Here is a 56,159-nt window from a genome sequence, read left to right as displayed (position 1 = left end):
CCACGCGCCGGCGGTGAGCGCCTGGACGGGGCGCAGCACGACGTGTTCGGGGCGCAGCGCGCTCGCGTCGGTCCAGGAGTGCTCCAGCGCCTCGAAGACCGCCCCCACCCGGGCGGCGTCGTCGTCGCCCTTGCCCATGCCGAGCCCGCTGGGGACGGGGGTGCGGTCGGCGTGGGCGAGCCGGCAGCGCCACGCGCCGCCGAGGTCGGTCAGGTGCACCCGGTAGCCCAGGTGCCGGGTGGTGCGGCGGGCGCGGTGCCAGGCATCGGCGAGGCCGAACGCGCGTTCGCCTCCGTGGGCGGGCGGCCCCTGCGGGTCGGGAGGGTGCGCGGTGGTGTCGGGGTGGCCGACGGCGGGGTTCGGCCGGCCCGCGGCGGGCCGGCCGAACCCCCCGTGGAGGTCAGCGCTCACCGCTGCCCTGGGTGTCCTGCTGCTTCTGCTCGATCTCGTGGAGCCACTGCTGTTCGCGCGGCGTGAGTTCGCCGCATTCGGCCTCGTCGGTCTCGGCGTAGCCCCAGTGCGCCCCGAAGAAACCCATGGCAATCCTCCCGTTACTCATCGTGATGTTCCGCCGTGGGGCGTATACCCGGGGGCGCGCCGGGACAACCGCGCACGGGAAACCGGGCCACCCGGTTTCTCCCGGCCGGCTGCCGGCCGCTACCGGTGGCCCGTGCGCAGCTCTGAGAGCCCTTCCCGAATGAGCGTGGCCGTGCGGTGGAAGGCCGCACGGCGTGCCGGCGGACCGGCGGACCGAAAAGGTGTCGGCGCCTTCACGGCCGGAGGCGGCGGACGGCTCTCAGCGGTGCCGTCGGGGTGCGCCCGGCGCGACAGATGTGTCGCGGGCATAGGGCCCACCCGAATGTACCGAGCGCAACGATCACTCCGCTGATCCGGAGCGTTTGCGCTGGTTGGCATTGAAGCGCGCCTTCTTCTGCCGATTCCCGCACGTGTTCATGTCACACCATTTGCGGGTGCGGCTTTGGCTGGTGTCGAAGAAGGCGGCCCGGCAGGTCGGTGATGCGCACAAGGCCAGTTTTCCGTCTCGTTCGCCTGCGATGATGCTGATCGCATCGGCGGCGATCACGCTGAGGGCGTCTTCCACGCAGGAAGCCGAACCGAGCCGCCATTGCCGCTTACCCTCGGGCGTCAGGATCGCAGCGGCCCGACCCTCAGCGCTGCGGTCGTTGATGACGTGGACGGCAGATGCGGGGAGAGCGTCCTGGATCGCGGCCGCGGTCGCGGCGACGTGGATCGACTCCCTCAGTTCCCGGGCGAGGTCGAGCTGGGCAGCGGTGCAGGAGTCCACGGCTAGGCCGTTGACCGCCAGCCAGTCGACGAGTCGGTGCGGCGTGGGAATGCGCTCCACAGCGTTGCCGCGACGCTCCGTCAGGGTCGCCGTGAAGCTGGTCGCCAGCACGCTACCGAGGCGGAAGTCGGGGAACCCAGCACGCATGGAACCACCTTAGCCGGTTGCACGCTGACATGATGACGTGCTTTGCTAGAACTGCCTTAGCCGGTTCCTGACGGTTCGTGGCCGGCTCCGCGATGGCCAGGAGGTCTCATGCCCCGTCCACCCAGCGACGTGCGAGCGTTCGAAGCCCACGCGACCGACGCCGACCTCGACGATCTGCGCGCGCGACTGGCCGCGGCGCGACTGCCGGAGCCCGAGACGGTCCATCGCGCCGCGCCCGGCCCCCGCCGATGGCAACAGGGCGTTCCTCTCGCCGACCTCGTCGATGTCGTGAACCACTGGCGCACCGGTTACGACTGGCGGTCGTTCGAAGCGCGCCTTGACCGGATCGGCCAGTTCCGCACGACCATCGACGATCTGGGAATCCACTTCCTGCACCGCCGATCCGCGCGCGCGGATGCCACTCCTCTGATCCTGACGCACGGCTGGCCGGGCAGCATCGCCGAGTTCACCGATGTAGTGGACGAGCTTGCGGATCCGAAGGATGCGGGCGCGCCGGCGTTCCACGTCGTGGTCCCGTCGCTACCGGGCTTCGGTTTCAGCGACAAGCCGGCCGCCACCGGGTGGGGAACCGAGAAGATCGCGGCCGCATGGGTGGAACTGATGGGAAGGCTCGGCTACCGCAGGTTCGTAGCCCACGGAGGGGACTGGGGAGGCAATATCACCACGGTGCTCGGCGGCAGGTTCCCGGCGCACGTTATCGGGATCCACACGACGTTCGCCGAGGCACCGCCCGGGCTGGCAACGGACGGGCTGACGGCGGTCGAGCGCGGGTGGACCGAGGAGACCCGCGATTTCTGGCGCCACCGCGCGGCGTACGCGAAGCAGCAGGCGACCCGACCGCAGACCATCGGCTACTCGCTCGTCGACTCACCGGTCGGGCTTCTCGCCTGGATCCTCGACAAGTTCGCCGAGTGGTCGGACACCGAGGACAGCCCGTTCGAGACGATGTCCAGAGACCGCATCCTCGACGACGTCACCCTCTATTGGCTGACGCGGACCGGCGCGTCGGCGGCCCGCATCTACTACGAAAGCCACAACTCGCTCGATCCCGAACTTCGGGTCGACGTCCCGTCGGCGATCACCATGTATCCCCGCGACATCGAGAAGTCTCCGCGCCCCTGGGCACAGGAGCGGTACCGGCAGATCGTCCGCTGGAGGTCGCCCGAACGCGGGGGACATTTCCCGTCGCTGGAGGTTCCCGAGTATTTCGTCGAAGATCTGCAAGACGGCCTCGCGGCGGTGCTGGCCGCTCATCGGTGAACGCGGCTCGGCGACCCGGCACTCGATGACCGGCGACCGAGATCGTCGTTCGGATCCTCGCCGGCATACCGACCCCGCCACTGACGCGCGCACGGAACGTGGGACGGCGGGTCTTACGGGCCTTACGTCCCCGTCGATCCGCCCGGTGCGCGGCCCTGGTCCGCGGGTGCGAGGCGGCTGCGAAGCGCCGGCTTGTCGACCTTGCCGACCCCGTTGCGCGGAAGCTCGTCGGTGAACGCGATGGTCGCGGGGAGTTTGTACCGGGCCAGCCGCTGAGCCAGGAACGCGTACAGTTCGCCGGTGCCGGGCCGCCGGCCGGCAGCGGGCGCGACCAGCGCCGCGCCGACCTCCCCCCAGGCCGCGTCCGGCACGCCGACCACGGCGCACTCGCGCACGGCGGGGTGGCCGGACAAGGCGGCCTCGACTTCGGACGGGTAGACGTTCTCACCGCCGGTGACGTACATGTCCTTCAACCGGTCGACGATGCGGAAGTAGCCGTCCCCGTCGACCTCGGCGGCGTCGCCCGTGTGCAGCCAGCCCCCGCGCAACGCCGCCGCCGTCTCCTCAGGCCGGTTCCAGTAGCCCGGGGTGACGTTGGGGCCCTCCACCAGGACCTCGGCCGGGCCCGGACCGGAACCCGCGATGCGTACATCGGTGAAGAACGCCGCCACTCCGGCGCTGCCGGCCTTGCGCCGGCAGTCGGCCGCGGGCAGCAGCAGGGCGCCCGGGGCGGACTCGGTCATGCCGTATCCCTGCACGAACACCAGCCCGCGGCCGGTGTAGCGCTCGATGAGCGCCGGAGGAACGGGGGCACCGCCGCACAGCAGCAGCCGCAGGCCGGAGAGGTCGGCGGACGCCCAGCGCGGAGAGTCGGCGATCCGGTCGTACATGGTGGGGACGCCGAACATCACGGTCACGCCGCCGTGCTCCACGAGGTCCAGGGTGCGCTCGGGGTCGAAGCGCTCCTCCAGGATCAGCCGCCCGCCCTTGAGCAGGGTGGGCAGGCACAGCATGTTCAGCGCCGCTGTGTGGAACATCGGCGCGCTGACCAGTGCGGTGTCGGTACTGGCCAGGTCGGTGTCGACCAGCGTGTTCAGGCAGTTCCAGGTGACGTTGCCGTGGGTGAGCACGACGCCCTTGGGGCGGCCGGTGGAGCCGGAGGTGTAGAGCAGCAGGAAGGGGTCGGCGTGCCCGACGGGCCGGTCCATCGGCTCGGGCCGGGCGGCGGCGACCGCGCGGTCCAGGTCGTCGTCGGCGCCGCCACCGCCGGCGATGAGGAGCCCGCCCACCAGGCCGGCGTCGCGCAGGGCGGTGGCGTCGGCGGCACGACGGGCGTCGGCGACGAGGACGGCGGGCGAGCTGTCGCGCGCGAGGGCCTCCAGCTCGGCCGGCGCGAGGCGGGTGTTGAATGGGGCGAACACCGCGCCCAGCAGCGCGGCGGCGAACATGGCCTCAAGGAATTCGGGCCGGTTCGGGCCCAGGTAGGCGACGCGGTCGCCGCGTGCCACCCCGCGCTCCGCCAAGGCGTGGGCCAGCCGGTGGGAGCGCTGGTCGAGCTCCCGGTAGGTGGCGGCGCGTCCCGCGTGTACGAGGGCGGTGAGCGCGCCGGACGCGCGGCTCCTGCGGCCGGGCCATGATCCGATGCCGTGGTTGCGCATGGCGGTCCCTTCGACCCGATGTCAGATGGTCCGCAGGTCGCGTGCTGAGGTTTCCGGGGTGAGGAGGACGGCCAGTGTGGCCAGCAGCGCCATCCCGGCGAGGTAGACGCCCACGGCGCCCGAGCCGCCCGCGGTGGCGAAGAGCGCGGTGGCGGCGATGGGCGCGAGTCCGCCGCCGATCACGTTGCCGACCTGGTAGCCGACGGAGATGCCGCTGTAGCGCACACGGGTGGGGAACAGCTCCGCCAGCAGCGCGGGCAGCGGACCGTACTGGGCGGAGACGACGGTGACCGCCAGACAGCACGCCAGCAGCGCCCAGCCGAACGCGCCGCGGTCGAACATCGGGAAGAACAGCAGCCCGATCGCGATCTGGGCGAGGCCGCCCACGATGAACACGCGGCGCCGTCCCAGCACGTCGGTCAGCGCCGACCAGCCCAGGACGGCTCCGAGCTGCACCGCGCTGGCGAGCGTGACGACCACCAGGAGGGTGTCGCGGGAGTACGACAGCTCCGTTGTCCCGTAGGACAGGGTGTAGGTGAGGACGATGTAGCCGAGCCCGGTGCAGGCGGCCGTGGCGAACACGGCGCGCAGGACGTCGAGCGGATGGCCGCGCAGGACCTCGACGAGCGGGGCGGAGCGCAGGGCGCCGGGGGTGCGCCGGCTCTCCTCGAACAGCGGACTCTCGCTGACGCGGCGGCGGATCACGTAGCCGACGCCGATGAGGACGATGCTGGCGACGAAGCCGAGCCGCCATCCCCACGCGGCGAACGCCTCGGCCGTGGTGGTGGAGGCGGCCAGCATGACGAGGTTCGCCGCGATCGCCCCGGCGGGCACGCCGAGCTGTGGGGCGGCGCCGTACAGCCCGCGGCGCCCCTCGGGCGCGTGTTCGACGGCCATGAGGGCGGCCCCGCCCCACTCCGCGCCCACGCCGAGCCCTTGGGCCAGCCGCAGGAGCACGAGCAGGATCGGCGCGGCGACGCCGATCTGGGCGTAGGTCGGCAGCAGCCCCACCAGGACCGTCGCCCCGCCCATGACGAGCAGCGACACCACCAGCATGTGCTTGCGTCCGATGCGGTCGCCCAGGTGGCCGGCGACGATGCCGCCGAGCGGGCGGGCGGCGAATCCGACGGCGAACGTGGACAGGGCGGCCAACTGGCTGGCGAGCGCGCTTTCGGAGGGGAAGAACTGGGGACCGAAGACGAGCGCCGCCGCGGCGCCGTAGAGGAAGAAGTCGTACCACTCGATGCTGGTACCGATGAAGGCGGCGACGGCGACCTTGCGGGCCTCGCGGTGGGCGGCGGTGGTCGGGGGTCGGGAAGGGCTGGCCACGGTGTTCTCCGTTCCGGGGGTGCCCCTGAGCGGTGGAGGGATGCCCGGTGCCGCGCCGTCCGGGCCGTGCGCGCGCCTGCTCAGCCGCGCGTGTAGTGGCCGAGGCCGGGGCGGAAGCTCTTGTCGTCGAGGAACTGCCGCATGCCGCGGCTGCGCCCCTGCTCCGGATCGCGGAACTGCGACTGCTCGAGCTTGGCGTAGAGGTAGTCCTCGGCCTGGTCCCAGGGCATCGCGGCGGCGACCTTGTAGCCGGTCTTGGCGGCCCGCAGCACAACGGGGTTCATGCCGGCGAGGCGGAGGGCGAGTTCCCGGGTCCGCGCGCGCAGGGCGTCGGCGGGAACGGCCTCGTTGACCAGGCGCATCCGGGCGGCGGCGCGACCGTCGAAGGTCTCGCCCGTCATGATGTGGTACAGGGCGTCGCGCTGGGGCACGACGGCGGCCAGCGCCCGGCTGACGACCCCGCCGGGCGGGATCCCCCAGTTGATCTCGGACAGGCCGAAGCGGGCGTCCTCGTCGGCGATGGCGAGGTCGCAGGCGATCAGCGGGGTGAAGGCTCCGCCGAAGCACCAGCCGTTGACCATGGCGATCGTGGGCTTGTGGTACGCGGCCAGCCGTCGCCACTGCCAGTCCGCGGCGGCGCGGCGGACCCGGTTCTGCAGCGCCGGGTCGTCGGCCGCGTCGACGTCGCGGAAGTACTCCTGGAGGTCCATGCCCGCCGTCCAGGCATCGCCTGCCCCGGTGAGGACGAGCACGCGGCAGCGCTCGTCGCCCTCCAGGGCGTCCAGGGTGCGGACCATTTCGTCGTTCAGTTCGGGGTTCATCGCGTTGCGCTTGTGGGGGCGGTTGAGCGCGACCCAGGCGATGCCCTCGTCGAACGTGACGAGGACCGTCCTTCCCCAAGGGCCGGGCGCGTCGCCCGACGTGGCTTCGGCACCAGGGGCCATAGCAAACTCCTTTATATAAAGGACTTTGATAAGATGTAACAAGGACCTTGATAACCTGTCAACCATGACGGATCCCGCCCGTGCGGCCGACGACCCGGGACACGCCCCGCAGAACCCCGGCCCGCGCATCATCTACCTGGTCAAGCGCGTCGAACTCATCGCACGCGCGCAGCTGGACCAGATCACCCGCGAGCACGGGCTGACCACGTTGCAATACACCGCCCTGAGCGTCCTGCGGGCCCAGCCGGGGCTGTCAGCCGCCCAGCTGTCCCGCCGCTCCTTCGTGAGCCCGCAGGCCGCGACCGAGATGGTCGGCGCCCTGGAGGCCAAAGGGATGATCATGCGCGAGCCCGACGCCGCCAACCGCCGCGTCCTGCGGGCGCACCTGACCGACGCCGGACACACCGCCCTGAACGCCTGCGACCGCGGCGCCGACCGGATCGAACAGCAGATGCTCCGCGACGTCGCCCCGGACGACGCCGCGGCGCTGCGCCGCGCACTCACCGCCTGCGCCTCCGGCCTGGGCTCCGCCGACGGAACCGACGCCCTACGCGCCTGACCTCCCGGCCCACCGCCGCGTCCGCAGAGCAGACGAATCCACCCGGTGATCCACGATCGACCGCCACCGTTCCCGCGCCCCGGCTCCCGGGGCCGGCGGTCTGCTTCAGGGGCGCCGCGGGGGTCGAGGCCCGGGCGGGCCGGGCTGCTCCGCCCGGTCAGGAGGGCGGCAGGGGGCGCAGCGGAGGCGGGCCCTCGGGAAAGAGGTCGCGGAGCGGGTCGGACAGGCGGACACCGTTGAGGGCGGCCGTCGCGCGGGCCAGTTCGGGGGTGTTGAGATGGCCGCCCACCGCGCGCACGATCCGCCGCAGCGCCTCCACCACCGGGACACCGCAGGTCTGGGCGGCGTAGTGGGCGGCCACCGCCGGGGTGCGCGACTGTCCTGCCGCGCAGTGCAGGAGCACCCGCTTGCCCTCGGCGCGCAGGGCCGCCACCGCTCCGGCCGCGTCGTCGAGCACGAAGTGCAGGTTGGGGTTGACCTTCTCGCGGTCGGCGAGCCACACCTCCACGCGGTCGCGCCCGGGGATGCGCGCGGGGGCGTCGCCGGCGCTGACGCGGTTGAGGGTGACGACCGCGTCGACGTCGGGGTCGGCGCGCAGGTGGGCGAGGTTGCCCAGGACCACCCCGGGGTCGTAGGGGTGGGCGGTGTGGAAGGCGGTGTCGATGTAGACGGAGGCGCCCGTGTGGTACCCCTCGCCCTCGGGCCAGTCGGACGGCTCGCTGCCGCGCGCCAGGACCACTCCGCGGGTGACCAGCGACCGGGGCGACACTGTGTCGGCCAGCCGGCGCTGGGCCTCCAACGGGACCCCGGAGACACCCCAGCGCGCACCGGCGAGCGCCCCCGCGCACATCGCGGCCGCGTCGCCGCCGGAGTCCGAGGCCCGCCACACGGCCTCGACAAGGTGCGAGCAGGGGAAGACGCGCCTGCCGGGGTCGAGTTCGGGGACGTCGGTGGACACCACCGCCCGCCAGGCCGCGCCCATGGGCGACTCCGCGGGCACGGCACCGTCGACGGGCGGGACCACCCCGGTGACGGCCGTGCGGCGCAGGGCCGACGCCCACGCACGCCCGGCGGGGCCCGCGGACACCGGCGGGCCGGCGGGGCCCATGGTTCCTGGTGTGCCGGCGGGGTGGGAGGCGTCGAGGCCGCGCAGCGCCGCGTCCAGCACCCGGCCCAGGCGCGCCGCCGCGGTGTCGGCGCCGGCGGGTTCGGCGAGCTGCGCGGCCATCCCGGGCTGCGCGCCGACGATGCAGGCCGCGGCCGCGGCGCCCACCCAGGCCCCGGCCACGCGGTCGTACCGGGGGTCGTCGGCCTCCCATTTCCGAGCGGCGGACCTGGTCGATTCGGCGGCGGTCATGCCTCTCCCCCATCGGGCTCGGAGCCGGTCCCTGTGGATATGCCCTCTAGAGAGGCTGCGCCCCGGCGTTTTCCGGTTCCGGCCACCCGGCCCCGGTTCCCGTGCGCCCCACGTACCCACCGTACGCACACCAGGCGCCCCGCACCCCGCGGCGGGTCCGCCATGACCGGCTCCGGACACGGAGGATCCGTCGGCGCGTCGGTATCGGTACACCGGGCCGGACGGCGTTCCCGTCGCGCCCGCTGGTGCGGCCGGGTGCCGGCGGCCTACCGGGCGGACCGGTACGCCGTCCGGCGGGGCCGGCCGAGCCGATACCGCCGTGCTCACCCCCACACCGAACGCCCCGAGTGTCCCGCTGCCGGGGCCCGCTCCCTCCAGGGCGGACCGACCTCCCGGTCACGTCGCCCGCGTCCCCGGGCCGGGCGGACCTCCGGGTGAACGCCCCTCCCGCCCCGGCCGGCAGGGGTCAGGCCGGCGCCACGGCCGCCACCGCCGCGGAGTGGTAGCGGGCGGCGATGGCGGCGACCACGCCGTCGTCGGGGCACAGGGGGGCGGCGACCAGGTCGGCCCCCGCCTCGGCGAGGCGCCGGTGGAACAGGCCGGGTGCCAGGAGCCAGGCGGCGATCGCGACCCGCTGCCGGGGACGCCGGCGGGCGCGGGCGACCGCGTCGGGCACGGACGGCGTCGCCGTGGTGACGTAGCCGGTCGTGACCCGGGTGCCCAGGACCCCGCTCAGCCGGTCCGCCGCGTCGGCGACCTGGTCGAGGGCATTGGGGTCGGAGGACCCGGCGGCGGCCAGGACGACGGCGTCGCCCGGGTGCCATCCGGCCTGGTGCAGGCGGTGCGCGGCCGCGGCGACGAGCCGGGCGTCCCCGCCCAGGGCGGGGGTGAGCCGGGCGTCGGCGCGGCCGGCCCGTTGGAGCTGGGCGGGGATGTCGACGCCGACGTGGTATCCGGCGGCGAGGAAGGCCGGGACCACGACGATCGGTCCGTCGACGGCCGCGGCGGCCTCTCCGACGTCGGGGCCGCGCACATCGGCGAACCCCAGGCGCACCGGCGCACCGGTGCGGTGCGCGACCCGGCGGGCCAGTGCCCGCGCCGCCGCGGTACCGCGCGGGTCGCGGGTGCCGTGGACGGCCAGCAGCAGAGTGGGCGTCATCTCATCCCCTCGTGGATACCGCGCCCCTCACGGTCCAGGGGCGCCGATTCGTGAGCACGGCTCGTGCGGGCGAAGCGGCACGGCCGGGGCCCGGCCGTGCCCGTGGGGTCACGCCTCCGCCGGCCCCTCCTCCGGCGGGCAGTCGCCGTTGTCGAGGGCGAGCCGGTAGCCGCGCTTGACGACCGTCTGGATGATCTTGGGGTCGCCCAAGGCCGTGCGCAGCCGCGCCACCGCGGTCTCCACCGCGTGGGCGTCGGCGTCGCCGCCCAGACAGGCCAGCAGATCGGCGCGGTCGCGCACCCGCCCGGGGCGGCGGGACAGCTCGCGCAGCACCCGCATGAGCGCCGGGGATACGGGCCGGACCGCACCGTCGAGCAGCACCGCCTGGCCGCGCAGGCGCATCCGGTGGCCCGCGACGGGCAGGGTGGGAAAGCGCTCGGGCAGCTCCTCCGACAGCCGCTTGACCAGGGCGCCGATGCGGGCGCGCGCCGGCCACACGGTCGGGATGTCCAGGCTCATCAGCGGGCCCGCGGTCACCGGCCCCACGCACATGGCGACCACGCCGCCGCTGAGCGCCCCCACCAGCCCCTCGCGGACGCCGGTGACCGCGGCGCGGTCCAGCAGCCCTGCGGCGGCCGGGGCGCTGGTGAAGGTGACGGCGTCGACGCCGCCGCCGATCACGGTGTCGATGAGCCGGTCGAGCGCTGCGACGTCCTCCGGCGCGGTCCACCGGTAGACGGGGACCTCCACCACCTCGGCGCCGGCCATCCGCAGCGCCGCGGTGAAGTCGGGCAGCGGTTCGCCGTGCAGCTGGACGGCCACCCGCAACCCGTCGACCCCCGCTGCCAGCAGGTGGTCCAGGACCTCGGCGGAGGACTCCGACGGCGGCGACCACTCCTCGGTGAGCCCGGCGGCGCGGATGGCGCCCTTGGCCTTGGGCCCGCGCGCCATGAGCCGGGCGCCCTGGAGCGAGGCCAGCAGGGGTTCGGCCAGCCCCCAGGTCTCGCACGCCTCCACCCAGCCGCGGAAGCCGATGCCGGTGGTGGCCACGACGATGTCGGCGGGCCGGGCGATGAGGTCGCGCGAGACCCACGCCAGGCGCTGGTCGTCGCTGAGCGGCACGATCCGCAGCGCCGGCGCGCACGTCACCGCCGCACCCTTGCGCCGCAGGAGCGCGGCGAGCTCGTCGGCGCGGCGGGCGGCGGTGACCGCCACGGTGAACCCGGCCAGCGGCGCCACGGGCCCGGCGGGGCCCGCGGCGCGTGCGGCGGGAACGGCGGCTGCGGCGGTCATGCCGATGTCTCGTCGGCTTCGACCCGCACCTCGACGGCACCGTCGCGCAGCCGGGCCGCGTAGATGGGCAGGCGGACCGCCGGGTCGTCCAGGCAGGCCCCGGTGCGCAGCGAGAACACCTGCTTGAGCATGGGCGATGCGACCGTGGGCTCGCCCGCGCGGTCGCCCACGATCCCGCGGGACATGACGGCGGCGCCGCTGAACGGGTCGATGTTGCCGACGGCGTGCAGCGCGCCGTCGTGGGTGCGGAACAGCGCGACCTGGCCGCCGTCGGGCAGCAGGACGGCGACGCCGCGCTCGGCGGTGAGCCGGGCCGCGGGGCAGGCGGTGATCCAGCCGGTGGAGGCGGCGCGGGGCGGCAGCGTGCGTACGGTCACGGTCACGATCAGACCTCCAGGGTGTCGGGCCGGCGGACGGGCAGTCCGAGGGCGACGGGACCGGCCGGTACCGGCTGGTCGCGTTCGACCTCGAAGCTGATGGTGGGGTCGGGCGCCTCGGGGGCATTGGCGAACGACACGAACCGGGCGAGCTTGTGGGGGTCCTCCAGGACGCCGCGCCATTCGTCGCTGTAGTCGGCGACGTGGCGCCGCATGGCGGCCTCCAGCTCCGCGGCGATGCCCAGGGAGTCGTCGACGACGACGGCGCGCAGGTGGTCCAGGCCGCCGTCCAGCGCCTCGATCCAGGCGGCGGTGCGCTGGAGCCGGTCGGCGGTGCGGACGTAGAACATCAGGAACCGGTCGATGTAGCGGACGAGGGTGGGGCCGTCGAGGTCGGAGGCGAGCAGTTGGGCGTGGCGCGGGGTGAACCCGCCGTTGCCGCCGACGTAGAGGTTCCAGCCGTTGTCGGTCGCGATGATCCCGAAGTCCTTGCCGCGGGCCTCGGCGCACTCGCGGGCGCACCCGGAGACCCCGGCCTTGAGCTTGTGCGGGGAGCGCAGGCCGCGGTAGCGCAGCTCCAGCTCGATCGCCATGCCCACCGAGTCCTGCACGCCGTAGCGGCACCAGGTGGTGCCCACGCACGACTTCACCGTGCGCAGCGCCTTGCCGTAGGCGTGGCCGGACTCGAAGCCGGCGTCGACCAGCCGCCCCCAGATCTCGGGCAGCTGCTCGACGCGGGCGCCGAACAGGTCGATCCGCTGCCCGCCGGTGATCTTGGTGTAGAGGCCGAAGTCGCGGGCGACCTCGCCGATGACGATGAGCCTCTCGGGCGTGATCTCGCCGCCGGGTATCCGGGGCACGACGGAGTAGGTGCCGTTGCGCTGGATGTTGGCGAGGAAGTGGTCGTTGGTGTCCTGGAGGGCGGCCTGCTCGCCGTCGAGGATGTGGCCGCCCCCCAGGGAGGCCAGGACGGAGGCGACCGCGGGCTTGCAGATGTCGCAGCCGCGCCCGGTCCCGTGCCGGGCGATGAGCTCGGAGAAGGTGGAGACGCCGGTGGCGAGCACGATCTCGACGAGTTCGGCGCGGGAGTGGGTGAAGTGCTCGCACAGCGCCGACGACTGCTCGACCCCGGCCTCGGCCAGCAGCGTCTTGAGCATCGGCACGCACGATCCGCAGCTGGTGCCGGCGCGGGTGCAGGACTTGACGGCGGGGACGTCGGCCGCGCCGTCGCCGATGGCCTCCAGGATGGCGCCCTTGGTGACGGCGTTGCACGAGCAGATCTGGGCGTCGGCGGGCAGCGCCGCGACGCCCGCCCCTCCCCCGCCCTCGCCGCGGGCGGGGGCGATGAGGTCGAGCGGGTCGCCGGGCAGCTCGCGGCCGACCAGCGGGCGCAGCCCGGCGTAGGCGGTCGCGTCGCCGACCAGGACGCCGCCGAGCAGCGTCGTGGCGTCGTCGGAGACGACGAGCTTGGCGTAGCGGCGGCCGGGGGCGTCGTTGACGACGACCTCCAGGGCGCCCTCGGCGGTGGCGGCGGCGTCGCCGAAGCTGGCGACGTCCACGCCGAGGAGCTTGAGCTTGGTGGAGGTGTCGGCGCCGGTGAACTCGGCGTCGCCGCCGGCCAGGCGGTCGGCGACGACTTCTGCCATGGCGTTGCCGGGGGCGACGAGGCCGTAGACCGTGCCGTCGGTGCTGGCGCACTCGCCGACGGCGTGGATGCGGGGATCGCTGGTGCGGCAGGCGGTGTCGACGGCGACCCCGCCGCGCGGGCCCAGCTCCAGCCCGGCGGAGCGGGCGAGCTCGTCGCGGGGGCGCACGCCGACGGAGAACACGACGATCCCGGCGTCGATGTGGCGGTCGTCGCCGAGGCGGACGCGCAGCATGCCCGGTGTCCCGCCGGGTTCGATGGCGGTGAGGCCGGCCTCGGTGTGCACCGTCACGCCGGTCTCGTCGATGAGGCGGCCCAGGAGCGCGCCGCCGCCTTCGTCGACCTGCCGGGGCATGAGCCAGGGCGCCATCTCCACGACATGGGTGCGCACGCCGAGCAGGCGCAGGGCGTTGGCGGCCTCCAGTCCGAGGAGCCCGCCGCCGATCACGACCCCGGTTCCGGTGCCCTCGGCGGTGCGGGTGATGGCGTCGAGGTCGTCGATGGTGCGGTAGACGTGGCAGCCGGGCAGGTCGCGGCCTGGCACGGGGGGCACGAAGGGGGTCGACCCGGTGGCCAGGACCAGGGTGTCGTAGCCCAGGACGGCGCCGCTCGCGGTGGTGACGGTGCCGGCGTCGCGGTCGATGGCGGTCGCGGTCTCGCCCAGGCGCACGTCCACGTGGGGGTGCACGCCGAGGTCGGGCAGGCTCAGGTCGTCCGCCGTCGCGCCGTCGAAGTAGGAGGACAGGGCCACCCGGTCGTAGGCGGGGCGGGGCTCCTCACCGAGGACGGTGATGTGCCAGGCGCCCGCGCCGTCGCGAGCGCGCACCGCCTCGACGAGGCGGTGGCCCACCATGCCGTTACCGATGACGACGAGCTGTCTCATACCTCGTGCTCCTCCTCGCTGCCCTTCCGATACCGCGCGGAAGCGGAACGGGCACTGGGGCGGCGGCCTATGTGGGAACCAGGCAACCCGGAGGGTGTTTCCACTCCGTCAGCCGGACATGAAGGCGGTGTTTCGTTGTGCTGTCACCGCAGGTGAGAAGCGCGTGAAACGCTCCGGCCAGGGATAAGGCCCGCGGCTGGGCGCCCCCGGCGGTGTGTGCGAGGGGATGGCGCCGCTCACGGTGGGCGCGCCGGCACGCGTCCGGACGGATCGCGGCGAGTCCGGAAAAGGGAATGTCGGGAACGGGACCGCGTGGGAGACTTCGGGCATGGGCAAGACCTACGAATCGATCGACGCCGGGCTCGCCGGATTCCTGCTCTCCCAGCCGGTGTTCTTCGTCGGCACGGCGCCCTTGGCCGGTGAGGGCCACGTCAACGTGTCCCCCAAGGGCATGGCGGGGACGTTCGCCGTGGTCGACGGATCCACCGTGGCCTACCTCGACTACTCGGGCTCCGGCACCGAGACCATCGCCCATCTGCGGGAGAACGGCCGGATCGTGGTGATGTTCTGCGCCTTCGACGGCCCGCCCAAGATCGTCCGCCTCCACGGCCGGGGCCGCGTCGTCCGCCCCGCCGACGACGGGTTCGCGGGGTTGCGCGCGCTGTTCCCCAAGGAGCGGACGCTGGGCCAGCGGTCGATCATCGTGGTCGACGTCGTGCGCATCGCCGACTCCTGCGGGTTCTCGGTCCCGCTGATGGAGCAGCGGGGCGACCGCGACCTCCTCGACCGCCAGCACGGGCGCAGGGACGAGGCCCACTTCGAGAACTACTGGCGCACCCGCAACGCCGAGAGCATCGACGGCCTCCCGGGTGTGCCCGTGGCCGCGGCGACGCCCACGCCGGCCGCCGCCCGTGACCGGCGCACGCAGGGCTCACCCCACGGCTCGTAGCCGGCTCCCCTGTCGCCGGGCCCATCGCGCCGCGCATCGGCCCGGGGCGTGTCCCTGGCCGACCACGCCATAGTGCGGTCAGCGGCCCTCGCGCGCTTCGCGTTCCCGGGCCGCCCTTGCCGCGGCCCTGGCCCCCCGGCGGCGCAGCTCGGCGCGGTGCAGCCATTCGTAGACCGCGTCATAACCGGCCATGCCGACCGCCACCAGGCCCAGGATGCCCGCGATCACCCCGACCGGTACCAGGTCCAGCACCACGCAGAGCACGGAGACGACCAGGAGCCCCGCCCCGATGCCGAGACTCCACTTCCCCAAACCGCTCACGTCACCACACCAGCTTTCAGGGCGGCGCAGGCAGCCCGTTCGTCCCGACTACCCGGAGTCTAGACGGCGCCGGGCGCGGGCCGGCACCCGGCCGGGCGGCGACGGCCGTGCACCGCGGCGCCGGAACCCGCGCCGACGCGCACCCCTCCTCACTCCGGCGCGGCCCGGTACCGGTGCCCCGCGCCCGCCGCGCCGACCGCACGCCGGCGTTCCCCGTTCCAGGACGCCGGGTCACGGCACCTTGGCCGGGGTGGTCGACGCCCACTGCGACAGAAGAGCGTCCACGTCGCGGGTGCAGCCCCCGCAGCCCGTCGTGGCCCGGGTCGCCGACGCGATCGCCTCCCGGGTGCGGTCGCCGTCGAGCCAGGCCGACTCGATGGTGCTGCGGGCGACCGCGTTGCAGCGGCAGATCAAGGGGTCGGCCGTCTCCGGCGTCGCCGGGGTGTCGGCCGCGGGTCGCCCCAGGAGCAGGGCGAGCCGGTCGTCGGGGACCGGGGCGTCGCCGTCGTAGATCTGGGCGATGGACGACGCCGATTCGGGGAACCCGAGCAGGACGGCTCCGGCGATACGGCCCTGCCTCACCGACAGCTTGGCGTAGCGCCCGCCGTGGGGGTCGGCGATCGTGACGGTCTCGGCGGTGTCCTCCGCTTCGGCGTCGCCGAGGGCGGTCAGGTCGATCCCCTCGGCCTTGAGCCGGGTGACCGGCCGGGCTCCGCGGTAGCGGGCGCCCACGTCGGTGCCGGTGAGCAGGTCGGCGAGGACGGCGGCCTGCTCCCATCCGGGCTGGACCAGGCCCGCGCAGCCGCCGCTGTGCTGGGCGCAGTCGCCGATCGCGTGCACGCGCGGGTCGCCGCTGGTGAGCCGGTCGTCCACGAGGATCCCGCGGTCGACGGGGATGCCCGCCCGCTCCGCCAGCCCGGTCTCGGCGCGGACCCCGGCGGTGACGACGAGGGCGTCGCCGGCCAGGACCCGGCCGTCGTCCAGTTCCAGCCCCGTGCCGGGGATCCAGCGCGCGGCCACCCGCCAGGAGTGCACGTCGACCCCGATGGCGGCGTAGCGGCCGGCGAGGATCTCGGCGGCCGGGCGGTCGATCTGGCGGCGCATGATCCACGGCGAGGATTCGACGAGCGACACGCGGGCCCCGCGTTCGACCAGCGCGCGTGCCGCCTCCAGGCCGAGCACGCCGCCGCCGAGGACGACCACGGGGGCGCCGGGCCGGGTGAGGGCGAGGACGCGCCGGGTGTCGGCCATGTCGCGCAGGGCGCTGACGCCCTCGGCGGGGGCGCCGTCGAGCGCGATGACGCCGTCGAGCGGGGGCAGGGCGGCTCGGGCGCCGGTGGCCAGGACGAGGTCGTCGTAGTCCACCGTGGTGCCGTCGTCCAGGGTGACGCGGCGCGCGGCGGTGTCCAGGCCGGTGGCGGCGGTGCCGGTGCGCAGGGTGATGGCGGGGCCGTCGGGGAAGGGCAGCCGGATGTCGTCGAAGGTGTGGGTGCCCGCGACGAGCCCCGGCAGCAGGACCCGGTTGTAGGCGGGGTCGGCCTCGGCTCCCGCGACGGTGAGCCGGACGCGCTCCCCGGCGGGGTCGCGGCGGGCGACTTCGTCGGCGAACCGGGAGCCGACCATCCCGTTGCCGATCAGAACGACGTGGCGGGGCGCGGGGTTCACGCGGTACCTCCCTGGCGGTCGGGGCCGTCCGGCTCCAGGCGGACGGCGCTGACCTTGAACTCGGGCATGCGGCTGGTGGGGTCGAGCGCCGGGTTGGTGATGTTGTTGGCGGCCTGGTCGCCGCCGTAGTGGAACGGCAGGAAGACGGTGTCGCGGCGGGCGTCGGCGCGGTGGCGGACCCGGGCGCGGGTCGTGCCGCGGCGGGAGGTGACCAGGGCCGGGTCGCCGTGGGCGAGGCCGGCGCGCGCGGCGGTGTCGGGGTGGACTTCGACGTAGGCCTCGGGCTCGGCCGCGGCGAGTTCGGGGATGCGCCGGGTCTGGGCGCCGGACTGGTAGTGGCCCATGAGCCGGCCGGTGGTGGCGATGAGCGGGTAGGCGGTGTCGGTGGGCTCGGCCGGGGGCCGGTGGGCGACGGGGGCGAACCGGGCGCGGCCGTCGGGGTGGGCGAAGGAGTCGAGGAACAGCCGCGGGGTGGGCGCCCCGCCGGCCGGAACGGGCCAGTGCAGCTCCTCGCCGGATGCCAGCCGCTCTCCGGTGACGCCGGAGTAGTCGGCGGTGCCGCCGGCGGAGGCGGCGCGCAGCTCGGCCAGGACCTCGTCCGGGTCGGCGGGGAAGCGGCCGGCGGGCTGGCCCAGGCGCGCGGCGAGGTCGCCGATCAGCCGCAGGTCGGTGCGGACCCCCTCGGGCGGGGCGGCCGCGGCGCGGCGGCGCAGCACGCGCCCTTCGAGGTTGGTCATGGTGCCGTCCTCTTCGGCCCACTGGGTGACCGGAAAGACGACGTCGGCCATGCGCGCGGTTTCGGACATCACGAAGTCGGCCACGACCAGCAGGTCCAGGGCTGCGAGGCGGTTTCGGACACGGCCGGCGTCGGGCGCCGAAACGGCGGGGTTGGAGCCGAAGAGCAGCATCGCGCGCGGGCCGCCGTCGGTCCCCAGTGCGTCGAGGAGTTCGTAGGCGCTGCGCCCGGGGCCGGGCAGGTCCTCGGGGGCGATCCCCCACACTCCGGCCACATGGGCGCGGGCGCGCGGGTCGTCGATCTTGCGGTACCCGGGCAGCTGGTCGGCCTTCTGGCCGTGCTCGCGCCCGCCCTGGCCGTTGCCCTGGCCGGTGATGCAGCCGTAGCCGGACCCGTGCCGCCCGGGCAGGCCCAGGGCGAGGGCGAGGTTGATCCAGGCGCCGGCGGTGTCGGTGCCGGTGGCGTGCTGCTCGGCGCCGCGGCCGGTGAGGACGTAGGCGCGGGCGGCGGTGCCCAGCAGGTGGGCGGCACGGCGGATGTGGGCGGCGGGGACCCCGGTGACGTGTTCGGTCTGCTCGGGCCACCAGGCGGCGGCCTGCCGCCAGGCGTCGTCGAACCCGGTGGTGCGGGCGTCGATGTAGGCGTGGTCGAGCAGCCCCTGGGTGCGGGCGGCGTGCAGGAGGCCCAGCGCCAGGGGCAGGTCGGTGCCGGGGCGGGGCGCCAGGTGCAGGCCGCCGTTGGCCAGGGCCTGCTCGGCGGTCGCCGAGCGGCGCGGGTCGACGACGATGAGGCGCGGGGCGGCGAGGTGCCCCATCATCGGCGGCATGGTCTCGGCGGGGTTGGCGCCGGCGAGCAGGACGACGTCGGCGCCGCCCAGGTCGGCCAGCGGGAAGGGCAGCCCGCGGTCAAGGCCGAAAGCGCGCATCCCGGCGGCGGCGGCCGAGGACATGCAGAACCGGCCGTTGTAGTCGATCTGGGAGGTGCCCAGGGCCACGCGGGCGAACTTCCCGAGCAGGTAGCTCTTCTCGTTGGTGAGCCCACCGCTGCCGAAGACGGCGACGGAGTCGGGGCCGTGGCCGGCGCGCAGCTCGCGCAGGCGGCCGGCCACGTGGTCCAGCGCGGTGTCCCAGTCGACCTCGGTGAACCCGGTGCCGCGCCCGGCGCGCATCAGCGGCGCGGTGATGCGGTCGGGCGAGGCGAGCAGGTCCGCGGAAGTCCAGCCCTTGCGGCACAGCCCTCCGCGGTTGGTGGGGAACGCGGCGGGCCGGGCCGCCAGTGCGCCGTCGGCACCCGGTTCCAGGTGCATGGCGCACTGGAGGGCGCAGTAGGGGCAGTGGGTCCGGGTCATGGCAGGGTGGCCGGGGCCGGCGCGGTGGCGGCGGCCGCGGGCCGGCGCATGTACACGGTGTAGGTGACCGCCATGCACACCAGGTAGAAGACGAGGAAGGCGGCGTAGGCGGGGGTGGCGCCGCCGAAGCTCTCGAAGGACTGGCGGAAGACGAGGTTGATCGCCACGCCGCCGAGCGCGCCCACCGCGCCGACCAGCCCCAGCACCGCTCCGGCGACGCGCTTGAAGTGGGCGGTGGCCTCGGCGGAGGGGGTGCCGGCGTCGGCCATGTCGGCGGCGCGGGCGGCGTAGATCGCGGGGATCATCTTGTAGGTCGACCCGTTGCCCACCCCGGTGAGCAGGAACAGCGTGATGAACCCGGCGGTGAACAGGGCCAGGGAGTCCTGGGTGGAGGCGAGGATGATGACTCCGGTGCCGGCCGCCATCGCCGCGAAGTTCCACAGGGTCACCTTGGCGCCGCCGAGCCGGTCGGCGAGCAGGCCGCCGAGGGGGCGCACCAGCGAGCCCAGCAGCGGGCCGATGAAGGTGACGGCGGCGGCTTCCAGCGGGGTGCGGTCGAACTGGTTCTGCAGGAGCAGCCCGAAGGCGAAGCCGAACCCGATGAACGATCCGAAGGTCCCGATGTAGAGGAACGACATGATCCAGAAGTCGCGGTCGCGCGCCGCGGCGAGCTGCGCCCCGATGTCGGCGCGGGCCCCGGAGAGGTTGTCCATGTGCCGCCAGGACACCCAGCACGCCGCCGCGAGCAGGGGGATGTAGAGGGCGGCGAGCACGTGGCCGTAGGACACGCCCAGCACCGCGATGACCCCCAGGCCGACCAGCTGCACCACGGGGACCCCGATGTTGCCGCCCCCGGCGTTGAGGCCCAGCGCCCAGCCCTTGCTGCGCTCGGGGAAGAACGCGTTGATGTTGGACATGGAGGAGGAGAAGTTCCCGCCGCCCAGGCCCGCCGTCGCGGCGAGGAGCACGAACACCGCGAAGGGCGTTTCGGGCCGCTGGATGAGCAGGATCGCCAGGCCGGTGGGGATGAGCAGGGCGGCCACCGAGACCAGTGTCCAGTTGCGCCCGCCGAACTTGGGGACGGCGAGGGTGTAGGGCACCCGCAGGACGGCGCCGACCAGGGTCACCACCGACACGAGCAGGAACTTCTGCGCGGGGGTGTAGTCGAACCCGGTCTCGGGGGTCATGAACAGGGTGAGCACCGACCATATGGTCCAGATGGAGAAGCCCAGGTGCTCGGCGAAGATCGAGGCCCACAGGTTGCGGTTGGCGATCCGGCGCCCCGAGCGCTCCCAGAAGGCGGTGTCCTCGGGGTCCCACTGGCTGATCCAGCGCCCGGTGGTGCGGTGCGGTGTCGCGGTTGGGGACGTCACGGCCCGGCCTTCCTCGTCGACGTGGGGTCCCCGACGACGTTAGGAAGCCGGGGTTTCCGTGGCGTGTCACGCCGTAACACCCAGGCAACGGACCCCTCACGCCGCCCTCCGACCTGCGGAGAGATCCCGGTGGCGCGGCGGCCGAAGGCGCGTGGCGCCGGTCACAGGTCCGCCGGGAGTCCCGTGAGGCGGGCGCTCTCCTCCCACAGCCGGTCGCAGCGGGCGCGGTCGGTGGTGTGGCCGGCGGTGGGGACCGCCCTGCGCTCGACGTAGAAGCGGCCGGTGACGCCGTCGACGGCGCGGGAGGACGCCAGCCACGCGGGGGTGTCGGCGCCGACGTCGGGGCCGGGCCTGCGGCCCAGGTTGCCGAGCACGGTCTGGAAGAGCCACAGCGCGCCGCGCGAATCGCGGCCCAGCTCGGTGTCCTTGATGATGCCCGGGTGGGCGCCGTTGACGGTGATGCCGGTGATGCCGGCGTCGGCGAGCCGGCGCGCGAGGCCGTAGACGAACATCGCGTTCATGTTCTTGGTCTGGCCGTAGGCGACGAACGGGCGGAAGCTCGGGACGGGGCCGAGGCGCTGCCGGGTGAAGCCGAGGTCGTCGAGGTCGACGGGGAGGCGGGCCAGCGCCCCCGGGTCGGCCCCCACCACGATGAAGCGCGCCGTGCGGCCTTCCAGGGGGCGGATGAGGGAGCGCATGAGCAGGTAGGGGCCGAGGTGGTTGGCGGCCAGCGTCCGCTGGACGCCTTCAGGGGTCGTCTCGGCGACCGGGGCCATGAGCGCGGCGTTGGAGATCACGATTTCGGGCGGCGTGCCGCCGGCCAGGCGGTCGGCGAGGGCGCGGACCTCGGCCATGAGGGAGAGGTCGGCGCGCTCGGTGGCCACCCGGGCGGCGGGGACCGCGGAGAGGATGCGCCGCCGCGCCGCGGCGAGGCGCTCGTCGCTGCGCCCGACGAGGACGACGGGCCGGCCTTCGGCGGCGAGCCGCCGGGCGATGGCCTCGCCGATGCCCGCGGTGGATCCGGTGACGACGGCGGGGCGGGGGGTGTCGGCCATGTGGGTGTGCCTCCTGCGAAGCGGTGGGGGGTGGTCGGGGGCGCGGCGGTCCGGGACCGTCCATCGGTGCCGGGGTGCGCTCCGCTCCGGCGGGGCGGCCCGCGGGCCCGGGGCGGTGCGCCGCAGCCCACCGAAGGGGCGGTTGACGTCGTCAACATACCCGCGGAAGTTGACGACGTCAACATCGATTCGCTCGGGAGCGCGCCGAAAACCGATCCACGCCCCCTCCGCGCCGGTCCGCACTCAGCGGCGAACCGTGGGTGACACTGAGTGTCATGTCGGATACGAGGCGAGACAGCGGCGGGAGCGAGGACGGGCAGCAGCTCGGTCCGCCCGGACCCTCCGCCGCGGTGCCCGCTCTGGACCCCGAGCAGCTCCAGGTCCTGCGCCACCTGGGCCGCGAGTGGGAGCGGGTGTCGCGCGACCCCGAGGTCTGGCGCCGCGCGCTGCCGGTCGACCCCGACCTGGGCAGCTTCCCCGAACGGCACGAGATCCGGCCGGCCCCGGTCGTCCGCCTGGTCCGCGTCACCGGCCTGGGCGGAACCGAGCACGAGGCCGAGGCCGCCGAGGCGGCCGACCTGCCGCCGACCCGGCTGGGCCGCGCCGCCCACCGCGTGCGGCGGGCGCTGCTGGGCGCCCCCCTGCGCAACACCGCGCTCGTGCGCGAACGCATGCGCAAGCTGATCGCGCTGCCCGTGCTGTCCGCCGACGTCCTCTCCTCGGTCGCCTACGCGCCCGAGGCCATGCTGACCGTCCTGATCGTGGCCGGGGCCGCCGGGCTGGCCTACACGGTGCCGATCTCCGCGGCGATCGTGTTCCTCATGCTCGCCGTCGCGGTGTCCTACCGCCAGACGATCCGCGCCTACCCCCACGGCGGCGGCTCCTACATCGTGGCCGGCGAGAACCTCGGGCGGCTGCCCGGGCTCGTGGCGGCGGCGGGCCTGATGACCGACTACATCCTCACCGTCGCCGTGTCGGTCGCCGCGGGCGTCGCCGCGATCACCTCGGCCGTCCCCGCTCTCGTCCCCGCCACCGTCCCCCTGGGCCTCGGGGTCATCGCGGTCCTGCTCGCCGGCAACCTCCGCGGGATCCGCCAGGCCGGGATCCTGTTCGCGGCGCCGACCTACGCGTTCATCGCCGCCATGTTCGCGCTGGTCATCACCGGCCTCGTCCAGGCCCTCAGCGGGTCGTCGCCTGCTGCGCCGCCCGCCCCGCACGCGCAGGCGGCGCAGGGGGTGGGGGTGCTGCTGGTGATGCGCGCCTTCGCCTCGGGCGCCACGGCGATGACGGGCATGGAGGCGATCTCCAACGCGGTCCCGGCCTTCAGGCGGGTCGAGTGGCGCAACGCCCGCACGACGCTGACGTGTATGGCCGTCCTGCTCATCACGCTGTTCGCGGGGCTGATCGCGCTGATCGAGCTGACGGGGACCGTCCCCGGCGGCACCCACCAGACGGTGCTCTCGCAGCTGGCCCGGCTCAGCTTCGGCACGGGGTGGATGTACGTGTTCGTCCAGGCGGCCACCGCGGCGATCCTGCTGCTGGCGGCCAACACCGCCTTCAACGACTTCCCCCGCGTGCTGTCGCTCATGGCGCGCGACAACCACGCGCCGCGGATCTTCCTGCGGTTGGGCGACCGCCTCGCGTTCAGCAACGGGATCATCCTGCTCTCGGTCGTGGCAGCCGTCATCTTCGCGGCGTTCGGCGGTGTGACGACGGCCCTGATCCCCCTGTACGCGGTCGGGGTGTTCCTCGCCTTCACCCTGTCGCAGTCGGGGATGGTGGTGCACTGGTGGCGGCTGCGCGGGCCGCACTGGCGCAAGAGCCTGGCCTTCAACGCGACCGGCGCCACGCTGTCGGCGCTCGTGCTGCTCACCGCCGCGATCGCCAAGTTCACCGAGGGCGCGTGGGTGGCGGTGTTCATCGTGGGGCTGCTGGTCCTGATGTCCCTGCGCGTGCGCCACCACTACACCACCGTCGACGCCGCCCTGCGGCTGCGGCCCCACGCGATCGAGCTGCCCCGGCACGCGATCTGCTCACCGGGCACCGGCGGCGTGGAGGGCCCGGGCGAGGCCGGCGACGGCAGGACCGAGGAGGAGAACGAGGAGACCCCCTCGGAGATCCACCACCTGTCGGTCGTGCCCATCGAGACCGTGGACCTCGCCAGCATGCGGGCCCTGGCGTATGCGGCCTCGCTCCAGCAGCCGGTGCTCGCCCTGCACCTGAGCCCCAGCGAGGAGGAGGCCGAGCGCTTCCGCGGGTACTGGACGCAGTGGGGCGATCACCTGCCGCTGGAAGTGGTCGTCTCCCCCTACCGCGCCATCGTCGCCCCGCTGGTCAACTACGTCGAGGCGCTCCACCTCCAGCGCCCCGACCTCACGGTCACCGTCATCCTGCCCGAGGTCGTCACGCGGCGCTGGTGGCACGGCCTGCTGCACGACCGCCTCGCCGCCCGCCTGCGGCGCGCCCTGCGCCACCTGCCCAAGATCGTCATCACCACGGTGCCGTTCCACGTGTAGGGGACCTCGGCCGACCGCGGGCACGCGTTTTCAAGGGAGCAGGGATACCCCGTCGTGCACCCGAACGAAGGGGCCGTCACCACGAAACGCATCGGTGATGCGCACGGCGCGCGCTTCCGGCGCAGCCGCGACCGCTTCCTCGTGTGTCATCCAGGCGACGGCGGTCGCCTCCTCGGTCGGATGCACGTCACCTGCGATCGGCCGGCAGCGAAACGCGAGGGAGACGACGCCGAGCCGCATGTTCTTGTACACACCGACAAGCCGCTCGGGAATGACCTTCATCCCGGTCTCTTCGAGCACTTCGCGGACGACGCCGGCCTCCGGGGACTCGTCCAGTTCAAGGACGCCGCCGGGAGGCACCCAGCGCCCGTCATCGGCGCGACGGATGACCAAGACCTTGCCGTCGTCGCGTACGACGACCCCGGTAACGCTCACACTGTGCCGGGGCGAGTCGCTTCTCATGCGTCACGCTCTTGAGTCCAGCTGTAGCTCAGGCGCCACTGGAGTGCTGCCAGAATGTTCATGCATGCCTCCACAGGGCGGCCTTCTTCGTCGTATGCGGTCCGCAGAACAGCGAAGACCGGCTGGCCTGTCACGATATCCAGGAACATCGCTTCCGGATTCGCGGCTCCACGGACCTCGATGTCTTCCGTGAAACGCACAGGCCCGAATCCACGGCTCGCCATCCGTGCGTACATGCCCGTGGGACCGGTGTCCGGCATGGCGATGTCTACGCTGCCCGCGATCTCCATGGGAATGTACGACGTCGCGATCTGGATCGGACGATGACCGGCGAACATTTGACGCTGGCGGATCAAGGTCTCCTCGCCCTCCTCCAACCGCAGGGCTTCCGCGATGTCAGGTGGCGGTTCCACGGATTCGCATCGGACCAATTGGTTACGCGGCGTCAGTCCAGACTTCGCGATCTCCTCCGCATATGTGCTGTCTCCCGGCTGTGAACGATGCTCCTTGTCGATCCGTCGAACACGCTTGACCTTCGGCACTTCCAGGACCACGGACCCGCGGCCATGCTCGGTGCGGATACACCCCTCCGCCTGGAGCATCGCCATGGCCCGGCTGATGGAACTCTGATTGAGACCGTAGGTACGCGCGAGCTCGGGCTGGCTGGGGAGGGTCGTTCCCACCGGGTACTCACCCGTCTTGATGGCTTCTCGCAGCATCTCCGCGACCTGCTTGTACCGTGCTCGCGGCTGCTCAAGATCGGCCATGGCGGCCCGACCGACGGAACCCCGGCACCTTGGAGATCAGCAACCGCACCACCGGCTACACCCTAGAGCTGGACCTGCGCGACGACCGTGGGGCCGATTGGACCCTGTCGGCCTGCGACGAGATCCCCGAAGGCACGCCCGTGCTCGACCTCGCCGCCAGAATCGCGCGCATGCTCAGCGCATCCGGCCGGGTGACACGCTGAAGCAGTACGGCGCGGTGGCGGGTCCGGTCCCGAGAGCGAGCCGCCACCGCGTCACCGGTGATCCGCCGTCCGGCCGTCAGGTCACCACCGCTCGGCGACGCGCGAGAGCGCGGGCCAGGACCCCCTGGCGCGGGGAGAACAGGTAGGCCATGGCGAACGCCGCCGCCTGGGCCACCACGATCGCGCCGCCGGTGGCGACGTTCAGGTGGAAGCTGGCGTAGGTGCCCAGGACCGCCGCGGCCACCGACACCGCGACCGATATCAGCAGCATCCGCTCGAACCGGTCGGTCAGCAGGTAGGCCGTCGCCCCCGGGATGATCACCATGGCGACCACCAGGATGATCCCCACCGCCTGGAGGGCGATCACCACCGTCAGCGAGAGCAGCCCCAGCAGCAGCGCCTCCAGCCGCCGCGGGCTGATCCCGATCGTGTGGGCGTGCACGCTGTCGAAGGCGTACAGCGTGAGGTCGCGGTGCTTGACCATCACCACCGACAGCGTCACGGTCGCCATCACCAGCACCTGGACGATCGCGGAGTCCGACACCCCCAGAACGTCGCCGAACAGGATGTGCATGAGGTCGGTCTCGCTGGGCACGCGCGAGATCAGCACGACGCCGATCCCGAACATCGCGGTGAACACCACCCCGATCGCCGCGTCCTCCTTGACCCGGGAGGTGCGGTTGACCACCCCGATGAGCGCCACCGACCCCGCCCCGAACACCAGCGCCCCCAGGGCCAGGGGGAATCCGAAGATGTAGGAGAGCACCACGCCGGGCAGGACGGCGTGGGAGACCGCGTCGCCCATCAGCGACCAGCCGATCAGCGTCATCCAGCACGACAGCACCGCGCACACCACCCCGGCCACGACGCCGACCAGCAGCGCGCGCTGCATGAAGGCGAACTCGAACGGCACCGTGAACCACTCGACGACGGCCGTCACGCCCCCTCCCCTCCCCGCGCCTCCGCGGTGTGGCCCGCGTGCTCCGGCTCCGCCGCCGCGCGGCCGTCCGGTCCGGCCCCGCCGCGGCCCGGGGCGCGGCCGGCGCCGGGATCGGGGCCGGGGTCGGGCGCCATCCCGAACGCCTCCATCAGCCGTGCGGGGGTCAGCACCTCGTCCGGGGTGCCCTGGGCGACGACGCGGCGCTGGAGCAGCACGGCCTCGTCGCAGAACCGGGGCACGGTGGCCAGGTCGTGGGTGGACACCAGCAGGGTGCGGCCGTCGTCGCGCATACCGCGCAGCACGTCGACGATGGTGGCCTCGGAGCGCTTGTCGACCCCGGCGAAGGGCTCGTCGAGCAGGAACACGTCGGCGCCCTGGGCGATCCCCCGGGCCACGAACGCGCGCTTGCGCTGCCCGCCGGAGAGCGCCCCGATCTGGCGGTCGGCGAGTCCGCTGAGCCCGGTGCGCTCCAGTGCGCGCGCGACGGCCTCGCGGTCGGCGCGGCGCGGGCTGCGCCCGATCCCCATGTGGCCGTAGCGGCCCATCATGACGACGTCGGCCACGCGCACCGGGAAGGACCAGTCGACCTGCTCGGACTGGGGAACGTAGCCGATGGTGCCGGAGCGGCGCGCGGCCTCGGGCGTTCCGCCGTGGATGCGCACCCGGCCGCGTTCGGCGGCGACCAGGCCCAGGACGGTCTTGAACAGGGTGGACTTGCCGGATCCGTTGGTGCCGAGCAGGGCGCAGATGCGCCCGGGGGCGAGGGCCAGGGTGGCGCCGTCGAGGGCGACGACGTCGCCGTAGCGGACGGTCACCCCGCTGACCTCGATCGCGGGGGCGCTCATGCCGCGGCCCCCTCTCCGGAGAGGCCCGCGACGATGGTCTCGGCGTCGTGGCGGAGCAGGTCGAGGTAGGTGGGCACGGGTCCGTCGGGCTCCGACAGGGAGTCCACGTAGAGGTCCGCGCCGCGGGCGGCGCCGCTCTCGCGTGCGACCTGGTCCTGGGCGCCGCCGTTGACGGTGGTCTCGCAGAAGACGGCGGGGACCTCGTTGTCGCGGACGAACTCCACGGTCGCCGCGATCTGCTGGGGGGTGCCCTGGGCGTCGGCGTTGACCGGCCACAGGTACTGCTCGGTCAGGCCGGTGTCGCGGGCGAGGTAGGAGAAGGCGCCTTCGCAGGTGACCAGGGCGCGCTGCCCGTCGGGGAGGTCGCCCAGCTCCGCATCGAGGAACTCGCCGATGGCGGCGATCTCCTCCTGGTAGCTCTCGGCGTTGGCCTCGTAGGTGGCGGCGCCCTCGGGATCGAGGTCGGTGAGTGCGGCGGCGATGTTGTCGACGTAGACGGCCGCGGCGGCCGGAGACATCCAGGCGTGGGGGTTGGCGCGTCCCTCGTAGCCGCCCGAGGAGATGGGGATGGTCTCGATGCCCTCGGTGAGGGTGGCGGTGGGCGCGTCGATGCGCTCGGTGAACTGCGCGAACCAGCCCTCCAGTCCGAGCCCGTTCTCCAGGATGAGGTCGGCACCCTGGCCCCGGACCAGGTCGTCGGGGGCGGGCTCGTAGCCGTGGATCTCCGCGCCGGGGCGGGTGATCGACTCCACCTCGACGCGGTCGCCGGCGACGTTGCGGGCCATGTCGGCGAGGACGGTGAAGGTGGTGAGCACGGTGAGGCGCCCGTCGTCGGCGGTGGAGGAGGCCGTGCCCGAGCAGGCGGCGGTGGCGACCAGCGCGCCGGCCGCGGCGATGGGCGGAAGAGAGCGGAGTGGAGACGACCAATCTCTAATGTTCGGCACGCCTAACAATTACCATAGGCACACCTGATCCGGCCATGTCGGGATATGCGGCGCGCGCCACAGGGCGCGACCGCCTCCCCGCGCAGCGGCGGCCGGGGACCCGCCTCGGGCGCGACGGCGGCGGGGATCTCACGCGCCCCGCCCTGGTGCCGCCCGCGCAGAGGACCGGCCGGCGGCGGGCGCGGCGACGCGCGCCACCATCCGGCCGACGCGCGCCGGCGGTCCGGCCGACTGCGCGGCCACCAGTGCGGAGATCACCAGCCCGTCGTGGTTGGTCGCCGCGCACCACCTGGCCATGGCCGTCGCGCGGCACCAGGCACAGCCCGCACAGGTGCGACCTCCACGCGGCGGCGAGGTCGCCGGGGAGGGGGTGGCGGCAGGGCCGCGGGATTCCGAACATGTGGCAGGGCCGCTCTCCGCGAGGCCACCGGCAGCGAACCCGGCATTCGATGTTCCAACGGCCGGTCCGGTTCCACTGGTCGCGTCCCGTATATTCCGACATCGGCGGTGGCCGGAGGGCCGGACACCGCACGCCGCCGTCATCGGCGGCGGCCGGGATCGGGAAGGGCGGGCGCCATGGACGCCGTGACCTACGCGGCGGTCGTCGATGTGTGCGCGCGGTTGGCGGGCCGGATGTCCGACGTCGCCCTGGGGGCCGCGCGCGACTTCTACTCCGTCGGCGAGTGGGATCTGGCCGAGGGGACGCTCCTGGTCAACCTGGAGTACGAGGGCGTCACCCTCACCCGCGAGGAGCGGGAGCTGATCCGCTCCACCCTGGAGGACCCGGACGCCCCGGAGCTGGCGGCGGTCGCGGTCATCGAGGCGGTCCCGCCGCCGCGGTACCGCTTCGCACCGGCGGCCCCCGCGGGCGCGCCCGATCCCGCCCCGGCGGACCGGATCCTGTCGGCGGACGCCCCGCTGCACGGCGGCCGGCTCCTGCGCCGCACCTGGCGGGAGCCCTGCTCAGGCGCGCGGGACGCCGCGGGGTGGGTCTACGTGTTGGAGGTGGCCGCCGGCGCCGACGCTCTCAGCGCCGCCTGCGGCCTGGGCTCGCGGCTGTCGACCCTCCCTTGTGAGAGCCGGTGCGTGCTGGAGGCGGTCGCCGAGCGCCGGCCGCTACCGCCGTATCAGGCCGCCGCCGTTGCGGCGGCACGCGTGGTGTGGGCCGCCTGAGGCACGGCCGCCCGTGGCGGGGCACGCCGTCACCCGGTCCAGGGCAGGACCGCACCGGGCGCCGCCGCGGCGCGCAGCCGGGCGCGGACGGCGTCGCGTGCGCGGTCGTAGGCCGCGTCGTCGGCGTGCAGCAGGGACGCGGTCCCGGCGGCGTCGAAGAAGGCGTTGACCTCGAACGCGAGCTGGGCGGGGTCGGTCCCGGCCGCGAGTTCACCCGACCGCCGGGCGTCCTCGGCGGATCGCTCGATCAGCTCCAGCCACTCCCGGCTCGCCGATGCCAGCGCGTCGTGCACCCTGCCGGTCCGGGCCCCGAACTCGTGGCCGACCCTGGCGAAGAAGCAACCGCCGGGAAAGACCCTGCTGCGGGAGTAGCCGAACCAGGATTCGCTGAGGGCCCAGATCCGCGCCAGTCCGGGAGGTGCCTCCAGGGCCGGGGCCACGACGACGTCGGCGTAGATGCGGCGGGCGGCCCTGATGGCGGCGAGCTGGAGCTCCTCCTTCGCCCCGAAGTGGGCGAACAGGCCGCTCTTGCTGATCTCCAGCTCCTTGGCGAGCCTGCCGATGGAGAGCCCGTCGAGGCCCTCGACCGAGGCGAGGTCGACCGCGCGCCGCAGCACGGCGCGCCGGGTGTGGTCGCCGCGCAGCACCCGGCCGTCCGCCCGTTCTCCGGTGCGCGTCTCCATCGCCGCCGCCTCCACACGCTCGACCCCCGGTCGGCCAGATCCTAGTTCAGTGCGGCCTTGACGGACACGACCGCGAAACTAATAATACGATCGTTCGTATTGTTTGATCCGCACCGTTCCTCCGCCCGCGCCCCCGCCGCGGACCACCCGCTCCGGGCCGCGTGTCACGGCCACACACAAGGAAGCGCAGAATGCACCCCACCTCGGCCGCCGCCCGCTCGATCATCAACACCCTCGCCGCCGCCTCGCCGCGCGCCGCCGGCCGGGTCGCCTTCGAACTGTGGCGGCGCCCGCTGGTCCGCGGCCGGGTGCGCGCCGCCGAGCACGCCGTCCACACCGCGGCCCGCAGGCGCGTCCTCGACATCGACGGGCGCGACGTCATCACCTACGAATGGGGCGACGGGCGGCGTCCCGTCCTGCTGGTCCACGGGTGGCGGTCGCGCGCCTCGCGGTTCTCCGGATTCGTCTCCCGGCTGCTCGAACTCGGCTACAGCCCGGTCTCCTACGACGCGCTCGGCCACGGCGGCACCGCCGGGCCGGCGGGCACGATCCTCGACCACCAGGCGATCATCCGCCGCCTCGCCGAGCGGCACGGGAGGTTCGACGGGGTGGTCGCCCATTCCCTCGGCGTGCCGTTCGCGCTGTACGCGCTGCGCCACGGAGTGGCGGCCGGACGCGTTGTCGCGATCAGCGGGGTGTGCGAATTCGACTACCTGGTCGACGCGTTCTGCTCGGAGCTGGGGCTGCGGCCCGGGGTCGACCGCGCGCTGCGGCTGGCCATCGAACGCCGCCTCTTCGCGGGCGACCCCGGCATCTGGTCCCGGTTCTCCGCCGCCGACCCGGCCGGCTGGGGGGACGGTCCGCTGCTGGTCGTCCACAACGACACCGACACCGTGGTGGACCCGGCGCAGGCCGGGCTGCTCACGGCCGCCTACGGCCCCCGAGCCCGCCGGATCGCGACCACCGGCCTGGGCCACGGCCGCATCCTGTCCGATCCCCGGGTGATCGAGGACGCGGTCGCCTTCCTCGCGGAGCCGTCGACGGCCGCGCCCCGGCGGTGACCGCCCGCGGGCCGTCCGGGTCCCGCCCGCCGGATGGCGGCGGGCCCCGGAGGGCGGGGGCCGGCCCGGCGGGCGTGCCCCGGAAGGGCCACCGCCGGGCCGGCTCAGACCGCGACCGGCTCCGCGCGGCGGATGTCGCGGCGGAGGAACTCGGCCGTCAGCGACCCCGCGTCGCCCAGCAGCTCCTCGGGGGTGCCCGCGAACACCACCTCGCCGCCGTTCCTGCCGCCGTCGGGACCCAGGTCGATCACCCAGTCGGCGCGCTTGATGACGTCCAGGTCGTGCTCGATCACCACCACGGTGTTCCCGGTGTCCACCAGCCGGTCCAGCAGCGCCACCAGCGTCGCGATGTCGGCCATGTGCAGCCCGGTGGTCGGCTCGTCCAGGACGTAGAGGCCGCCGGTGGCGTGCAGCTCGTTGGCGAGCTTGATGCGCTGGCGCTCCCCGCCCGACAGGGAGCTGAGCGGCTGGCCCAGCGACAGGTAGCCCAGGCCGACGTCGCTCAGCGCGTCGAGCCGGCGGCGGATCCGCGGATGCGGGAAGAGGTCGCGCACCTGCCCGGCGGTGGAGTCGAGGACGTCGGCCACCGACCGGCCGCCCACGGTGTAACGCAGCACCTCCTCCTTGAACCGGCGCCCGCCGCACTCGCCGCAGGCCATGGTCACGGGATCCATGTAGGCCAGGTCGACGTAGATGATGCCGCGCCCCTGGCACTGCGTGCACGCCCCGCGGGAGTTGAAGCTGAACAGCCCGGCGTCCACGCCGTTCTCGCGCGCGAAGATCCGCCGGATCTCGTCCATCACGCCGATGTAGGTGGCCGGGCACGAGCGGGCCGAGGCGCCGATCGCGGACTGGTCCACCACGACCGCGTCGGGGTGCTCGCCGACCAGGACGTCGGAGACGAGCGTGCTCTTGCCCGACCCCGCCACCCCGGTGACGGCCGTGAGCACGCCCCTGGGGAAGTGCGCCGTGACGTCCTTGAGGTTGTGCCGGCGTGCGCCGGTGAGCGTGTACCACCCGGTGGGGGTGCGCACCGGGGCCTTCACCCCCGAGACCGAGCGCAGCGCGGCGCCGGTGCGGGTGTGGGCCGCGGCCAGCCCGGCGAACGTCCCCTCGTAGACGATCCTGCCGCCGTCGGCGCCGGATCCGGGCCCGACGTCGACCACGTGGTCGGCGACGGCGATGACGTCGCGGTCGTGCTCCACGACCAGGACGGTGTTGCCCTTGTCGCGCAGCTCCGCCAGCAGGCCGTTGAGCCGGTGCACGTCGCGCGGGTGCAGCCCCACGCTGGGCTCGTCGAACACGTAGGTCATGCCGGTCAGCGCCGACCCCAGGTGCCGGACCATCTTCAGCCGCTGGGACTCCCCGCCCGACAGCGTGGCGGTCTCGCGGTTCAGGCTGAGGTAGCCCAGGCCGATCTTCTCCACCCGGCGCAGCGCCGTGGCCGCGGCGGAGACGATGGGGGCCGCCACGGGGTCGTCGATGCGGTCCAGTTCGGCGAGCAGGTCGGTGACCTCCATGGCGGAGTAGTCGGCGATGGACCGCCCGCCGATGCGGGTGGCCAGTGCAGCCGGGTTGAGCCGGTGCCCGCCGCAAGCGGGGCAGGCGTCCTGCGTGACGACGCTCTGCACGGCGGTCCGGGTCTTGTCCCCCAGCGTGCTGAGGTCGCGGTTGAGGTAGAGCCGCGTGAAGCGCGGGACGAGCCCCTCGAAGTCGATCCTGCTGTGGTGCCGCTCGGTGACGATCTGCACGGTGAACCCCTGGCCGTGCAGCAGGGTGTGCCACTCCTCCTCGGTGTAGTCGGCGAGCGGCTTGTCGGCGTCGAACCGGTCGCACGCGGCGTAGGTCCGCCACTGCCAGCCGCCCACGGCGAAGGGGTGGAACCGGATCGCGCCGCCGTTGAGCGACCGGCGGGTGTCCAGCAGGGCGTCCAGGTCGATCCGGTCGGTGCGGCCCAGCCCGTCGCAGGCCGGGCACATGCCCGCGGGGTCGTTGAACGAATACGCGGTGGCCCCGCCGGCGCTGGGGGTGCCGTGCCGGGAGAACAGCAGCCGGATCAGCGCGTAGATGTCGGTCATGGTGCCCACCGTGGAGCGCGAGTTGCCGCCGATGGGCTTCTGGTCGACCACGATGGCGGCGGAGAGGTTCTCGATCGCGTCGGCGTCGGGTTTCTCGTGCTTGGGCATGCGGTTGCGGATGAACCAGGTGAACGTCTCGTTGAGCTGGCGCTGCGACTCCACGGCGACGGTGTCGAACACCAGGGAGGACTTGCCCGAGCCGGATACCCCGGTGAAGACGACGATCTTCTCCTTGGGGATGCGCAGGGAGACGCCGCGCAGGTTGTTCTCCCGCGCACCCGTGATGACGATGCTGTCGCGGTGGGCGGCGGCCGGCTGGTCTGGCATGGTGGTGCGGACTCCCGTGGTCGGGGCGCCCGGAGGACGGGCGCTCGGCGGACAGGCCGGGGCGCCCCGTTGACGCCCCGCGGGAGGCGACGCTAGCCGTGGCACCTGTCGGTTCCTGTCAGGTTCGGCCCGCCCGTCCGGGCGGACACGGCACTGGGGAGGAGGGGCGGAGCATGGGCGATCAGCTGGCGCGGGCGGTGCTCGCCGATGTCGGGGCGGTCAACATGTTCTTCGCGGTCGAGCCCGAGTGCGACGGCCCGGGCTGGGTTCCGGTCGGCGAACTGGGACGGCGCGCCGACCTGCTGGCCGGCGAGGTCGCCGCGGTCCGCACGGCGCTCGCGGGGGCGTCGGGGTGCCCCATCGAGCGGGTGGAGGAGCGGGTGGCCGCCTCGCTGTTCTACCAGGGACTCGCCTCGCGGCTGCTGTCACCGGTGGTCGCCGCGGCCGTGGCGCACTGGCGGATCCCCGACCCGGCGGGCCTGCACTGGCGCCCGGACCGGCGGGGACCCCTCGTCTTCGCATTAGGCGAGGGCACCGCCCTCCTGCCCGTCGCCGCGGCCCGCGACGCGGACGGCTCCGGCCCCGGAAGCGGTGCGCCGCCCGGGGACGCGGCCGCCCTGGTGGCGGAGCGGGTGGTCGATGGCCTGCTCGCACCCGTCGGCACCGCGCTGCGCGCCCTCCTACCAGTGGCCGAACGGCTGCTGTGGGGCAACGCCGCCTCGGCCCTGGCGGGCGCGGTGCGCTCCCTCGCCGAGGCGCGCCCCGCCCTTGCCGCCGACGCCCGCGCCCTCACCGCCGAACTGCTCGCCCGCCCGCCCCTGGCCGGGCTGGGCTCGGTCGGCCCGGCTCCCGGCCACCGCTTCACCCGCACGACCTGCTGCCTCTACTACCGGCTCCCGAGCGGGGGCGTGTGCGGCGACTGCGCACTCGCCCCGGCTGCGCCCCGCCGCCGCTCGGCGGGCCGATAGGCCGCGCGCGGTCCGCCGGCGCCCGCGTGCGGTGGCCGTGGCGACGCCGTCCGGAGGTGCACCGCGCCGGCCGGAGTCAGTTCCTGTTCAGCGTGCGCGTCACACCCGCGACGACTGCTGTGGTCAGGAGCCAGCCGGCCGCCATGAGCAGGTAGGAGAGCCACTGCGCCCACCCCGCCCAATGCCATGCGGAGCGCTGCCCGAAGTTGCCGATGGGGAACAGCAGGTCGACGGTGTAGATGAAGGCGTTGAACGGGCTGCCTTCACCTGGTTTCGCCGGAATCGGTGCGTGCGTGCTGAAGACGAGGACGCCGAGCAGGGTGAGCGCGGCGAGCCATAGGCCGGCCAGCCACGGGCGATAGCCGTAGCCGACGGTGACGTCCAGCAGATATCCCCATATGCGGCCGGTCGGGTGCAGCGTGCGGCGGCGGTGGCGCTGTTTGGCCAGGAGGACGCGGCGGGCATCGTCGTCGTGGCCGATGTTGCGGTACCACGTCGCGAGTTGCTCGTATGGCTGGGGGCTGTAGCCGGGGGAGCGCCGTATCCAGTCCAGGCGGCGGGACACCGTCTCCTGGCGTCCGACCGCCCCCTCCGCCTCGGCCGGCCTGATGGAGTCGTAGGCGAAGCCGTCGAGTTCCACGACCTCCGGCCAACTCCGGTCGCCGTCATGGAGGAACGAGACCTGGGCGCCTCGCAGGTCCACGGACCCGGAGGGCGGCGTGGCGACGGTGAAGTCGAAGTCGACGGCCTGCATCAAGCGGCACACCACGGCCGGGCCACCGCCGTCCCCCGGCCCCTTCAGAGTCGCTCCCGTGAAGGTCAGGCTGTCCGATACCCGAGCGCCTCGCAGCCGGACGGTTCCGATGGCGGTGGCCTCGGACAGGTCCAGTACCGTCGCGGTGACGTTGTCCGCGGCAAAGGCCGCGCCGTCCGGGTTCTCCAGCCGGGCTCCGTGCATGAACAGTCCGCCCGGCAGCTGAGCGCCCATCAACCGCACGCCCCCTCGCGCACGGAAACCGTCCCGGCAGAAGACGCCCCCTCCCATCACCAGGCCGCCCGCGAACACCGCCCATTCATCGGGCGCGGAGATCCGCGCACCGTTGAGGAGCAGCTCACCGGTCACACTGGCGTTGACGAGCGAAAGGCGGTCCCCGTCCATCGTCGTGCCGCTCACGTCGAGGTGCCCCTCGATTCGGGCGAGCCCGGCGTCGACTCCAGGGACCCGGCTACCCGTCATCCGTATCGTCCGCGTCGATGCCTCACGGAACAGTGCCGCCTCGTCCACATGGCAGTCCTTCAGCCACAGCAGGTGGTCGATCTCCGCACCGGACATGTCGAGGGAGCCGGTGATCCGCGCGCCGGCGAGGCGCAGGGCCGGAACACCGGCCGACCGGGTCTCGTTCGCACCGAGCAACAGCGCCGACACGACAGCGGCCCGTACCGTGCGCTCGGCGTCCCACTGTGCCCCGCCGGCGGGGTCGTCGTGTTCGGGCGTTCCCGAGCGCCGGTCCACCCAGCGCCCTTCGGGAAACGCGTCCCACAGTTCTCGTTCGGCGGGCGACAGGTCGTCGTATGTCAGCACCCGTACAGGCTAGGGACTCCACATCCGGTCCGGACCCGGCGGTGGCGGAGTCCGGCCGCGCAAACCGGCCCGGCCGGTCACCGGACCGCCCGCGCCTCCCGGGCCAGGGCCGCCATCCGGTCGCCGTAGCCCTCCTCCGGGCCGAACCACACCGCGACATGGTCGGCGCCGGCGCGGGCGAAGGCCCGCGCGGTCTCGGCTGCCGCGGCCGCCGAACCGCCGGGGAGCAGATCGGTGCGGGTCCCGGCGGCGATCGGGCGGCCCGCCATCTCGCGCAGCGCGGCGGCGCGCTCGGCGAATCCGGCCGGGTCGAGCGCGAACCCCTGCCACACGTCGGCGTGGCGCGCCGCGCGGCGCAGCGCGGGTCCGGAGGTTCCGCCGACCATGATCGGGACGGGCGCGGCCGGCACCGGCGCGAAGACGCCGGTGTCGAACCCGAACCTGTCCCCGGCGAAGGGGCCGCGCCCGATGGTGTGCAGGTGGCGGATCAGGCGCAGGGCCTCGTCGGTGCGCCCGCCGCGGTCGGCGAAGTCCGCGCCCAGGGCGGTGAACTCGCGGGCCTCCCACCCGGCGCCCACCCCCAAGGTGAGCCGGCCGGGCGCCAGCCGGTCGAGCGTGGCGGCCTGTTTGGCCAGCAGGAACGGGTCGCGCAGCGGCAGGATGAGCACCGAGGTGCCCACGCCGATCCGCTCCGTGGCGGCGGCGATCGCGGTCAGCAGCACCATCGGCTCCAGGGCGCCGCCGTAGCCGTTGCCGTACCCGGCCGGGGGCAGCGGGTGGTCGGGCAGCCAGACGGAGCGGTAGCCGAGGTCCTCGGCCCGGCGCGCGAGGTCGACCACGAGCCGCGGGTCCAGCGCCGCGCTCTCGGCGGGCAGGACCGCGTCCAGGACGGGTGCCGTTTCGCTCATCGCGTCCGCTCCCCGTGGGCGGCGAGGAAGTCCAGCACCAGCCCGGCCCACTCCTCGGGGGTGTCCTCCCAGATGAGGTGGCCGGAGGCGAGGTCGGCGCGGCGCGCCCCGGGGATCGCGGCCGCCAGCTCCGCGGAGTGGTCGGGCGTGACCAGCTCGTCGGCGGTGGTGGCGACCACCAGGGTGGGAACGGCGATGCGGGCCAGGTCGGCGCGGACGTCGACGCGCAGGGCGAGGTCGACCTGGTCGGCGGCGCCCGCGGGCCCGTCGGCCGGGGGCGTGGGCCCGTCCGCCGGGGGCGCGGAGGCGACCTCCGCGTGCCAGGCGCGCAGGAGGGCGCGGAAGGCGTCGCCGGGGCGGGCGAAGGCGGCGGCCAGGACGAGCGCGGTGACGCGTTCGGGATGGCGCACCGCGGCGCGGACCGCGACCGCGCCGCCCAGGGAGTAGCCGTGGAGGGCGAAGGTCTCCACGCCGGCGTCCAGCGCCGCGGCCACGACGGCGTCGGCGAGCCCGTCGAGGGTGAGCGGGGCGTCGGCCCGCGGTGTCCTCCCGGAACCGGGGTAGTCGGGGCCGACCACGGTATGGCGGCGGGCGAACGCGTCGATGACCGCCCCGTAGTTGGCATCGGTCCCGCCGGTCGCCCCGTGGGCGAGCACCAGTCCCGGCCCCTGCCCGGTCCGCGTGTAGGAGAGGGGCCGGCAGCGGGGCGCGCGGCTGACATGTGTCGTCGTCATGGGGCGACGCTAGGCCCTGAGACCGGTGTGAAGGTCAAGGCGCGGGTCGCCGGCGGGGCGGCACCGGCAGTGGGCCGGGCCCGGATCAGGGGTGGAGAGAGGTGCCGGGCGGTGCCACCGTGGGGGTTCCGCCGCGACCGGCGGCCCACGGGGCCCCGCACCGCCCGGCCTGGCGCTGTGCTCGACGGCATCGCCCCCGGCGCCGCCGCGGTCGTTCCCCCACCCCTCCCGGGGAGTTCTCGGACCGGTGGTGCGCGCGGAGCCGCTGCCGGGCGCCGTGCCCGGTGGCCGATATCCCGGCCGCCGGTGCACCCATGGTGGCCGAGGCGGGGGGTCGGGGCAAACAGTTTCGGGGATGGCCGAAAATCCCTGGTCGCAGCGGTGCAGCGGTATGCGCGGTCGCGCACCGGAGGGCCGCGGCCGTCGGCGGCCGACGCACGGGAGGCGGATCGGCGGGCCGGGGCGAGGCAGGGCGAACCGGGGACTCGCGGCCACGACCGGCGCACGGGCGGTCGCCTCGCGGGCCCGGGATACCGGTGGCGCCTCAGCGGGCCGGGGGACCGGTGGCGGGGCGTCGGGCCGCCGCCGCGGCGGGCGCGGCGCGTCCTTGTGGACAACTCGGGCGCATGCCGCGATCCCCCTGCTCACCGGGGGTGTGTCACCGCAAGGGGCGCACGGGGCGAGGGGGGATCGCGGTACCGTAGCCGGTATGGGGAGTACTTCGGAGCGGCCGTCCACATCGGTCGAGGACTACGTGAAGGTCATCTACGACCTCCAGGAACGCGGTTCCGGGCCGGTGACCATCTCGGCCATGGCCGAACGCCTGTCGGTGTCCAACTCCTCCGTCTCCGGGATGCTGCGCAAGCTGGGTGAACTCGGGCTCGTGGAGCACCGCCGCTACGGCGACGTCCGCCTGACCGACACCGGCGCCAAGGCCGCCCTGGCGGTCCTGCGCCGCCACCGGCTCCTGGAGACCTACCTCGTGGCGGCGCTGGGCTACTCCTGGGACGAAGTCCACGACGAAGCCGAGATCCTCGAACACGTGGTCTCCGACCTGTTCGTCGACCGCATCGCCGACCACCTCGGCGACCCCGTCGTCGACCCGCACGGCGACCCCATCCCCACCCGCGACGGCCAGGTCGTCGAGCGCGACACCCGGCTGCTGTCCGAGGCCGAGACCGGCACCAACGGCGTGATCGTGCGCGTCAACGACTCCGACCCCGACCTGCTGCGCTACCTCTCCGAGCAGCGCATCGGCATCGGGATGCGCATCAAGGTCGTGGAGCGCCAGCCCTTCGGCGGGTCGCTGGTGGTGCGCGTGGGTGCCTCCGGCGACCAGCGCGACCAGGCGCTGGGCCTGGTCGCCGCCGACGCCCTGTGGATCGCCCCGGCGCTCGACTGACCCCCGCTGCCCCGGGGGGCGGTGGTCCGCGCCCGCCGTTCAGGCGGGCGGCGCGACCGCTCCGTCGAGGAAGAGGGCGGTGGCCACGGCGCTGGCGCGCTCGGTCCCCCAATCGTGCAGGGCCATCTGCGAGATCGTCCGTTCCAAGAGGGCGCTGAGCATCTCGAACTGCACGTCGGGAGGGATATCGCCGCGCAGCGTGCCGTCGGCCGCGCCGCGGCGCAGCAGGGCGCGGACGGGCTGGGCGAGGCGCCGGTCGGCCTCGGCCGGGAGCGGTAGTGCCGCGCGCCCGCTGCGGGAGTGCTTGAGGTTGATCACCGCGGTGTAGTTCCCGCCCGCGGTGAGGAACGCGCGCGCCACCCGGGCGACGCCCTCCCGGACCGGGACGGATTCCAGGTCGGCGTCGGCGATGCGCGCGGACAGGTCGTCGAACGCCGCGTGGACCAGGCCCGCGAGCAGGGCCTCGCGGTTGGGGAAGTAGCGGTAGAGGGTCGCGCGGCCGACCCCGGCCGCCTCGGCGATCTCGGCCATGCTCACCGTCTCGCCGCGCTCGGCGAGGACCGTGGCCGCGGTGGCCAGGATCCCGGAGGCGATGCGGTCCTTCAGCGCCGGAGGTGGGTTCATGCCCCTCACTCTAATGGCGCGTCTCAAGTCTTGACATCACTGCCTAGTGTTGAGACATTCTTGTCTCAATTCAGACATGCCCCCATCCCGGTGGATTCCCCTACGACCCCCTGTGAAGGCGGTGCGTTATGGACAGGCGACAACTGGGCCGGACCGGCATCGAGGTCTCCCCGATCGGCCTCGGCTGCATGCAGCTCTCCGGCAGCGGACTGGTGGCGGGCTTCTACCCGCGCATCGACCAGCCGGCGGCCACCTCGATCATCGGCGCGGCGCTGGCCGGCGGGATCGACTGGTTCGACACCGCCGAGCTGTACGGCAACGGCGGCTCCGAGCGCGCGCTCACCACCGCGCTGGCCGAGCACGGGATCGAACCGGGCGGCGTCACCATCGCCACCAAGTGGCTGCCGCTCCTGCGGACGGCGGCCGGCATCCCCCGCACGGTCGGCGCGCGGCTGGACGCCCTCCAGGGCTTCCCCATCGACCTGCACCAGATCCACATGCCGTCAGGGAGCCTGTCGCCACTCTCCGCCCAGGTGCGGCGGATGGCCGACCTGAAGGGGGACGGCCGGATCCGGGCGGTGGGCGTCAGCAACTTCTCGGCCCGCCAGATGACTGCGGCCCACGACGTCCTGCGCTCCCGGGGCATGGTGCTGGCGTCCAACCAGGTGCAGGTGAACCTGCTGCACCGACGCATCGAGCGCGACGGCACGCTGGAGGCCGCCCGCCGGCTCGGCGTCACGCTGATCGCCTTCAGCCCGCTGCGCTCGGGCCTGCTCACCGGAAAGTTCCACGCCGACCCCGGCCTCCTCGCGGCCATACCGCAGCCGCGCCGGACGATGGGCGGATTCACGCCGAAGACGCTGGCCCGCACGGCCCCGCTGATCGACGAACTGCGCGCGATCGGCGACGCCCACGGGGCCACGCCCGCGCAGGTGGCGCTGAACTGGCTGATCACCTTCTACGGCGACACCGTCGTCGCGATCCCCGGGGCCTCCAAGCCGCGCCAGGCGACCGAGAGCGCCGGGGCGATGGGCTTCACCCTGACGGACAGGGAGCGCGACCGGCTCGACGAGCTCTCGCGCGCCTGCGCCCCCGGGTGACCCGGCGGCCGGTCCGGGGCCCGCCCGAGGACGGCGGGCGGGGTTCCGGGCCGGACCCATCCCCGCGAGGGCGCTGATCGCCCCCGCTGACCTGGCCCGGGTCCCTAGACTTGCCCCATGGCGAAAACCCTGTACCTGATCGTCTCCGGTGCCATGGCCCGCGAACCCGTGTCCGATCTGGTGCGGGGCCTCCAGGGCGCCGACTGGCGGGTGAGCGTCCTGTCCACCCCCATGGGCACCCGCTTCCACGACCCCGCCGAGCTGGCGGAGCTGACCGGTGAGCCCGTGCGCGTGGAGTTCCGGATGCCGGGCACCGGCGCGCCCCTGCCGCCGCCTGATGCGGTTCTGGCCTGCCCGCTGACCTTCACCAGCGTCAACAAGATCGCCAACGGGATCGCCGACGGCTTCGCGATCGGACTGGTGTGCGAGATGTTCGGCTTCGGGGTGCCCACGCTCCTGGTTCCGCACTGCAAGCCGGACCTGGCGAGCCACCCCGCGTTCGCGCGCAGCCTCGCGACCCTGCGCGCCGTCCCCCGCGTCACCGTCCTGCACGACCCCGCCGCCGCCCATCCCCCCTCCTGGGGCGAGGTCACGGCAGCCCTGGAGGAGGCGTCCGCCGCCGGCCGCGGGGACGCGCCCGCGGACGGCGGATACGGCTACGCCGGCTGAGGACGACGCCGTGCGCGGTGGCCGATACCCCGCCGCGGACACGGGCGTTGGCCGCAAGCGTTCCGCCTCTCCCCAGGTCAGAGGTGCTTGCCGGTCGATCCGTACGATAGTGTTCGTACATAAGTACGATTTCGGCCTGTCTTCCCCGGGTTTTCGGCTCACTTAGCCGTGCCCTGGCCGCGCTGCGAGCGGTGGGGGGACGACGATCATGGCAACGGCCGGCACGCCGCCACACGGCCCGGAGGGCCGCGCCTGATGCCCGATGCCTTCGCGCACCTGAGCGTGGTGTCCGCGGCGTCGATGCGGCACGGCACCGTGCCCCCCGCCGCACTGGTGGAGCGGGCCGCCGCACAGGACATGGACATGCTGGCCCTGACCGACCGCGACGGCGTCTACGGCGCGGTCGCCCATGTGCGCGCCTGCCGGAAGGCGGGCATCCGACCGATCCTCGGGGCCGACCTGGCCGTGGCCGCCCCCGAAGGCGGCCGGGTCACCGTCCTGGCCCGCGGCCGCACGGGCTGGGCCTCGCTGTGCCGGCTCATCAGCGCCGCCCACCACTCGGGGACGCGGGGCGTGCCCGCCGTGGCCCGCGACACGATCGCCGCACACGCCGAAGGGCTGGTGGTGCTCCTGGGGTCCGGCTCCGATGTGGGGCGGGCCGCGGCCGACCGGCACCTGGAACGCGCCCGCCGCCTGCTCGACCGCTGGCGGCACATCGCCGAGGTCGCCGTCGAAGTGGTCGACCACTACGGCCCCGGCGAGCACCGGCAGGCCACCGCCCTGCTGCGGCTGGCCGTCCAGACCCGGACCCTGGCGGTCCTGGGAAACGCCGTCCGCTACCCGGCCCCCGCCGACGCCGAGGTCGCCCGCGTCCTCGACGAGGCGCGGCGCTGGCTGCCCGGCGGGGGCGGGCCGCCGGCGCCGGCGGGCGCCCAGGCCCACCTGAAGAGCACAGCGGAGATGACCGAGGTCGCCGAGCGGATCTGCGGCGGCGACGCGACCGCGGCACGGCGGCTGCTGGCCCACACCCGCGCCCTCGCCGCCTCCTGTGTCCTGGACCCCGACGCCGACCTGGGCATGGACCGCCCCCACCTGCCCGTGTTCACCGACGCCCGCGACCGGCTGTGGCGGGCGTGCGAGGACGGGCTGGCCCGGCTGGGCCGCTCCCGCGACGGGGCGGCGCGGGAGCGGCTCGCCCACGAGCTGGGGATCATCGAGCGCAAGGGGTTCTCCGCCTACTTCCTCACCGTGGCCGACATCGCCGAGCGGATCCGCGCCCGGGGCATCCGCTGCTCCATCCGCGGTTCGGGGGCGGGAAGCCTGGTCAACCACCTCATCGGGATCTCGGCGATCGACCCGATGTCCCACGGGCTGCTGATGGAGCGCTTCCTGTCCGACCGCCGCGCCGGCCTGCCCGACATCGACCTGGACGTGGAGTCGGCCCGGCGGCTGGACGCCTACGAGGCGATCTTCGACGCCTATCCCGACGCCGCCTGCGTGTCGATGATGGAGACCTACCGGGCCCGCAGCGCCATCCGCGACGTGGGCGCCGTCATGGGCGTCCCCCCGCACGAGATCGACGTGCTGGCCAAGGCGTTCCCGCACATCCGCGCCCGCCAGATCCGCGCCGCCTGCGCCGACCTGCCCGAGCTGCGCTCGGGCGGCCTGGGCGGCGGCCACGCCCAGACGCTGTTCCGGCTGGCCGAGCGGCTCGACGGACTGCCCCGCCACATCGCCATGCACCCGTGCGGGATCGTCGTGTCCGACGCGTCGCTGCGCGACCGCACCCCCCTGGAGCCCAGCCGGGTGGGCTACGACATGGTGCAGTTCGACAAGGACGACGTCGAGCACATGGGGCTGATCAAGCTCGACGTCATCGGGGTGCGCATGCAGTCGGCCATGACCCACGCCCTGGCGGAGGTCGAGCGCACGGGCGGCGGCCGGGTCGACATCGACACCGCCACCGCCGTCCCCTCCTCCGGGCCCGCCGCGCCCTCCGGCTCCCCCGGTTCCACGGCCCTGGTCCACGGCGACCCCGCCACCTACGCCATGATCCGCTCCTCGCGGACGCTGGGCTGCTTCCAGATCGAGTCGCCCGGCCAGCGCGAACTGGTCAGCCGGCTGCGCCCGGCCGGCCTGGAGGACCTGATCGTCGACATCTCCCTGTTCCGGCCGGGGCCGGTCAACAGCGACATGGTCACCCCGTTCATCGCCGCCCGCGACGGCCTGCGCGAACCGGAGTACCCCTCCCCCGCTCTGCGCGACGTGCTCGCCGAGACCGGCGGCGTGGTGATCTTCCACGAGCAGGTGATCAAGGTGCTGCACGCCATGACCGGCTGCGGCTACGACCGGGCCGAGCGGATGCGGCGCCGGCTGAGCAGCGACGAGGGCAAGGAGGGGGTCCGCGAGGAGTTCGCCGCCATGGCCGGCGACTGCGGCCACCCCGCCGACGTGGTGGAGCGGGTCTGGGAGATCATCGCCGCCTTCGGCGCGTTCGGATTCTGCAAGGCCCACGCGGCGGCGTTCGCGCTGCCCACCTACCAGTCGGCGTGGCTGAAGCGGCACCACCCGGCGGCGTTCTACTCCGGGCTGCTCACCCACGACCCGGGCATGTACCCGCGCCGGGCGATCATCGACGACGCCCGCCGGTTCGGGGTCCCGGTGCTGGGGGTCGACGTCAACGCCTCCGACCGGGTGTGGCGGGCCGAGCCCCTGGAGAACGGCGGGTGGGGGGTCCGGGCGGCGCTGGCCGATGTGAAGGGCATCACCGAGACCGAGGTCGACGCGGTCCTGGCCGGGCGGCCCTTCGCCTCGCTGAGCGATTTCGCCGCCCGGGCCCGCCCCTCCCGCGACGTGCTCGACCGGCTGGTGATGGTGGGGGCCTTCGACCGGATGTACGGCATCGGCTCCGCCGGGCGGACCGCGCCCGGCTCCGGCCCGACCCGGCGCGACCTGCTGCTGCGCGCCGGCGCCCTGGACCGGGCCGGGCGCCGGGCGCTGGGGGGCGGGCAGCTGCCCATCTCCCTGGAGCAGGTGGGCGAGCCGCGCGGCGGCTCGCTGCCGGAGATGACGGTGGCCGAGGAGGTGCAGGCCGAACTGGAGGTGCTGGGCTACGACGCCTCCCGGCACCTGCTGGACTGCCACGCCGATGTGCTCGCCGAGTTGGCCGCCGCGCACGGCGCGGTGCGCGCCCGCGATCTGCACCGGGCGCCGGCGGGGTCGGAGGTGCTGGTGGTGGGGGTGAAGGTGGCCACGCAGACGCCGGCGGTGCGCTCGGGCCAGCGCATCATCTTCACCACGCTGGACGACGCCACCGGCCTGGTGGACCTGACCTTCTTCGAGTCGGTCCAGGACCGCTGCGCGGCCACGGTGTTCGGGTCCTGGCTGCTGGTGGCGCGCGGCCGGGTGCGCCGGGCGGGGTCGGGGCTGCCGACCGTCAACGCCACCCACGCCTACGACCTGGAGGAGCTGGCCCGGATCCGCCGGGAGGAGGGGTCCGAGGCGCTGGGCGAGCGGCTGCGCGAGGGGGGCCGGCGCGCCGCGGTGGCGGGGGTCGGCGGGCCGCGGATCCGCTACGCCAACGGCTACGCCCTGTCCCCCTACGCCGACATCGCCCCGGCGGGCGCGGCGGGGGCGCCGCGCAAGCTGTGGCACGCCAGCCAGGGGAGTTCGGGGCGGTGAGGCGGCCGGAAGCGGAGCGGCGGGAGTGACGTGAGTCACTTCTCGTTGATTGCGGGCGAACCGCTCTATTCGCCCCTCTACAGTCCATGCAGTCAACGTCTCGGCCTTGAAGGACCGAGTTTGTCAACCGATCCGCGAAAGGTCGTGATTGCAAGTGGAGCGCGGCCGGCTGCCGCGTGATCCCCTGCGTCCGGTACGGCTAAGCCGTACTGGGGCGGTCGACCGCGCCCCGCTGCCACGCAGCATCAGCCCGGTGGGCGATGTCGCGGGAGCCGTTGATGTCCGCATGCAGCACCACCCCGCAGGAGCGGCACGCGAACATGGCCTGCGACACCCGGTTGGTCCGGTGGATGTGCCGGCACTCGCAGCACCGGCGGGAGGTGTTGCGCGGGTCGACGACGACCACGGGCACACCCGACCGCCGCGCCTTGTACTGGATGAACGCGCCGAGCTGGGCGAAGGCCCACGCGTGCAGCCGGGACCGCCGGTTCTTCTCGGCCGTGACCCTCTGCCGGATACCGGACAGGTCTTCCAGTCCGATACCCCGGGAGGTGCGTTCAGCGGTGGCGACGAGCTTCTTGGAAACGATGTGGTTGCGCTGGGCCGCGTACCGCGACTCCCGGCGGCGGACCCGCTTCAGAGCACGCCTGGCGGACTTGGTCCGCTTCTTCTGAAGCCTGGTGCGCAGGGCGAGCATGCGCCGCCGGTGGCGGTTGACCCGCCGCACCGTCCGGGCGTCGAGGTTCCAGGTGAGTATCCGGTCGTCGTAGGGCTGGGCCGCGTCCTCACGGAAAGCGATCGGCGTGGCCTGCGCCTTGGTCCGGCGTTTGGCGCCCTCGGGGCCCAGATCGCCGGCTTTGATGTTGGCTTTCAGCGTGGCGTAGGCGTCCACCACCTTCTTGATCACGCGGACAGCGGGCTGCGCGGCGAGGTCGAAGGCGGCCTTGGTGTCGTGGTAGACGGCCTGCTGCAACGCGTTGCGCCGGAACAGGCCCCGGGTGTGCGCGGTCTCAGATACCCACGTTGCGGCGCGGTTGCAGGCGCGCAGGTCGCCGCCAATGCGTCCGAGTCATGAGCAGACGCAGGCATCAGCTTCACCTGCGCGACGATCTTCACGCAGAGCACCCTAGTACGACCGATCACCGGAAGTGACCTTGTCTTCACAATACGACGAAGCGGACTCCGCCGCTGCGCGGCTCCGCTCCGGGGAAGCCATTCCTCCCGGGGCTGAAGCCCCGGGCTCCCTGGCAAGAAAACAGGTGAGAAAACGCGTTGAATGCGGTCCGCACCCGCTGAACGTCATCCCGATCCCCGGCGACGGGCGGCGGCACGTGGGCCGCCTGGAGACCGTCCTGCACCGCCAGTGGGCCCCGGGCACGGTCCCCCCGCAGTCCATCCGCGACATCATCGACGGGTTCGCCAACCTCCCCTCCCACCTGGCCGAGCGCCTGGCCGACGAGGTCGACGGCATCTACGTCGGCGAGGGCTCCGTCGTCGACCTGGACCACATGGGGCACCTGCGCGGCGTGCGCACCGACCCCGACGACCCCCACTCCCGGCCCTTCGACCGGCTGGCCGGGATCTACCGCTACGGGGTGATGGCACTGGGCTCCCTGCCGCACGAGTCCATCTCGCTGGTCCTGCACGAGACCGGCCACGTCCTCGACATCGCCGACCAGATGATGTCGGAGACCCGCGAATGGCGTGACCTGCACAAGGCGTGCCTGCCGCTGCTGGAGAACCCCTACTGGCACAAGCGCCACGAGTGGTGGGCCGAGGCGTTCGCCCTCACCGCCTCCGACGGATTCGAGGTGCTCGACGACATGCTGGCCGGGGACACCGGACTCGCCTACGATGTCACCAGGTACTTCGAGGACAACTACGGGGTGATGGCATGACGCCGGAGATCGCGGTCCGGTACCCGGACGGCACCATCCACGTCGCGGTCGGCTACGCCGACCCCTCTGCGCCGACCTTCGCCTGTGGAACCGACGTCCTCAGCCCCGGCGACGACGACTACGACTTCTACGCCGCCCGCGCGGTCCCCGCGTCCGAGCACCACCGCACCCCTCCGCGCGACCCCGCCCGCGCCGCGGCCCTCAAGGCGGAGTTCCGCCGCCGCTACCGCCGCGACCACGGCCGCCGCTCGGCCTGATCCGCGCCCCCGGCGGGCTCACCGTCCTACCCGGCCGCCGCCAACCGGGCGTCGACCGCCTCGGGTGACAGGATGCGGTCCAGGACCAGGGCCGCCGCGCCCAGGAGGCCGGCGTCGCCTCCGGTGCGGCTGGGGACCACCTGGAGCCGTCGGGTGGCCAGGGCCGTGGAGCGGTGGAACACCACCTCGCGCACCCCGGCCACCAAGGGGTCGTAGGCCCGGGCGAGGTCGCCGCCCAGCACGATCACGGCCGGGTTGAGCACGTTGACCACCCCGGCCAGCACCTCGCCGATGCGCCGCCCGGCGCCGCGCACCAGGGTGACCGCCGCCGGATCGCCCCCCTGGGCGAGCGCGGCCAGCTCCCCGATCCCCGCGACGGTGCGGCCGCCGCGGGCCAGCGCCGCCAGCAGCGCGGGGCCGCCGGCGACGGCCTCCAGGCAGTCGGTGTTGCCGCAGCGGCAGGGCGTCCCCGCGCCGTCGCGGACCGGGATGTGCCCGATCTCGCCCGCGGCGCCCAGGTCGCCGCGCAGCAGGCCGCCCCCGGAGACGATGCCGGCGCCGATGCCGGTGGACGCCTTGACGAAGACGAGGTCGCCGACCCCGGTGTGGCATGCCCGGTGCTCCCCGAGGGCCATGGCGTTGACGTCGTTGTCCAGCAGCACCGGCACATCGAACCGCTCGGCCACCAGCGGCCGGACCTCCACGCCGCCCCAGCCCGCGAGCGCGGGCGGGGCCTCGGCGCGCCCGGCTGCGAACTCGACGGTGCCGGGCAGGCCGATACCGGCGCCGCGGACGTCGGCGCCGGTATAGCCGGCCTTGTCCAGGAGCTCCGCCCAGGTGTCGAGCAACCAGGGCAGCACGGCCGCGGGCCCCTCCGTCATGGGCGGGGCTCCGGCGGCCTGGGCCAGCACCCGGCCCGCGAGGTCGCAGACGGCCACCCGGCCGCGGGAGATGCCCAGGACGCAGGCGAGCACGGCGCCGGCCCCTGCGTTGAACTCCAGCCGGCCGGGCGGGCGCCCGCCACTGGAGGGACCGGTCCCGCCCTCGGTGACCAGCCCGTGGGCGATCAGCTCGGCGACGCGCAGGGCGACGGCGGGCCGGGACAGGCCCGTATGGCGCCCGATCTCGGTGCGGGTGGCGGCATCGCCGGTGCGGATGAGCCGCAGCACGTGGCCGCTGGAGACGGCTCCGGGGGAAGGCGCGGTGCGACGAGGCATGCCCCATTCAATCACGCTTTGGGGGGATTGACGGGCGAACTCAGGCGACTTATGTAAGAGATACTCCTTAAGTAGGGCTTGTTGTGTGACCGAAGTGGGCGCTATGTTGCCATACGTCCGCAACGTGCCCTGTGTCACGATCCGGACGCGGCAGGGCCCCGGACTTCGGGAGGGACCGGCCACGCCTCCCAGACACCCGATCCAGCGGGCCCCGACCGCCGCCCGGCCCCGACCCGGCACGAATAGGAACCCCCATGAAGACGAACCGACCACCCCCAAGTCCCCGGTCCGACATCTCCTGCACACCGCAGAATGACCGTCAGGCCCAACGACAAGTTGCAGAAACCGCACCTTCGCCACGACACCACCCCAGTTCACCAAGCCTGCTCCCCGCGCACGCGGGGATGGACCCCGCTTGTACTGGGTGACGAACGGTTCGGCCTCCTGCTCCCCGCGCACGCGGGGATGGACCCGCCCAGACCATGCGCACCGTGGCCGACTGGGACTGCTCCCCGTGTACGCGGGGATGAAATCGACGTGAGGGGACCTCTGGAAGCACCGCCGCCACCACCCGCTCCGTCTCTCCCCTCGCCACCGACCACCGTGCCCGGGCTTAGCCGGCAGCGACCGGCGCGCCCGTACTCCGACTCCTCGCGCACCATCCGCTGCCGGTCCACGGGGCTCCCTGCTCCCGGTCTGTGGGCGGCGCCCTCACCCCCCGCGGCCATCGCGGCCGCGTGAACGGCGGCGCGATCCTCCTCCGCCGTCCCGGTTCGCCCGACACACCCATGGAGCACCCCTGATGACCCTCCACCCACGCGTCGACGAGGTCACCCGGCGTATCGCCGAGCGCAGCGCCGCCACGCGCGCCGCCTACCTGGAGCGGATCCGCGCCGCGGCCGCCGAGGGCCCCGCCCGCGCCGGGCTGGGCTGCGCCAACCTGGCCCACGGATTCGCGGCCTGCTCGCCGGCCGACAAGCTGTCGCTGAGCGCCGACGTCAAGCCCAACATCGCCATCGTCTCCGCCTACAACGACATGCTCTCCGCGCACCGGCCGCTGGAGGACTACCCCGCCATCCTCAAGCGGGCCGTCGCCGACGCCGGGGGCGTGGCCCAGTTCGCGGGCGGCGTCCCCGCGATGTGCGACGGCATCACGCAGGGCCGCGCGGGCATGGAGCTGTCGCTGTTCAGCCGCGACGTCATCGCCATGTCCACCGCCCTCGCCCTGTCCCACGACATGTTCGACGGCGCACTGATGCTGGGGGTCTGCGACAAGATCGTGCCCGGCCTGCTCATCGGGGCCCTGTCGTTCGGCCACCTGCCGGTGGCCTTCGTCCCGGCCGGGCCCATGCCCTCGGGCCTGCCCAACACCGACAAGGCCCGCGTCCGCCAGCTCTTCGCCGAGGGCAAGGCCGGGCGCACCGAGCTGCTCCAAGCCGAGTCCGCCGCCTACCACGCCCCCGGCACCTGCACCTTCTACGGCACCGCCAACTCCAACCAGATGCTCATGGAGGTCATGGGCCTGCACCTGCCCGGCGCCAGCTTCGTGCCGCCGGGCACCCCGCTGCGCGACGCGCTCACCGCCGAGGCCGGGCGGCGCGTCACCGGCCTGACCGCCCTGGGCGACCACCACACCCCCATCGGCGAGGTCGTCGACGAGCGAGCGATCGCCAACGCCGTGGTGGCGCTGCTGGCCACGGGCGGCTCCACCAACCACACCCTGCACCTGGTGGCCGTCGCAGCGGCCGCGGGCATCGAGCTGACCTGGGACGACTTCGCCGACCTGTCGGCGGTCGTGCCGCTGCTGACCCGCATGTACCCCAACGGCGCGGCCGATGTGAACCGGTTCCACGACGCCGGGGGCACCGCCTACCTGATCGCCCAGCTCCTCGACAGCGGGCTCGTGCACGCCGACGTCGCCACCCTCGCCGGCCCCGGCCTGGAGCACTACCGCCGGCGCCCCGAACTGGGCGCCTCCGGCCTGGCCTGGGACGACGAGCCCAAGACCAGCGGCGACACCGCGGTCCTGCGCCCCGCCGACGACCCGTTCTCCCCCGACGGCGGACTGCGCATGGTGGCCGGCAACCTGGGCCGGGCCGTCGTCAAGGTCTCCGCCGTGGCCCCCGAACGCCACGTCGTCGAGGCGCCCGCCCGGGTCTTCGACGACCAGGCACAGCTCCAGGCCGCATTCGACGCCGGCGAGCTGGACGGCGACCTCGTCGCGGTGGTCCGCTTCCAGGGCCCGCGGGCCAACGGCATGCCCGAGCTGCACAAGCTCACCCCGCCCCTGGGCGTGTTGCAAGACCGCGGCCACCGGGTCGCGCTGGTCACCGACGGCCGCATGTCCGGCGCCTCCGGCAAGGTCCCCGCCGCCATCCACGTCTCCCCCGAAGCCGCCGCGGGCGGCCCACTGGCCCGGGTGCGCGACGGCGACCGCATCCGGCTCGACGCCACGGCGGGAACGCTGGAGGTGCTGGCCCCCGACCTGATGGAGCGCGCGCCCGCCGAACCCGCCGCCGGCGACGCGGTGGGCACCGGGCGCGAACTGTTCGCCGCGCTGCGCCGGGCGGTGGGCCCCGCCGAGCAGGGCGCAGGGGTGTTCGGGGCCGCTCTGTGACCGCCGCCGCCCAGATCCCCGCGCCGCCCGTGCCGGCGCCCGCGGCCGGCCGGCCCTGGCTGGTGGCCGACATCGGCGGGACCAACGCCCGGTTCGGGCTGGTCGACTCCCCCGCGGCGCGCCCGCGCGACGTGCACCGCCTGTCGTGCGCCGACCACCCCGACCTCGCCTCGGCCGCGCTGGCCTACCTGGAGCGCGCCGGCGGCGCCCGGCCGGGCGCGGCGTGCGTGGCCGTGGCCGGGCCGGTGGGCGGCGACCGCATCCGGCTCACCAACGCCCGCTGGGACTGCTCGGCCGAGGACACCCGGCGCCGGCTGGGGCTGGACCGCATCGAGGTGGTCAACGACTTCGCGGCGCTGGCGCTGGCCCTGCCCCGCCTGGGCGCGGGCGACGTGCGCCCGCTGGGCGGGCCCGCGCCGGCGGCCGGCCTGCCCATGGCGGTGCTGGGGCCCGGGACCGGCCTGGGCGTCGCCGGGCTGCTGCCCCTGCCCGGCGGCGGGTGGGCGCCGGTCTCCGGCGAGGGCGGCCACGTCGGCCTGAGCCCGCTCGCCGACCTCGAGATCGAGGTGCTGCGGGTCCTGCGCGCCGACCAGGGCGCCGTCACCGCCGAGTGCGTACTCTCGGGGCCGGGTCTGACCCGGCTGCACGGCGCCCTCGCGCGGGTGCACGGCGCGGCGGCCGTGCCGCTGTCGGCGGAGCGGATCTGCGCGGCGGCCGACGACCCGCTGTGCGTCCTGACGCTGGAGGTGTTCTGCGCGCTCCTGGGCGGCTTCGCCGGGGACTGCGCGCTCACCCTCGGCGCCACGGGCGGTGTGTTCGTGGGCGGGGGGATCGCGCCGCGGATCGCCGGGGTCCTCCAGAGCAGCGATTTCCGGATCCGGTTCGAATCGAAATACCGGATGACCGATTATGTGAAGGACATCGCCACCGTGCTGATCACCGCGCCGACCCCGGCGCTCCTCGGCGCGGCGGCCCGACTCGACCAGTGCTTGGAGACCGCCCGATGAAGCCCCGCACAAGCGACGACCTGTTCGCCCTGGCCCCGGTCGTCCCGGTCGTGGTCCTCCAGGACGCGGCGACCGCGGTCCCCCTGGCCCGCGCCCTGGTGGCCGGCGGACTGCCCGCCATCGAGGTCACCCTGCGCACCGGCGCCGGGCTGCCCGCCATCGAGCGCATCGCCGCCGAGGTCCCCGGGGCCGTGGTGGGCGCCGGCACCGTGACCACCCCCGAACAGGCCGCCGACGCCGCCAAGGCCGGTGCGGCGTTCCTGGTCAGTCCCGGCTGCACCCCGGGGCTGCGGCAGGCCATGGCCGGCACCGGGCTGCCGTTCCTGCCCGGGGTGGCGACCGCCTCGGAGGCGCTGTCCCTGCTGGAGGCCGGCGTGACCGCCATGAAGTTCTTCCCCGCCGAGGCCGCGGGCGGGCGCCCGCTGCTCAAGGCGCTGTCGGGCCCGCTGCCGCAGGCGCGGTTCTGCCCCACCGGCGGCATCACCCCCGCCAACGCGCCCGACTACCTGGCGCTGCCCAATGTCGGGTGCGTCGGCGGCACCTGGCTCACCCCTGGCGATGCCCTGGCCTCGGGTGACTGGGCGCGCGTCACCGCCCTGGCCGCCGAGGCGGCCGCGCTGCGGCCCTCGGCCTGACCCCTCCCCACCGCGCCGCGGGCGCCCCCGGACGGGGCGCCCGCGGCGTCGGCGTCCGCGGCGTGGGCGGGCGGTCCGGCCGAGGGGTTGACGGCGACGGCGGCACCGCATAGATTCTTAGTCAACCAATAGATTGATAAAGAGAAAGGTTGACGACACTGCCATCGGACGGACCACCGGCGCCGGAGACCGGCGAACCCGACTCCGACGCCGCACTCGACCGCGCCTTCATGGCCCTCGCCGACCCCGTACGCCGGCGGATCATCGCCCGCCTGAGCACCGGGCCGGCCACCGTCAACGAACTCGCCGCCCCGTTCGACATCACCAAGCAGGCGGTCTCCAAGCACATCCAGGTCCTCGAACACGCCGGCCTGGTCACCCGCACCCGCGAGGCCCAGCGCCGCCCGGTGCACCTCAACCCGGGCGCCCTGGAATCCCTGACCTCCTGGATCGACACCTACCGGCTCATCCACGAACGCAGATTCCGGCGCCTCGACGCCATCCTCGACACCAAGGGAGACACCGAGCAATGAGCACCAACCCCGTCACCATCACCGCCCCCGACGGCGTCCCGTTCATCGAGATCACCCGCGAGTTCGACGCCCCGGTCGCGGCCGTCTTCCGCGCCCACAGCGACCCCGACCTGGTCAAGCAGTGGCTCGGCCCGCACGGCTACGACATGGACATCGAGTCCTACGACGTGCGCACCGGCGGGCGCTACCGCTACGCCCACACCGACGGCTCCGGCGGCACCTACTCCTTCAACGGCGTCTTCCACACCGTGCGCCCGGACGAGCTGATCATCCAGACCTTCGAGTACGAGGGCACCCCCGGCGTCGTCAGCATCGAGACGCTGAACCTGGAGGACATCGGCGGCGGCCGCACCCGCCTCACCGCCCACAGCACCTTCCCCTCGGTGGAGGCCCGCGACGGCATGGTGAGCAGCGGCATGGAGCAGGGCGTCAGCGAGGGCTACGAACGGCTCGACGGCGTCCTCGCCGGCCGGTGAGCGCCGAACGACGATGAGCGTCCGCGGGCGGAACCGGTCCCGGCGCTGGGCGGGGGCCCGAACGGCGCGCCCCCGCCCACGTGCACGGATCACCGCCGCTGACCCGGTGGGCGACCACGAGGAGACACCGGCGCGCAGGGGTACGGACGCCGCAGCCCCGACCTCCGGCCGGGACCCGGTTCCCGACCGCGCCGTCGCCGCCCGGACGGCGCGGTCGGCGCGAGCTCCCCCGGTCGTACATCCGATGCGTCCGGGGCCCGGCGGTGTCCGAAAGGGGCTAGTCTTTGGTCACTTGACGCGTTTCCGCCCTCGTTCGGGCCTCGGGGAGCGGCATCCCGCACCGGGTCGGCCCGCTCCCCCGCGGTCCCGGCTCCGGCACGCCTTGGCCCCGCGGACGTCCGAACGGCCCCGGGGCGGAGCGCCCGCCCATCCCGCGGCCGACCGCCCGATGTCCGAGGAGACCACCATGCCCCCCACCAGCCCGGCGGCCGCGACACCCCAGGCCGACGACGAGCGCTGGGTCGGCACCTGGGCGGCCGCGCCGGCCACCGCGCCGACCTCGGCGATCCCGGTCCTGCGCGACGAGACCGTCCGGCAGGTCGTGCACACCAGCATCGGCGGCGACCGGTTGCGCCTGCGCCTCACCAACGAGTCCGGCCGGACGGCGCTGCGCGTGGGCGAGGTGCGCGTGGCCCTGCGCGCGGGCTCCTCGGGAACCGACACCGACCCGGCCACCGACCGCCAGGTCACCTTCGGCGGCAGCGCGTCGGCGACCCTCCCCGCAGGCACGCCCCTGCTCAGCGACCCGGTGCCGCTGGAACTGCCCGCGCGCTCCGACTTGGTCGTGAGCATGTACCTGCCGGAGGAGACCCCGGTGACCACCCTGCACCCCTTCTCCACCCAGGAGAACGCGGTGGCGGCGGGCAACGTCACCGGCGACAAGGCCGTCGAGGCGGTTCTGGCGCCCGCCCAGTGGTACTTGCTGTCGGGGGTCAGCGTGCGGACCCGCGGCGGTGACGCCGGCGCGCTCGTGGCCCTGGGCGACTCCATCACCGACGGCTTCCAGACCGAGGTGAACGCCAACCACCGGTGGCCGGACCTGCTCGCCCCGCGGCTGCCGCACACCGGCGTGCTGAACGCGGGGATCTCGGGCAACCGCCTCCTGCACGACCCCAATCCGCCCGCGGGCGGCATGGCCGAGTACTTCGCGCCCTTCTTCGGGCAGAGCGCCCTGCGCCGCTTCGACCGGGACGTGCTGGCGCACCCGGGGGTGCGCCACGTCATCGTCCTGCTCGGCACCAACGACCTGGGCCACCCCGGCACCATGGCCCCGGTCTCGGAGACCGTCACGGCCGAGGAGATCATCGGGGCCCACCGCCAGATCATCGCCCGTGCCCGCACCGCCGGGCTGCGGGTCTACGGGGGCACCATCCTGCCGTTCACTACCGACAGCCCGGAGATCGACGACAAGCGCCAGGTGGTCAACGCCTGGATCCGCACCGGCGGGGAGTACGACGCCGTCATCGACTTCGACGCGGTGATGGGCGACCCGGCCGACCCCCTGCGCCTGAACCCCGCCTACGACAGCGGCGACGGCCTGCACCCCAACGACGCCGGCATGGCCGCCATGGCCGACGCCGTACCGGCCGGCCTCTTCCGCCCGCAGCGGCAGGGGGCATTCGCCACGATCTCCGGCGAAACAACTACAAGTAGTCTTTCGAATTCATAGGGTGTCCAAGTAATGGGGTCGAGGGCCCCGTGAAAGGAAGGCACCGATGGCGACACCGGTCTCCACCGACATCAAGGCCGCGAAGAACAGCTCCTGGGTCCGCTGGCTGCCGAACGCCCTGCCCGCCGCCGGCTACATCACGCTGACGAACTCCGGCGACAAGGACATCAAGGTCACCAAGATCACGAGCCCCGACTACAAGCGCATCGAGATCTACCAGACCGTCACCGACTCCGAGGGCTCGAAGACGGTCAAGCTCGACGGTCTCACCATCCCCGCCGGCGGCGAGTTCGCACTGGTGCCCGGCAGGTACCACCTCATGCTGGAGAAGCCGACCCGCCTGATCACCCCCGGCGACAACGCCCGCGTCATCTACTTCCTCGACAACGGCACCGTCTTCAAGGTCAGGATGCCCGTCCGCACCTCCTCCGAGCTGTACTGACCCCGCCCGCGCCACCAGGAGGACCCGCGATGAGCGGCTACCACCTCATCCTCGGCGACGACAAGGCCGAGGCACCCGGCGCCGTCACCGACCTCGTCGTCAACGGCACCGCACTCGGCATCGACCCCCTCCTGGCCACCGACGCCGGCTCCCCCGAGCCCCGCACCGGCTTGGCGGATTCTTGGGGTCCTCGCAACACCTGATGGCTTACGTGGTCGTCAGTAGATCACGCAGGCGCTCGGCTGGGGTTTTCCAGTCGAGCGTTTTGCGTGGTCGGCCGTTGAGTTGCTGGGCGA

51 protein-coding genes (1 of these 51 running past the window's edge) are annotated in these 56,159 nt (G+C 74.0%); 22 read left to right on the top strand and 29 right to left on the bottom strand.

Translation table 11 applies throughout. The annotated features are described in order from the left end of the window. The 3 genes from ACFO4E_RS26820 to ACFO4E_RS26810 all read right to left on the bottom strand — a co-directional run. Positions 1-411: the 5' end (the start) of a YcaO-like family protein gene (locus tag ACFO4E_RS26820; protein ID WP_378579490.1), read on the bottom strand. Its footprint begins 933 nt before the window's first position; only the first 411 of its 1,344 coding nucleotides appear in the window; the start codon lies at positions 409-411; its stop codon lies beyond the left edge, outside the window. Beyond that, positions 401-538 (bottom strand): hypothetical protein, encoded by a 138-nt coding sequence (locus tag ACFO4E_RS26815; protein WP_378579488.1) that lies wholly within the window; start codon positions 536-538, stop codon positions 401-403. The genes ACFO4E_RS26820 and ACFO4E_RS26815 overlap by 11 nt, the downstream gene beginning before the upstream one ends. A gap of 339 nt (positions 539-877) precedes the next feature. Then, positions 878-1,453: a CGNR zinc finger domain-containing protein gene (locus ACFO4E_RS26810; protein ID WP_378579485.1), complete on the bottom strand. Its 576-nt coding sequence runs from the start codon at positions 1,451-1,453 to the stop codon at positions 878-880. Between the two features lie 108 nt (positions 1,454-1,561). Between ACFO4E_RS26810 and ACFO4E_RS26805 the strand changes: the two genes are divergently transcribed. Next, positions 1,562-2,734 (top strand): epoxide hydrolase family protein, encoded by a 1,173-nt coding sequence (locus ACFO4E_RS26805; RefSeq protein ID WP_378579483.1) that lies wholly within the window; start codon positions 1,562-1,564, stop codon positions 2,732-2,734. Positions 2,735-2,856: 122 nt separating this feature from the next. Here the strand turns inward: ACFO4E_RS26805 and ACFO4E_RS26800 are convergent, their stop codons facing one another. The 3 genes from ACFO4E_RS26800 to ACFO4E_RS26790 form a co-directional block, all read right to left on the bottom strand. Continuing rightward, positions 2,857-4,392: an acyl-CoA synthetase gene (locus tag ACFO4E_RS26800; protein WP_378579481.1), complete on the bottom strand. Its 1,536-nt coding sequence runs from the start codon at positions 4,390-4,392 to the stop codon at positions 2,857-2,859. 21 nt (positions 4,393-4,413) lie between these two features. Beyond that, on the bottom strand, positions 4,414-5,721 hold the full coding sequence (locus ACFO4E_RS26795) for an MFS transporter (protein ID WP_378579479.1): 1,308 nt from the start codon (positions 5,719-5,721) through the stop codon (positions 4,414-4,416). Positions 5,722-5,801: 80 nt separating this feature from the next. Beyond that, a complete protein-coding gene (locus ACFO4E_RS26790) occupies positions 5,802-6,665 on the bottom strand; it encodes a p-hydroxycinnamoyl CoA hydratase/lyase (protein WP_378579477.1) in 864 nt (287 codons plus the stop codon). Between the two features lie 64 nt (positions 6,666-6,729). Here ACFO4E_RS26790 and ACFO4E_RS26785 point away from each other — a divergent pair, with 64 nt between their 5' ends. Then, positions 6,730-7,224: a MarR family winged helix-turn-helix transcriptional regulator gene (locus ACFO4E_RS26785; protein ID WP_378579475.1), complete on the top strand. Its 495-nt coding sequence runs from the start codon at positions 6,730-6,732 to the stop codon at positions 7,222-7,224. A 157-nt stretch (positions 7,225-7,381) separates the two neighbouring features. On the opposite strand, the gene ACFO4E_RS26780 is transcribed toward ACFO4E_RS26785, so the two are convergent. The 5 genes from ACFO4E_RS26780 to nirB form a co-directional block, all read right to left on the bottom strand. Further along, positions 7,382-8,581 (bottom strand): hypothetical protein, encoded by a 1,200-nt coding sequence (locus tag ACFO4E_RS26780; protein WP_378579473.1) that lies wholly within the window; start codon positions 8,579-8,581, stop codon positions 7,382-7,384. A gap of 466 nt (positions 8,582-9,047) precedes the next feature. After that, complete coding sequence (locus ACFO4E_RS26775; protein ID WP_378579470.1) at positions 9,048-9,740, bottom strand: sirohydrochlorin chelatase; 693 nt, start codon at positions 9,738-9,740, stop codon at positions 9,048-9,050. A gap of 108 nt (positions 9,741-9,848) precedes the next feature. Continuing rightward, a complete protein-coding gene (locus ACFO4E_RS26770; protein WP_378579467.1) occupies positions 9,849-11,033 on the bottom strand; it encodes a uroporphyrinogen-III synthase in 1,185 nt (394 codons plus the stop codon). Beyond that, positions 11,030-11,410, bottom strand: a complete 381-nt coding sequence (gene nirD, locus ACFO4E_RS26765; RefSeq protein WP_378579498.1) for a nitrite reductase small subunit NirD — start codon at positions 11,408-11,410, stop codon at positions 11,030-11,032. Before nirD ends, ACFO4E_RS26770 begins: the two co-directional genes overlap by 4 nt. Before the next feature lie 8 nt (positions 11,411-11,418). Further along, a complete protein-coding gene (gene nirB / locus ACFO4E_RS26760) occupies positions 11,419-13,938 on the bottom strand; it encodes a nitrite reductase large subunit NirB (protein ID WP_378579463.1) in 2,520 nt (839 codons plus the stop codon). Positions 13,939-14,266: 328 nt separating this feature from the next. Here nirB and ACFO4E_RS26755 point away from each other — a divergent pair, with 328 nt between their 5' ends. Next, positions 14,267-14,887 carry a pyridoxamine 5'-phosphate oxidase family protein gene (locus tag ACFO4E_RS26755; RefSeq protein ID WP_378579459.1) on the top strand — a complete coding sequence of 207 codons (621 nt, stop codon included), beginning with the start codon at positions 14,267-14,269 and terminating at the stop codon, positions 14,885-14,887. A gap of 78 nt (positions 14,888-14,965) precedes the next feature. On the opposite strand, the gene ACFO4E_RS26750 is transcribed toward ACFO4E_RS26755, so the two are convergent. The 5 genes from ACFO4E_RS26750 to ACFO4E_RS26730 all read right to left on the bottom strand — a co-directional run bounded on the left by ACFO4E_RS26750 (position 14,966) and on the right by ACFO4E_RS26730 (position 21,385). Next, complete coding sequence (locus ACFO4E_RS26750) at positions 14,966-15,199, bottom strand: hypothetical protein (protein WP_378579455.1); 234 nt, start codon at positions 15,197-15,199, stop codon at positions 14,966-14,968. Between the two features lie 240 nt (positions 15,200-15,439). Next, positions 15,440-16,873: an FAD-dependent oxidoreductase gene (locus ACFO4E_RS26745; protein WP_378579452.1), complete on the bottom strand. Its 1,434-nt coding sequence runs from the start codon at positions 16,871-16,873 to the stop codon at positions 15,440-15,442. Continuing rightward, positions 16,870-18,957, bottom strand: coding sequence for a molybdopterin oxidoreductase family protein (locus tag ACFO4E_RS26740; protein WP_378579449.1), 2,088 nt, complete (start codon positions 18,955-18,957; stop codon positions 16,870-16,872). Before ACFO4E_RS26740 ends, ACFO4E_RS26745 begins: the two co-directional genes overlap by 4 nt. Beyond that, complete coding sequence (locus tag ACFO4E_RS26735; RefSeq protein WP_378579446.1) at positions 18,954-20,330, bottom strand: MFS transporter; 1,377 nt, start codon at positions 20,328-20,330, stop codon at positions 18,954-18,956. Before ACFO4E_RS26735 ends, ACFO4E_RS26740 begins: the two co-directional genes overlap by 4 nt. Before the next feature lie 161 nt (positions 20,331-20,491). After that, entirely contained in the window at positions 20,492-21,385 is an 894-nt protein-coding gene (locus tag ACFO4E_RS26730) for an SDR family NAD(P)-dependent oxidoreductase (protein ID WP_378579444.1), read from the bottom strand. 275 nt (positions 21,386-21,660) lie between these two features. Between ACFO4E_RS26730 and ACFO4E_RS26725 the strand changes: the two genes are divergently transcribed. Continuing rightward, positions 21,661-23,901 carry an APC family permease gene (locus ACFO4E_RS26725; protein ID WP_378579440.1) on the top strand — a complete coding sequence of 747 codons (2,241 nt, stop codon included), beginning with the start codon at positions 21,661-21,663 and terminating at the stop codon, positions 23,899-23,901. A 30-nt stretch (positions 23,902-23,931) separates the two neighbouring features. On the opposite strand, the gene ACFO4E_RS26720 is transcribed toward ACFO4E_RS26725, so the two are convergent. Together ACFO4E_RS26720 and ACFO4E_RS26715 are read right to left on the bottom strand one after the other, a co-directional pair. Next, entirely contained in the window at positions 23,932-24,363 is a 432-nt protein-coding gene (locus ACFO4E_RS26720) for an NUDIX domain-containing protein (protein WP_378579438.1), read from the bottom strand. Further along, positions 24,360-25,130, bottom strand: a complete 771-nt coding sequence (locus tag ACFO4E_RS26715; protein ID WP_378579437.1) for a GntR family transcriptional regulator — start codon at positions 25,128-25,130, stop codon at positions 24,360-24,362. The genes ACFO4E_RS26720 and ACFO4E_RS26715 overlap by 4 nt, the downstream gene beginning before the upstream one ends. Positions 25,131-25,159: 29 nt before the next feature. Here ACFO4E_RS26715 and ACFO4E_RS26710 point away from each other — a divergent pair, with 29 nt between their 5' ends. Further along, complete coding sequence (locus ACFO4E_RS26710; protein WP_378579436.1) at positions 25,160-25,333, top strand: hypothetical protein; 174 nt, start codon at positions 25,160-25,162, stop codon at positions 25,331-25,333. Positions 25,334-25,409: 76 nt separating this feature from the next. On the opposite strand, the gene ACFO4E_RS26705 is transcribed toward ACFO4E_RS26710, so the two are convergent. From ACFO4E_RS26705 to ACFO4E_RS26695, 3 genes are read right to left on the bottom strand one after another with little or no spacing between them, the layout of a single operon-like run. Continuing rightward, complete coding sequence (locus ACFO4E_RS26705) at positions 25,410-26,225, bottom strand: metal ABC transporter permease (protein ID WP_378579496.1); 816 nt, start codon at positions 26,223-26,225, stop codon at positions 25,410-25,412. 44 nt (positions 26,226-26,269) lie between these two features. Beyond that, positions 26,270-27,118 carry a metal ABC transporter ATP-binding protein gene (locus ACFO4E_RS26700; protein WP_378579435.1) on the bottom strand — a complete coding sequence of 283 codons (849 nt, stop codon included), beginning with the start codon at positions 27,116-27,118 and terminating at the stop codon, positions 26,270-26,272. Next, entirely contained in the window at positions 27,115-28,062 is a 948-nt protein-coding gene (locus tag ACFO4E_RS26695; RefSeq protein ID WP_378579434.1) for a metal ABC transporter substrate-binding protein, read from the bottom strand. The genes ACFO4E_RS26700 and ACFO4E_RS26695 overlap by 4 nt, the downstream gene beginning before the upstream one ends. A gap of 576 nt (positions 28,063-28,638) precedes the next feature. Between ACFO4E_RS26695 and ACFO4E_RS26690 the strand changes: the two genes are divergently transcribed. After that, on the top strand, positions 28,639-29,235 hold the full coding sequence (locus ACFO4E_RS26690; RefSeq protein WP_378579433.1) for a hypothetical protein: 597 nt from the start codon (positions 28,639-28,641) through the stop codon (positions 29,233-29,235). Between the two features lie 29 nt (positions 29,236-29,264). On the opposite strand, the gene ACFO4E_RS26685 is transcribed toward ACFO4E_RS26690, so the two are convergent. Then, positions 29,265-29,918: a TetR/AcrR family transcriptional regulator gene (locus tag ACFO4E_RS26685; protein ID WP_378579432.1), complete on the bottom strand. Its 654-nt coding sequence runs from the start codon at positions 29,916-29,918 to the stop codon at positions 29,265-29,267. A 191-nt stretch (positions 29,919-30,109) separates the two neighbouring features. Here ACFO4E_RS26685 and ACFO4E_RS26680 point away from each other — a divergent pair, with 191 nt between their 5' ends. After that, positions 30,110-30,979, top strand: coding sequence for an alpha/beta hydrolase (locus ACFO4E_RS26680; RefSeq protein WP_378579431.1), 870 nt, complete (start codon positions 30,110-30,112; stop codon positions 30,977-30,979). A gap of 104 nt (positions 30,980-31,083) precedes the next feature. On the opposite strand, the gene ACFO4E_RS26675 is transcribed toward ACFO4E_RS26680, so the two are convergent. Continuing rightward, positions 31,084-33,384, bottom strand: coding sequence for an ATP-binding cassette domain-containing protein (locus ACFO4E_RS26675; RefSeq protein ID WP_378579429.1), 2,301 nt, complete (start codon positions 33,382-33,384; stop codon positions 31,084-31,086). Between the two features lie 173 nt (positions 33,385-33,557). Between ACFO4E_RS26675 and ACFO4E_RS26670 the strand changes: the two genes are divergently transcribed. Continuing rightward, positions 33,558-34,352, top strand: coding sequence for a (2Fe-2S)-binding protein (locus ACFO4E_RS26670; RefSeq protein ID WP_378579428.1), 795 nt, complete (start codon positions 33,558-33,560; stop codon positions 34,350-34,352). A gap of 76 nt (positions 34,353-34,428) precedes the next feature. Here the strand turns inward: ACFO4E_RS26670 and ACFO4E_RS26665 are convergent, their stop codons facing one another. The 3 genes from ACFO4E_RS26665 to ACFO4E_RS26655 all read right to left on the bottom strand — a co-directional run bounded on the left by ACFO4E_RS26665 (position 34,429) and on the right by ACFO4E_RS26655 (position 37,576). Then, positions 34,429-35,934 carry a hypothetical protein gene (locus tag ACFO4E_RS26665; protein ID WP_378579427.1) on the bottom strand — a complete coding sequence of 502 codons (1,506 nt, stop codon included), beginning with the start codon at positions 35,932-35,934 and terminating at the stop codon, positions 34,429-34,431. A 77-nt stretch (positions 35,935-36,011) separates the two neighbouring features. Next, a complete protein-coding gene (locus ACFO4E_RS26660; protein WP_378579426.1) occupies positions 36,012-36,842 on the bottom strand; it encodes a TIGR03619 family F420-dependent LLM class oxidoreductase in 831 nt (276 codons plus the stop codon). Beyond that, the gene (locus tag ACFO4E_RS26655) at positions 36,839-37,576 is read right to left on the bottom strand and encodes an alpha/beta fold hydrolase (RefSeq protein ID WP_378579425.1); all 738 of its coding nucleotides are present in this window, start codon (positions 37,574-37,576) and stop codon (positions 36,839-36,841) included. Before ACFO4E_RS26655 ends, ACFO4E_RS26660 begins: the two co-directional genes overlap by 4 nt. Before the next feature lie 709 nt (positions 37,577-38,285). Between ACFO4E_RS26655 and ACFO4E_RS26650 the strand changes: the two genes are divergently transcribed. After that, a complete protein-coding gene (locus ACFO4E_RS26650; RefSeq protein WP_378579424.1) occupies positions 38,286-38,978 on the top strand; it encodes a metal-dependent transcriptional regulator in 693 nt (230 codons plus the stop codon). A 39-nt stretch (positions 38,979-39,017) separates the two neighbouring features. Here ACFO4E_RS26650 and ACFO4E_RS26645 read toward each other — a convergent pair whose 3' ends face one another. Continuing rightward, positions 39,018-39,602, bottom strand: coding sequence for a TetR/AcrR family transcriptional regulator (locus ACFO4E_RS26645; protein ID WP_378579423.1), 585 nt, complete (start codon positions 39,600-39,602; stop codon positions 39,018-39,020). A gap of 128 nt (positions 39,603-39,730) precedes the next feature. On the opposite strand from ACFO4E_RS26645, the gene ACFO4E_RS26640 reads away from it, so the two are divergent. The 3 genes from ACFO4E_RS26640 (at position 39,731) to ACFO4E_RS26630 (ending at position 45,052) form a co-directional block, all read left to right on the top strand. Next, positions 39,731-40,702, top strand: coding sequence for an aldo/keto reductase (locus tag ACFO4E_RS26640; RefSeq protein ID WP_378579422.1), 972 nt, complete (start codon positions 39,731-39,733; stop codon positions 40,700-40,702). Between the two features lie 117 nt (positions 40,703-40,819). Then, positions 40,820-41,371 (top strand): flavoprotein, encoded by a 552-nt coding sequence (locus tag ACFO4E_RS26635; RefSeq protein ID WP_378579421.1) that lies wholly within the window; start codon positions 40,820-40,822, stop codon positions 41,369-41,371. Between the two features lie 255 nt (positions 41,372-41,626). Further along, positions 41,627-45,052, top strand: a complete 3,426-nt coding sequence (locus ACFO4E_RS26630; RefSeq protein WP_378579420.1) for a DNA polymerase III subunit alpha — start codon at positions 41,627-41,629, stop codon at positions 45,050-45,052. Between the two features lie 199 nt (positions 45,053-45,251). Here the strand turns inward: ACFO4E_RS26630 and ACFO4E_RS26625 are convergent, their stop codons facing one another. Continuing rightward, positions 45,252-46,025 carry an RNA-guided endonuclease TnpB family protein gene (locus ACFO4E_RS26625; protein ID WP_378579419.1) on the bottom strand — a complete coding sequence of 258 codons (774 nt, stop codon included), beginning with the start codon at positions 46,023-46,025 and terminating at the stop codon, positions 45,252-45,254. A 286-nt stretch (positions 46,026-46,311) separates the two neighbouring features. On the opposite strand from ACFO4E_RS26625, the gene ACFO4E_RS26620 reads away from it, so the two are divergent. Together ACFO4E_RS26620 and ACFO4E_RS26615 are read left to right on the top strand one after the other, a co-directional pair. After that, a complete protein-coding gene (locus ACFO4E_RS26620; protein ID WP_378579418.1) occupies positions 46,312-46,950 on the top strand; it encodes a hypothetical protein in 639 nt (212 codons plus the stop codon). Continuing rightward, the gene (locus ACFO4E_RS26615; protein ID WP_378579417.1) at positions 46,947-47,207 is read left to right on the top strand and encodes a hypothetical protein; all 261 of its coding nucleotides are present in this window, start codon (positions 46,947-46,949) and stop codon (positions 47,205-47,207) included. The genes ACFO4E_RS26620 and ACFO4E_RS26615 overlap by 4 nt, the downstream gene beginning before the upstream one ends. A gap of 26 nt (positions 47,208-47,233) precedes the next feature. Here the strand turns inward: ACFO4E_RS26615 and ACFO4E_RS26610 are convergent, their stop codons facing one another. Beyond that, positions 47,234-48,424 carry an ROK family transcriptional regulator gene (locus ACFO4E_RS26610; RefSeq protein ID WP_378579415.1) on the bottom strand — a complete coding sequence of 397 codons (1,191 nt, stop codon included), beginning with the start codon at positions 48,422-48,424 and terminating at the stop codon, positions 47,234-47,236. A gap of 802 nt (positions 48,425-49,226) precedes the next feature. Between ACFO4E_RS26610 and edd the strand changes: the two genes are divergently transcribed. From edd to ACFO4E_RS26570, 8 genes are all read left to right on the top strand, one after another. After that, a complete protein-coding gene (gene edd, locus ACFO4E_RS26605; RefSeq protein WP_378579413.1) occupies positions 49,227-51,041 on the top strand; it encodes a phosphogluconate dehydratase in 1,815 nt (604 codons plus the stop codon). Continuing rightward, positions 51,038-52,048, top strand: a complete 1,011-nt coding sequence (gene glk, locus ACFO4E_RS26600; RefSeq protein WP_378579412.1) for a glucokinase — start codon at positions 51,038-51,040, stop codon at positions 52,046-52,048. The genes edd and glk overlap by 4 nt, the downstream gene beginning before the upstream one ends. After that, positions 52,045-52,683 carry a bifunctional 4-hydroxy-2-oxoglutarate aldolase/2-dehydro-3-deoxy-phosphogluconate aldolase gene (eda, locus tag ACFO4E_RS26595; RefSeq protein ID WP_378579411.1) on the top strand — a complete coding sequence of 213 codons (639 nt, stop codon included), beginning with the start codon at positions 52,045-52,047 and terminating at the stop codon, positions 52,681-52,683. The genes glk and eda overlap by 4 nt, the downstream gene beginning before the upstream one ends. 149 nt (positions 52,684-52,832) lie before the next feature. Next, the gene (locus ACFO4E_RS26590) at positions 52,833-53,216 is read left to right on the top strand and encodes an ArsR/SmtB family transcription factor (RefSeq protein WP_378579410.1); all 384 of its coding nucleotides are present in this window, start codon (positions 52,833-52,835) and stop codon (positions 53,214-53,216) included. Further along, positions 53,213-53,692: an SRPBCC family protein gene (locus tag ACFO4E_RS26585; protein WP_378579409.1), complete on the top strand. Its 480-nt coding sequence runs from the start codon at positions 53,213-53,215 to the stop codon at positions 53,690-53,692. The genes ACFO4E_RS26590 and ACFO4E_RS26585 overlap by 4 nt, the downstream gene beginning before the upstream one ends. A 466-nt stretch (positions 53,693-54,158) precedes the next feature. Then, the gene (locus ACFO4E_RS26580) at positions 54,159-55,421 is read left to right on the top strand and encodes an SGNH/GDSL hydrolase family protein (protein WP_378579407.1); all 1,263 of its coding nucleotides are present in this window, start codon (positions 54,159-54,161) and stop codon (positions 55,419-55,421) included. 46 nt (positions 55,422-55,467) lie between these two features. Continuing rightward, positions 55,468-55,863: a copper chaperone PCu(A)C gene (locus ACFO4E_RS26575; protein WP_378579405.1), complete on the top strand. Its 396-nt coding sequence runs from the start codon at positions 55,468-55,470 to the stop codon at positions 55,861-55,863. 29 nt (positions 55,864-55,892) lie between these two features. Further along, positions 55,893-56,066 (top strand): hypothetical protein, encoded by a 174-nt coding sequence (locus tag ACFO4E_RS26570; protein ID WP_378579404.1) that lies wholly within the window; start codon positions 55,893-55,895, stop codon positions 56,064-56,066. Positions 56,067-56,159 lie beyond the last annotated feature (93 nt).

It is taken from the genome of Nocardiopsis mangrovi (assembly GCF_042653925.1).
Taxonomy (GTDB): domain Bacteria; phylum Actinomycetota; class Actinomycetes; order Streptosporangiales; family Streptosporangiaceae; genus Nocardiopsis_B; species Nocardiopsis_B mangrovi.
The sequence above is the reverse complement of the archived record's forward strand: the minus strand, read 5'-3'. Positions and strand labels throughout refer to the sequence as shown.

Coding starts and splice junctions, on each gene's coding strand:
- eda (WP_378579411.1), top strand. CDS start 52,045: ATGAAGCCCCGCACAAGCGACGACCTGTTCGCCCTGGCCCCGGTCGTC.
- ACFO4E_RS26580 (WP_378579407.1), top strand. CDS start 54,159: ATGCCCCCCACCAGCCCGGCGGCCGCGACACCCCAGGCCGACGACGAG.
- edd (WP_378579413.1), top strand. CDS start 49,227: ATGACCCTCCACCCACGCGTCGACGAGGTCACCCGGCGTATCGCCGAG.
- ACFO4E_RS26630 (WP_378579420.1), top strand. CDS start 41,627: ATGCCCGATGCCTTCGCGCACCTGAGCGTGGTGTCCGCGGCGTCGATG.
- ACFO4E_RS26770 (WP_378579467.1), bottom strand. CDS start 11,033: ATGACCGCCGCAGCCGCCGTTCCCGCCGCACGCGCCGCGGGCCCCGCC.
- ACFO4E_RS26810 (WP_378579485.1), bottom strand. CDS start 1,453: ATGCGTGCTGGGTTCCCCGACTTCCGCCTCGGTAGCGTGCTGGCGACC.
- ACFO4E_RS26730 (WP_378579444.1), bottom strand. CDS start 21,385: ATGGCCGACACCCCCCGCCCCGCCGTCGTCACCGGATCCACCGCGGGC.
- ACFO4E_RS26650 (WP_378579424.1), top strand. CDS start 38,286: ATGGGGAGTACTTCGGAGCGGCCGTCCACATCGGTCGAGGACTACGTG.
- ACFO4E_RS26675 (WP_378579429.1), bottom strand. CDS start 33,384: ATGCCAGACCAGCCGGCCGCCGCCCACCGCGACAGCATCGTCATCACG.
- ACFO4E_RS26685 (WP_378579432.1), bottom strand. CDS start 29,918: ATGGAGACGCGCACCGGAGAACGGGCGGACGGCCGGGTGCTGCGCGGC.
- ACFO4E_RS26720 (WP_378579438.1), bottom strand. CDS start 24,363: ATGAGAAGCGACTCGCCCCGGCACAGTGTGAGCGTTACCGGGGTCGTC.
- ACFO4E_RS26655 (WP_378579425.1), bottom strand. CDS start 37,576: ATGACGACGACACATGTCAGCCGCGCGCCCCGCTGCCGGCCCCTCTCC.
- ACFO4E_RS26705 (WP_378579496.1), bottom strand. CDS start 26,225: ATGCAGCGCGCGCTGCTGGTCGGCGTCGTGGCCGGGGTGGTGTGCGCG.
- ACFO4E_RS26635 (WP_378579421.1), top strand. CDS start 40,820: ATGGCGAAAACCCTGTACCTGATCGTCTCCGGTGCCATGGCCCGCGAA.
- ACFO4E_RS26670 (WP_378579428.1), top strand. CDS start 33,558: ATGGGCGATCAGCTGGCGCGGGCGGTGCTCGCCGATGTCGGGGCGGTC.
- ACFO4E_RS26615 (WP_378579417.1), top strand. CDS start 46,947: ATGACGCCGGAGATCGCGGTCCGGTACCCGGACGGCACCATCCACGTC.
- ACFO4E_RS26680 (WP_378579431.1), top strand. CDS start 30,110: ATGCACCCCACCTCGGCCGCCGCCCGCTCGATCATCAACACCCTCGCC.
- ACFO4E_RS26805 (WP_378579483.1), top strand. CDS start 1,562: ATGCCCCGTCCACCCAGCGACGTGCGAGCGTTCGAAGCCCACGCGACC.
- ACFO4E_RS26610 (WP_378579415.1), bottom strand. CDS start 48,424: ATGCCTCGTCGCACCGCGCCTTCCCCCGGAGCCGTCTCCAGCGGCCAC.
- ACFO4E_RS26780 (WP_378579473.1), bottom strand. CDS start 8,581: ATGACCGCCGCCGAATCGACCAGGTCCGCCGCTCGGAAATGGGAGGCC.
- ACFO4E_RS26575 (WP_378579405.1), top strand. CDS start 55,468: ATGGCGACACCGGTCTCCACCGACATCAAGGCCGCGAAGAACAGCTCC.
- ACFO4E_RS26815 (WP_378579488.1), bottom strand. CDS start 538: ATGGGTTTCTTCGGGGCGCACTGGGGCTACGCCGAGACCGACGAGGCC.
- ACFO4E_RS26660 (WP_378579426.1), bottom strand. CDS start 36,842: ATGAGCGAAACGGCACCCGTCCTGGACGCGGTCCTGCCCGCCGAGAGC.
- ACFO4E_RS26775 (WP_378579470.1), bottom strand. CDS start 9,740: ATGACGCCCACTCTGCTGCTGGCCGTCCACGGCACCCGCGACCCGCGC.
- ACFO4E_RS26800 (WP_378579481.1), bottom strand. CDS start 4,392: ATGCGCAACCACGGCATCGGATCATGGCCCGGCCGCAGGAGCCGCGCG.
- ACFO4E_RS26585 (WP_378579409.1), top strand. CDS start 53,213: ATGAGCACCAACCCCGTCACCATCACCGCCCCCGACGGCGTCCCGTTC.
- ACFO4E_RS26690 (WP_378579433.1), top strand. CDS start 28,639: ATGGACGCCGTGACCTACGCGGCGGTCGTCGATGTGTGCGCGCGGTTG.
- ACFO4E_RS26785 (WP_378579475.1), top strand. CDS start 6,730: ATGACGGATCCCGCCCGTGCGGCCGACGACCCGGGACACGCCCCGCAG.
- ACFO4E_RS26725 (WP_378579440.1), top strand. CDS start 21,661: ATGTCGGATACGAGGCGAGACAGCGGCGGGAGCGAGGACGGGCAGCAG.
- ACFO4E_RS26755 (WP_378579459.1), top strand. CDS start 14,267: ATGGGCAAGACCTACGAATCGATCGACGCCGGGCTCGCCGGATTCCTG.
- ACFO4E_RS26570 (WP_378579404.1), top strand. CDS start 55,893: ATGAGCGGCTACCACCTCATCCTCGGCGACGACAAGGCCGAGGCACCC.
- ACFO4E_RS26700 (WP_378579435.1), bottom strand. CDS start 27,118: ATGAGCGCCCCCGCGATCGAGGTCAGCGGGGTGACCGTCCGCTACGGC.
- ACFO4E_RS26715 (WP_378579437.1), bottom strand. CDS start 25,130: ATGGCCGATCTTGAGCAGCCGCGAGCACGGTACAAGCAGGTCGCGGAG.
- nirB (WP_378579463.1), bottom strand. CDS start 13,938: ATGAGACAGCTCGTCGTCATCGGTAACGGCATGGTGGGCCACCGCCTC.
- ACFO4E_RS26740 (WP_378579449.1), bottom strand. CDS start 18,957: ATGACCCGGACCCACTGCCCCTACTGCGCCCTCCAGTGCGCCATGCAC.
- ACFO4E_RS26645 (WP_378579423.1), bottom strand. CDS start 39,602: ATGAACCCACCTCCGGCGCTGAAGGACCGCATCGCCTCCGGGATCCTG.
- ACFO4E_RS26640 (WP_378579422.1), top strand. CDS start 39,731: ATGGACAGGCGACAACTGGGCCGGACCGGCATCGAGGTCTCCCCGATC.
- ACFO4E_RS26790 (WP_378579477.1), bottom strand. CDS start 6,665: ATGGCCCCTGGTGCCGAAGCCACGTCGGGCGACGCGCCCGGCCCTTGG.